This is a genomic window from Dyadobacter sp. CY312 (assembly GCF_021390535.1).
In the GTDB taxonomy this organism is placed as follows: Bacteria; Bacteroidota; Bacteroidia; order Cytophagales; family Spirosomataceae; genus Dyadobacter.
The window spans coordinates 115343-173013 of sequence record NZ_JAJUXG010000003.1 but is presented as its reverse complement, the minus strand read 5'-3'; the positions used below and the strand labels follow the sequence as shown (position 1 = coordinate 173013).

The window sequence follows — 57671 nt, the reverse complement described above, 5'->3', positions numbered from 1 at the left end:
AATTGCACCGCGGGCATAGGCTGCGATTTCGTAAGGATTGTAATAGAATAATACACCCTCTTTTGTGAAGGTATAATTGGCAGGAATGAAGAACTTATGATTTAAGAGAAAGTAACCACTTTCTTCCAAATTTGCGGATGCATCCAGTTTTTCAATTTTTCTAAACTCAGCTTCTACTTTTTTAAGTAACGCGGTAGAATCGGCAATGAAAGTTTTGGCTTCTTTTTCTTCGCCCGTTACAGCATCAAACACATGCAACGAACGGAAAGAATTGGGATGGGCTCCACCCATAAAAGAAAAATGATCGAGCTGATACAAAAGCACCTTAGGAGTAACCATCACTGTATCGCCTTTCAGCTCCACAAACCAGCAACCTGGTGCATCCGGGAAATCCTTTTTGAAATCAGTGTAGTTTTTATGTAGAACTTCAAAAGCGGATTTGGTGCTTGTTTTGGCTCCCGGATTAGAAGCTATGCTCGCGCTGTCTCCGTAAGAATTAATCCTGTCAATTAGTTTTTTATCAAGCTGCGTGCGAATATTGGCAGCTGCGGCAGTAGAGTCGGAGGGAAGCCAGGTGGCAATTTTAATATAAACTCCTGCACTCAATACCGTATCACATGTACCAAAGTTTTGTAGCAGTAATTTGCCATTTTTAAGGTCAACCAGTTTTTCACTGGTTTCTTTCTTTTCTGATGGATTACAGGCAATGAAAGCTGTAAAAAGAGCTGATAAAATGTAATTTGTAAGACGCATTTTGGAAATTGAAGCTATTGAAATATTAATCTTATAAACTCATTAACTCCTTAAATCGTATAGCCTGACGTCTCGAAATTTCAATTTTATCTCCGCCTTGTAAGGTTACAAGCAGTCCGCCGCTAAACCAGGGTTCAATTTTTTCTATCCATTGCAGGTTGATGATATGCTTACGGTTTGCGCGGAAATAGGTATTAGGGTCAAGTCGCTCTTCCAGGTTGTTCAGCGATTTTAATACCAATGGTTTCTGATCATCAAAATGAAGACGTACGTAATTACCCATTGATTCAAACAAGCGGATTTTACCCAGTTTTACAAACCAGCACTTTTCACCGTCTTTTACAAAAACCTGATCGTTTTCACCGAGTATCTTTTCTGCCCTTTCGCTTGTTTCCGAGGAATGTTCCGGTTGTGCCTGGTTTTCCTCAATACGATGTATTGTTTCTTTAAGTCGCTCGTTGTCAATCGGTTTTAGGAGATAATCAAGCGCGTTGAATTCAAATGCCTTGATTGCATATTCATCATAAGCCGTTGTGAAAATAACCTCCGGAGTTTTGCCTTCAATAGAGGAAAGCAGTTCAAAGCCATTTTTGCCTGGCATTTGAATGTCCAGAAACAACAGCTCAGGCTGAAGTTCATCTATCATTACGAGGGCTTCTTCCGCGTTGGCTGCTTCGCCCACAATCTCAATTTTAGTGTATGGTTCCAGTAATCTTTTTAGTTCATTTCTTGCTAGGCGTTCATCATCTACAATAAGGGTTCTCATGGCTGGCTGTTATGGTTATCAATAGTTTTAGAAATGATATTCTTCAAAAATAATCACTTTTATGCTCCCTGCATCATACTGTTGTCCGATACCGATAATGTGGGTATTCGAATCTCGGAACAGACGACCTTTTCGGCTTCCTGAAAAATGTTGAAAGAAGCTCCTTTGCCGTATAAAATAGAAAGACGCTCTGCCGTGTTTTTTAAACCCACACCGCCCGACTCCGAGGTGGTGGATTCGGTAGAGATCAGACTACCCGAGTTTCGGATTGTAATTAGCAAAACTTCGTCAACAATATCTGCTTTCAGATCCACAAAACCACCTCCCATTTCCTTGGATACGCCATGTTTGATGCCGTTTTCTACCAAAGTCTGAAGCATCATGGGCGGCACCTGCCAGTAAATGGCCTGCGGAGGAGCAACAATGGAATAACGGAGCCTTTCCTCATATCTCACCTTTTCCAGTTCCAGGTAGTCTTCCACGGTTCGGAGTTCTTCCTGCAGGTCCACCGTTTTGCGGCGATCGGCCAGTAATGAATTGCGTAAAATGTTGGAGAGTTGCGTAATACTTACCTGCGCTTTTGAAGGATCTTCATACACCAGTGCTCTGATACTGTTGAGAGCATTGAAGGTGAAATGTGGGTTGAGCTGCGAACGGAGTACTTTCGCTTCCGCTTCGCGCATAGACATACGCAGCATTATTTTTTCATAACCGGCGAGTCTTGCCTGTTCTACATACTGATAAACGGTGTAAGACAAAATCCACGCAAAGAGATTTTTACACCAGGTTGCATAGTATCCCCAAAACAAAAAGGGCTGATTGATCAGATTTTCTTCAAGATAATGGCGGTCGAGAGGCTGATTTACGAGAGCCATTACAAGTCCTAGTAAAAGCACAGAAGCAATCACTCTCAGGGCAAGTTTGTGTAGAGGTAGTGCCGACCAGTTCCACCGTTTAAGCACCAGTCGGTAACAGTGTGTCAGGAAAATTCCTAAACCAACATTGGCCAATGCCGAATATAAAACTCCTGATTCGAAACCGTATTCCAGCGTGTAGGGGATAAACTCAAGCATGATGAGCACCATCCATCCTATGATCTGTAAGGTCCAATAAATACGTCTTTTGGACATGGTGATGTTAGCCGCGGATTGTACCACGGTTAAGCCACAAAAGTAGGAAGGCGGCACTCAGTTGTGATTATAAATACACCAATGGAATCGCCCCTACATAAGCGGTATTTAAACGGTTTGAGGGATTTCCAGTGAAAGCAGGTGCGTTATATCGTTCGCAAGCTCCAATTCAAACAGGCCTGTTTCGTAAGAATAATTGATTTTGTACAAACAAAGGTTGCTATGTCCGTAATCATCCATTTTAACCAAAGGTTCTTTGAAAAGGGTCGTTAGTAACACCCTCATTGCCCGGCCATGCATGGCAACCAGAATGTTTCTCTCATGCGGTCGTGACAAGATGGTCTCGATCACCGGAAACTGACGGTCCCGAACCTGTACAGGGCTTTCTCCTTCTTCGGAAGCAAGCTCCACATTGCCGTTTTTCCACGCCTGTGTCAGTTCACGGTAGTAATTGTTATCTCCGGTATTGGGCTCACGTCCTTCTCTCACCCCCCACGAAATTTCGTTCAGTCCTGCATAACTCTCATGAGCAATACCCTGGTTGATGAACCCGCGAACCGTTTGATGCGTTCGTTGTAAATCGGAGGTATATATTTTATCAAAAGGAACATGCTGGTAAGCATTGAAAAAGGCGGTGGCCTGTGCTTCGCCCCACTCATTGAGAGGAGAGTTGACACCACTTCCCTGAACAACGCCCTTGCGATTCAAATCTGTTTCGCCGTGACGGATGAGGTAGATAGACTTTCTTTTCAAAGTAATTGTATTATTTAAATATTATTTTTTTAAATACCTTGTTTTTGATTATTGTAGCCAGTACAAATTTATACATTTTTTAGATATGTTTACAACTTCCGTTACACTTGACGCACTGCACAAGATGAGTGCTAACACAATTGCGAATCACTTGGGTATTGAGTTTACTGAAATTGGAGAGGACTATATTGTTGCACGCATGCCGGTAGACCAGCGCACACATCAGCCTTTTGGAATTTTACATGGTGGTGCATCCGTGGTTTTGGCCGAGACGTTGGGCAGTATCGCATCGTTTCTTTGTGTTAAGGATCCTGCAAAACAACATGCCGTTGGTTTGGAAATTAATGCCAATCACATTCGTTCTGTTAAAGCAGGTTTTGTCTACGGAAAAGTTACGCCAATTCATGTAGGACGGTCCACCCAGGTTTGGGATATCAGGATCACAAATGAAGAAAATAAACTGGTTTGTATCAGCAGACTTACGTGCGCTATTGTGGATGCGAACCGTTAAGGCTAATTTGCAAGAATTTTAGTAAAAACACAGTGACAATAAAGATTACAACAAACTGAAATGGTTTCAATTCAAACAGAATCCGGGCTCTCCGTTTTTGAAGGATTGCAGGTGGAAGATTTGTGGCAGGCTTCTAAAAAACTCGGGTTCCCTTCTGCGATGTGGAAATTGCCGCATACCAGTGAGATTAAACTTTTGATTTCCATACAACAAGGTGTTTCCAGAGTTTATCCGGACCTGGAAAAACTGCCTTCCGGATTTATGATTGCTCCCTTTGTTTGGGAAGAAAACGACCAGGTACTTTTTATGGAAGGCGACATCATTGTCACTTCAAGAGAAGAGAAGGTTGTCGATGTGAAAAATGGCCTGGGAGAGGAGCATCCCGAAGTGAAGCGATTGCTGTATACTGCCGGTTCAAAATCAAAAAAGCAACAGGATCAGCCAGTTACATATGCAGCGCTTGGCGGAAATGTACTGACCAACGAGAATTCAAAGGAAAGATACAAGCGCACGGTGGAGCTCGCTGTTGCGGCTATCAACCGGAAGGAGTTTAAGAAAGTGGTATTGTCGCGTACCAAAGAAATTGCTTTGAATGAGGACTTTCAACCAGCGATTGCTTTTCATAAACTGGTTAAAACCTATCCCCATGCGTTTGTGTCGCTCGTCAATTTGCCGGAACAAAATGAATTGTGGCTGGGTGCAAGTCCCGAAACCCTGGTGAAACAGAAAGCCGAAGGAACGTTCAGTACGATGTCGCTCGCCGGGACACAGCGGGCCTATAATGCGCAAGACGAAATTATCCCCAAATATGATATCAGATGGGGGCAAAAGGAAATCGAGGAGCATGCTTTGGTAAGCCGGTATATTGTTGAATGTTTTAAGAAAATTCGTCTCCGGGAGTATCTGGAAACAGGCCCTAAAACGGTTTTGGCAGGAAATGTATACCATCTTCGCACAGAATTTGACGTGGATACCATTTCATTGAATTTTCCGGAACTGGCTACCACAATGCTCAAACTACTACATCCTACATCGGCAATATGTGGTGAACCCAAACTACCAAGTCTTCAATTTTTGAGTAAGGTGGAAGGTTACGATCGTTCATTTTACAGCGGGTTCCTTGGGCCGGTGCAGGTAGAGGGGCAATCAGATATTTTCGTGAATCTCAGGACGGTACGGCTAAAAGAAGGTGTGGCTACGTTATATGCCGGAGCAGGAATAACGGAGGACTCCGTACCTGAACATGAATGGGAAGAAACTGAACTGAAATGCAATACACTGCTCGACGTAATAGGCGGGTAATTGTAAATTATTTTTGCGAAAGATTAAACTAATATTAGCAAAAGATCGAATCACTTTGGATTATTATATAATTTTAAAAATTGTTTGGATTGAACAATAATATTTGCCTAAACCAGCCCTTTTACCTAATAAGCTCCGGAAACGAATAACTTTTATGAATTATAAGTACACCTGGTCTGCAAGTGCAGGCAACCGAAGACTAACCCCTTATCTCTCATTACTATTAATTACAGGTACGCTGCTCTTTTTATCTTCCTGCAAGGAAAAGAAAAACACATTTGAACAAAAAAAAGGGAATAGCCCTACGACGGTGGACGTCATGATTGCCAAAGCTGAAAATATTGGAAATCAGGTTGAGGTCAATGGTAGTGTGGTGGCCAGTGAATTTGCTGAGCTACGTCCTGAGGTGAGTGGTTTATTGACATTTCTAAGTGTGCCGGAAGGAGCTTTGGTACAAAAAGGCACGGTTGTGGCTCGTGTGAATAGTGCTGATCTGGAGGCTCAGGTAAGCAAGCTTAAAGTGCAGCTTGAACTGGCTGAAACGACAGAAAAAAGATTAAAGCAACTGATTGACATCAATGGAGTCAATCAGGCTGATTATGATATAGCGATCAATACTGTGAATGGCTTAAAAGCCGATATTCAATATACCCAGACATTGATCGACAAAACGGTTGTTCGTGCACCTTTTACAGGAATTATCGGTCTCAGAAGAGTAAGTGCAGGTTCGTATGTAACACCTTCCAATGTGATTGCTACTATTCAGCAGCTATCACAACTGAGAATTGATTTTACCGTCCCGGAATCGTATCAAAATTATGTTCCAAAGGGAAGTAATGTTCAGGTATTGCTTGATCAGAACACGGGAAAGAGGTTGTCGGCAAGAATCATTGCCTCTGAACCGCAGGTAAATCAGAGTACCAGAAACTTAACTGTGAGAGCTGTGCTTAATGGAGGGACTGCAACTCCGGGTTCTTTTGTGAAAGTGTATCTCAATGAAGGTGCAGAAAAAAGCAGCATACTTATTCCTGCAAACTGTATCATTCCGGAAGCAAAAAGCAAAAAGGTTGTTTTGGTGAAAAACGGCAAAGCGATGTTTGTGAATGTGGAAACCGGTTCCCGTCAGGAGGAGTACATAGAAATAATAAAGGGGTTAAGTGTGGGGGATTCTGTTGTGGTTTCAGGAGTCCTGTTTGCCCGCCAGGATGCGCCTGTTACTGTGAGAAGTGTGAGAGACGTAAAAGTTGTATCTAAGTAGTCGTCCCGGAATAACCTATCCCTTGAAATCATCCTTATGAATATTTCGGAATTATCACTAAACCGGCCTGTTCTCGCCGTAGTAATGAACCTGCTCATCATCTTGTTTGGTGTGGTGGGTTACAGCTTTCTCTCTCTTCGTGATTACCCTGCGATTGACCCGCCGATTGTAAACGTACGAACAAGCTATGTTGGTGCGAATGCAGACATCATCGAAAGCCAGATTACAGAACCCCTTGAAAAAAGTATTAACGGGATTCCTGGTATCAAAACCATCAGTTCTTCGAGCCAGGTTGGTACGAGTAACATCACTGTTGAGTTTAACCTTGAAGCGGATCTCGAAGCTGCTGCAAATGATGTTAGAGATAAAGTAAGTCAGGCGCAACGCAACCTTCCGCAGGATATTGATGCTCCGCCAGTTGTAAGTAAGGCGGATGCCAATGGTGATTTTATTCTGCTTCTGGCAGTGCAAAGTCCTTCTAAAGGTATTTTGGAGTTGAGTGAGTATGCAGAAAATGTACTTCAGCAAAGTTTGCAGACGATTGATGGTGTAAGTGCGATCAATATTTTCGGGCAAAAGAAATATGCGATGCGCATATGGCTGGATGCTGATAAAATGAGTGCCTACAATATCTCATTCAACGACATCAGCAATACGTTAAGCGCGGAGAATGTGGAATTGCCGGCAGGGAAAATTTACGGTAGCAACACGGAACTCACGATCCGGACAATGGGTCGGCTTACGTCGGAGAAGGAGTTTTCTGACCTTGTAATTAAAAACGACAGCACTGGTATTGTTCGACTTTCCAATGTTGCCAAAGTGGAACTTGGTCCTGAAAATGAAGAACAAAGCTGGAAATACAATGGTGTTCTTGCAGTTGGTTTGGCCGTAATTCCACAGCCGGGCGCCAACTATGTGAACATTTCGGAAGAGTTCAACAAACGTTTGGAGGAAATTCAGAAATCCAATAAATCGGATATCACTTTCAGCGTCCTGATCGACAACACACGTCTCGTTCGCCAGTCCATCGAAGAGGTTGAAGAAACCCTTATCATCTCATTCGGATTGGTTGTAATTGTAATTCTGTTCTTCTTTAGAAACCTATTGGTTGCTGTAAGGCCATTGATCGATATTCCTATTTCGCTTGTTGCGACGTTTTTTGTCATGTACATGTGCGGGTTTTCGATTAACATTTTGACGTTGTTGGGAATTGTACTGGCAACAGGGCTTGTGGTGGATGATGGTATTGTGGTCACGGAAAATATATTCAGGAAACTGGAAAGCGGGCTCAATATCAGGCAGGCTGCGCTGGAAGGAAGTAAGGAAATTTTCTTCGCGGTTATTTCTACATCGCTTACGCTGGCGGTTGTGTTTCTGCCGGTTATTTTCCTTGAAGGTTTTGTAGGTAGTCTTTTCCGTGAATTCGGGATTGTGGTAGCTTCTGCGGTATTGATATCTGCATTTGTATCACTTACAATTACGCCGGTTCTTAACGTAGTTCTGAACAGAAAGGATTCTGGCCACGGGTGGTTTTACAACAAAACGGAACCATTTTTTACCGGAATGGAAGACGGATATCACCGTATGCTTAAAGCTTTTATGAGCGTAAGGTGGGCTGCCTGGGTAGTTGTTTTGGCCTGTGGAGTCCTTATCTATTTTACTTACACCAATCTGCAAAGTGAATTGGCACCTATGGAAGACCGGAACAGTATCCGCCTTACCATGACTGCACCAGAAGGAACCAGTTTTGATCAGATGCAGGATATTTCCAATGAGGTCGTTGATTATCTCAACGACTCCATTCCTGAAAAAGCGTTTACATTTTCATCTACGCCTGGTTTCGGTGGTTCGGGAGTGAATAGCGGTATGGGGCGCGTTGGTCTTGTTCCCGCCGATCAGCGGATCAGAAGCCAGAACGACATTGCCATGGCGATCAATAAAAAGTTGCCTGAGTTTAACAACGCCAGGATTTTCGCAACACAGGAACAAACCATTGCGGTAGGTTCCGGGTCAAGAGGCGGTTTGCCTGTTCAGTTTGTATTGCAAAATCTTGATTTCGAAAAAATATCAGAGGTTCTTCCGAAGTTTTTAGAAGAAGCGCGTAAAGATCCGACATTCCAAAATGTTGACGCGAACTTAAAGTTCAACAAACCGGAAGTTCGTCTTACTATTGACAGGCTTAAAGCAAAGGATCTTGGACTTTCCACCACAGATGTGGCCGCTACCATTCAATCGGCTTTCAGTGGAAGGCGTTTGGCCTATTTCATTATGAATGGCCAGCAGTATCAGGTAATAGGTCAGGTGGAACGTTCGGAAAGAAGCACACCAGCTGATATCTCGAAACTTTATGTGCGAAATAACCGTGGCGAAAACATTCCGCTTACTGCTATTGTGAAAATGGAAGAAGAGAGTGGACCACCTACGCTTTATCACTACAACCGCTACAAAAGTGCAACGGTTTCGGCATCATTGGTGGAGGGAAAAACGATTGGTGATGGTGTGGTTGCCATGCAGGCCATTGCTAACAAATTGCTTGATGAAACCTTCCAGACTTCTCTGACTGGTCCGTCACGTGACTTCCAAGAAAGTTCTTCCAATACAAGTTTTGCATTTGGACTTGCATTGCTTTTGGTTTACCTGGTTTTGGCAGGTCAGTTTGAAAGTTTTACGGATCCATTCATTATCATGATCACGGTACCACTTGCATTGGCAGGAGCACTTTTGAGTCTATATATTTTCAATCTTACGATCAATATCTTCTCGCAAATCGGGATGATCATGTTGATTGGGCTTGTAACCAAAAACGGTATTCTTATTGTGGAATTTGCCAACCAGAAAAGGGAGCATGAGGGTATGCAGCGTATGGAAGCGGTAGTGGAATCTGCAACGCAACGTCTTCGTCCTATTCTAATGACGAGTCTTGCTACCGCATTTGGTGCACTTCCTATTGCGATGAGTCTTGGAGCAGCGGCAACGAGTCGGGTTCCACTGGGTGTAGTTATCGTAGGTGGGTTAACCTTCTCGCTCATTCTGACTCTGTTTGTGATACCAGCTGTTTACACTTTTATTTCGCCCAAACTGAATAAGAAAACAGAGCAGCAGAAACTGGCAGAGGAAATGGCTGTTTAGTCTTTCTCTACTACACATTCCTAAACAAGATATTTTTTAATATTTCAACATTTGGTTTTGCATGAACCCACTCAAAATTTCGGATTATTTAGCTAAAATATTTATTGTATCAATATTGGTTTCGGCCAATGCGTTCAGCCAGCAAACTGGTGATAGTTTGCGTATTACCCTGGATGAAGCCATTGCCATTGCGTTGAAAAACACGTACGAGATACAGATCGCTAAAAACAATGTGGAAGCCAATACCATACTCAATAATTATGGTATTGCGGGTGGTTTGCCTGTAATTGCCGGAACATTATCCAATACGGAACAAATTACAAATGTAAATCAAAAGCTGAATACCGGCGTGGAAATCAGCCGGAAAGGTGCGATGGGGAACAATACCCAGGCGGGGATTTCTGCGGGAATTTTGCTGTATAACGGTAACCGGGTTGTTTCTACAAAAAAGAGATTGGCCGAGCTGCAATACCAAAGTGTTGAATTGCTGAATTCTCAGATTCAGAACACCATTGCAGACGTGATGACCAGCTATTACGATGTGGTGCGCCAGCTAAGTTATGTGAACACACTGATCACTTCCATTGCTGCTTCTCAACAAAGGCTTGATATTTTGGAGGTGAGAAAGGCCGCGGGAATGGCAAACAATGCCGACATTTTTCAGGCGCAAATAGATTTGAATACATTGAACCAAACTTTGCAGGATCAGAGAATGGTGGCAGGAGTTGCCAAAACTGAGTTGTTGAGATTGTTAACACTTGATATAAAGTCGGTGTTGGCAATCAGAGATACCATCACTGTCGATCAGGATGTACAGCTCAATAATATTCTTGACAGGCTTAACGTAAATGCTGACGTAAAAGCTGCGGATCACCAGATTAGGATCAACCAGCTTATTGTAAAAGAAACGGCCGCGTTACGCTACCCGACGATCCGTTTGAACACCGCTTATAATTATTCAAGAAACCAGAGTGGAGCGGGGCTAACATTGCTCAATCAATCATCAGGACCCAACGCAGGTCTTTCTGTTGCCGTTCCTATTTACAACGGAGGAATTTTCAAACGTCAGCATAAAGTAGCTGAAATTAATACCACCAACGCAAGAATTCAAAAAGATGTGATTCTGCGCGATTACAGCGCAGACGTTGTAAAAATGTACGAAACTTACAGAAGCTCTTTACAGCAATTGGAAATACAGAAAGAAAGCTACAATCTCAGCAAGCAACTTCTTGATCTGACCTTGCAACGTTTCAAACTGATCCAGGCGACTATTATTGATGTACGGGAAGCTCAGCGCAGTTTTGAGGATGCCGGTTACCGTATGATCAACATAAATTACGCTGCAAAAGCCGCCGAAATTCAGTTGAAACGGTTAGGTAATACGTTGGAATAGTTGAAGAGGTTTTGTATGTGAGTGGCTTTAAAATAAAACTAGAATTAACTATCTTTTCGAACGTAATTTAATTGATCCTAAAAAATATTTAGAAGCAAATAATTGGTTATTTAATTACATTGCATTTTCATGTCTACCCTCTTAAAATGCAGTTAGTTGATTTTTTTGTACTAAATAAGGATCTGAAGAATTGCTTTTCTTTACAATATCCTCACTATCAAAAATACACAGCTCACTTAGGTACGGCAGAAATAGAATTTTACTGTAAGATTCAATCTATACCGAATTCGTGAGTAAATGAAAATCCTCGCAATACATAACATCCTCTGGTCACATTACAAGGCGAGAATTTTTTGTGGTATTCACGAAAAGTTAGCCGAAAAGGAAATCGATTTTTTCGTCCTTCAACTTGCTTACAGTGAGAGAAGCCGTTTGGCTTTAAAAACTGATTTAAGCGTACATAAATATCCCTACAAAGTTTTATTTCCTGACAAGGCGATTGAGGATATCAGCTTACTTGGAAAAGTTTTCAAAGTTCTTACTGAGGTCAAAAATTACAAACCTGATATCATTTACTTAAATGGATATTATGATTTGGCTTATTGGTTCGTTCTGCTTTATTGCAAATTGACCCGAACAAGGCTAATCATCGATTTTGAAAGTAATGAGATAAGCAGACAAAGAGTTCCTTGGAAAGAATTTCTAAAGAAGATCTTTCTAAGTGGCTGTGATGGTTTGGTTTGTTTGGGCACAAAAGCCGCCGAATATGCTCGGAAACTTGGAGTGGAACCAGCTAAAATATTGAGTGTTAAGAATGTTGGCGTTGATAATGACGCCCTCCTTGAAATATATAAGAAAGAATTCCAATTGCGAAACCAGAGGAAATTAGAGATGGGGTTACCCACATTTAATTTCGTTTATGCGGGAAGATTTGTACAACGCAAAAATCTTGATGAGCTGATAAGCGCATTTGATACGGCTCAAAAGACGACTAAACATGGTTCTGAATGGGGGCTGATTTTGAGTGGAGAGGGGGAGGAGAAGCCACTCTTAGTTAACAAGATATCTGTTTTAAATAATTCCTCAATATTTTTCATGGAACCTTGTGAGTGGTATGAGGTGCCAATAAGATATACCTTGGGTGATGTTGCAGTACTGCCTAGTTTATTTGAACCGTTTGGTTTCGTAACAAACGAGGCACTGGTATATTCAATGCCAGTTCTTGTTTCTGAGCGTTGTGGAAGCGCCGAGGACTTAGTCATAGATGATTATAACGGATTTAAATTTAATCCTTATGATAAAAATGACCTGTTGAATAAGCTTATAGTAATAATGAATAACACACATAAGCATAAAGAGTGGGGTGCAAATGGAAAGAAAATTATCGATGAATGGTCGCCGGATATAATCGTTAATGAGCTTGTCGAATCATTTTTAAATATAAAATAAAGTTTCATGGGAGAGTTTTACAACAAAAAGGTTTTGGTTACTGGTGGAGCCGGATATATTGGCTCTGAATTGGTGAAAAACCTGCTTGCCGATGGTTTTCGTGTAGTAGTCTTGGATAACCTTTCTTTTGGGGGTGAATCCATGCTCGGCTTTTGGGGACATTCAAATTTTGAATTTATAAAAGGAGATCTCTTAAACGAAGAAGATGTCAAAAAGGCATTGACAGGTGTTGATTTTGTGTGTCATTTAGCCGCAATAGTAGGAGAGCCTCCATGCAAAAAATATCCCGAGTTAACTGTGAAAGTTAACTGGGAAGCTTCTGTACGCCTTTATGAGCTGTGTGAAGAGGCGAAAATTGAGAAATTTGTATTTGCTTCCACTTGTAGCAATTATGGTATAATGCCGGATTCGTCAAAATTATTGGAAGAATCTGATGAGCTTAATCCTATATCACTGTATTCGGAAACCAAAGTGAATTTTGAGAAGTACCTCTTGGGTTTGAAGGATAGCAACATTACAAGGGTGATCCTGAGATTTTCGACGGTATACGGCGTCTCTCCGAGGTTGAGATTTGACTTAACCGTCAATGAATTTACACGTGATGCAGCATTATCACAACCACTGGTAATTTATGGGGAGAACTTCTGGCGGCCATATTGCCATGTTTCTGATTTAGCCAACTCTGTAAAGCTTGCACTCATTACTGATAAGCTGATTACTGCTAATCAGGCCTTTAATGTAGGTGATTCGACGCAAAATTACACGAAGAAGATGTTAATGGAAGAGATATCGAAGGTGATTCCAAGTCTTGTAGTGAATTACCATCATGTGGTTACTGATCCGAGAGACTACAAGGTGAACTTTGACAAAATAAGGGATGTGATGGGTTTTAAAATAACTAAAACAGTTCCACAAGGTATCGGCGAAATTGCGAATCTTATACAAAACCAAGTTATCAGTCAACCATTGAGTTCGAAGTATGGAAATATCTAATCCGCAAACAATTGCTAATATTCCACTTTGTGAACCAAATCTCGCTGGTAACGAATCAAAGTATATTACGGAGGCTATTGCTTCGAACTGGCTTTCAGGGGGACGTTTTGTGAATTCATTTGAAGAACAATTATGTGAATTTACCAAAGTAAAGTATGCAGTTGGGGTTAGTAGTGGCACAACTGCTTTGCATATTTCTTTAATTATAGCTGGTGTTGAAGAAAACGATTTAGTTTTGGTCCCCAACCTAACGTTCGTAGCAACGGCTAATGCTGTTAAATATTTAAAAGCGGATCCAGTTCTTATTGATGTGGATCGAAATTCGTGGGTTCTGGATATAAATCTTATTCGTGAATTTCTTGAAACACAAAGTTTTGTGGAAGGTGATTCCTGCTTTCATAAATATACGAAGCGCAGAATCAAGGCGATTCTGCCCGTTCATTTACTTGGCAATATGTGCGACATGGGTGAACTGCTAACTTTGGCTGAGCAGTATCATCTTGTTGTAATTGAAGATGCGGCTTGCTCTTTGGGATCATTTCAAAACGGAAAACATTCTGGTACTTTTGGATTGATGGGAACGCTAAGCTTTAACAGTAATAAAATCATTACAACAGGAGGTGGAGGTGCTATACTTACTAACAATGAAGATGTTGCTAAAAGAGCGAGGTTTCTTATTACTCAGGCCAAAAGTCCGGGTATAGAATATTTGCATACGGATGTAGGATATAATTACAGGCTGGTCAATCCACTTGCGGCGATAGGTGCGGCTCAGATGGAGCAGTTAAATCATTTCATTTTATCAAAGAAAAAATCGAAGGAATTTTATTGTGAAAGCTTGAATCTGACATCTGAGCAGATTCAGAATGTCACGATTAATACCGATTCGAATTTTTGGCATTTTGTGATGCTACACGAAAGAAGCAGGGAGTTGATCAAATACCTTTCTCAGCAAAACATAGAAACCAGACCCGTATGGTTGCCAATTAATGAATTACCGGTTTTTAAGAATGATATCTACATTCATACTCATAATTGTTCAAAACAAATATCTGATTTGGGAATTATGCTGCCATGCTCTACCTCGATTACTGAAATGGATTTGAATAGAGTATGTAGCTTTATCACTAAGTTCAACCAGATCTAGCTATAAAACACTTCACAACTTAGATATGAATATAATGCCGAAAATTCCCTCTTTAATAAATAATGTTAATGTTGTTATTATGGCCGGAGGGAAAGGGTCAAGACTAAAATCTATTACCGAAAATACCCCAAAAGCACTTGTTGAAATAGAGGGCAAGCCCGTAATTGTGTATCTCATTGAGCACTTAGCTTCATTTGGATGTACATCGTTACATATTTCGGTTGGACATATGGCCGACCAGATCATGGCATATCTTAAAAATGGAACGCAATTCGGACTAAATATCAATTATCTATGTGAGGATGTGCCACTTGGTAGTATTGGAGCTCTTGCTTTAAAGAGAGAATGGGATTACGATAATTTTCTTGTTATTAATGGTGATGTATTTACCAACTTTAATGTTAATGAATTTATTTCTTTTTTTCTTGCAAGGCAGGCTGATATGGCAATTTTAACCTCCTTGTTGGAGATGGAAGTTCCGTGGGGAGTAGTTAACATGAGCGAAGAGTTGGAAATTTTAAGTTTAGTGGAAAAACCAAAGTACCCAATTCGTGTAAGTGCTGGAATTTATCTCTTTAATAAAAAAATAGTTCATCTTCTTCCCAGTGGTATATCCAAAGAAGGGTGGCAGCTAGTACAGTTAGCGTTAACTAACGGACACAAAATAATTGGAATGCCATTGGAAAACTGTCATTGGGTTGATATAGGGACATATGAAACTCTTAATAAAGCCAGAGACATTGCTAGCATGAAGCAAATACAGCGATGAAGTACAACCAAGGATAGCTTCCAATGTTGAGTACATATTTTCGAAGCAGGGTTCGCCTCTTGACTAAAATTTCTAAAAAAGTTTTTAAACCTTTCCCTCGCTTTTCAGTCCAACACACTTATTTCTTCACTATCCTTCTAAAAAACGGATGTGGGGACAAAAAATAATTGCGTTATGAAAAGCCTGTTGCTACCCCTGACTTTAATATTTTCCTTTTGTAACCTGTATGCTCAACAGGAGCCAAATTCCGGATTTTCTATATCAGGAAAACTGGTTGATGGAGACAAAAATCCAGTTCTTTTTGCCAATGTAGCACTTTACACAGCTCAGGACTCTACACTTACAGGAGGACTCGCCTCCGACGAAAACGGACTTTTTAAGATTCCTGCTAATACCGGAAAATACTACCTAAAAATAACCTACCTCACGCTGGATGAGAAAATTGTCCCTGATGTAAATGTGGTCAATAGCGATCTGGATCTGGGTGTAATTTTACTAAAATCCAACTCAAAAGTGTTGGAGGAGGTAGTCGTGAAAGGTGAAAAAAGCCAGATGGAATTGCAGCTCGACAAGCGTGTTTTCAATGTTGGAAAGGATCTGAGCAATATTGGGAGTAATGCCTCTGACATTCTGAACAACATGCCTTCAGTTACTGTGGATGTTGAAGGCAATGTTGCGTTACGCGGAAGCCAGAATGTACGAATATTGATCGATGGAAAGCAGTCGGGTATGGTTGGACTGAATCCTGCGGACGCCTTACGCCAAATTCCGGGAGATCTGATCGAGAGTATTGAGATCATCACCAATCCATCGTCCAGATATGACGCTGAGGGAGAGGTTGGTATTCTGAATATTGTCATGAAGAAAAACATCAGATATGGACTGAACGGATCGTTTACAGGAACTGCCGGTTATCCTGCCAATTTTGGGGGATCATTTAATATCAATTATAGGAAAGAGAAAGTTAATCTCATTGCAAGTTACGGGCACATGTATCGGGAAGGTCCGGGTAGCGGTACTTCGCGCCAGGAATACAATAGCGCTGATACGAGCTTTGTATATGAGCAAAAAACGAACCGGAACCGCAGAGGTTATTCCAATAACTTCACAGTTGGAATGGACTACTTTCTTAATAAACACAACACGCTGACTGGTACACTGTCGTACAGAAAATCGCAGAACTCTAATAATTCCAAGCTCGAATACAGTGATTTTGATTTCAACAATAATCTGACAAGAACGGTAATCAGAACGGAGGACGAAAGTGAACCCCGAACCAATATCGAGGCAGCGCTTAGTTACCGTAAAACTTTTGAGAAAAATGGTCAGAATTTAAGTTTTGATGCGAAGTACATCATCAGCGATGAAACGGAAGCTTCCAAATACAACGAAACAACGGCCGGCGAGCTTGTCGGTTTGGGGCAGCGATCTTACAATACGGAGGATGAGAAAAACTGGCTGTTTCAACTCGACTACGTACATCCAATCGGAAAAAACGGAAAACTTGAAACAGGCTTAAAAAGCTCTATTCGGTTGTTAGACAACGACTTTTCTGTGCATCAGCAAAATGAACAACAGAACTGGGAAATCCTGACGGATTTTGATAACCGCCTGGCTTATGATGAAAAAATACATGCTGCTTACGTCATGGGGAGCAATCAGTTCGGTAAGGTTTTTATTCAGGGTGGATTAAGAGGAGAATACTCAGACATTTTAACGGAGCTCAAAAAAACGGAAGAAGTAAATCACCGGAAATATTTTAATCTGTTTCCAAGTCTGCATTTGTCTTACAAGCTGGAAGATGCGCAAACCATTCAGCTTAGTTACAGCTATCGGCTAAGCCGTCCGGGTTTCAGGGATTTACTGCCGTTTTCCAGTTTCAGCGATTCTCGGGTATTTAGGGCTGGGAATCCGTTGTTAAATCCTGAGTTTACGCACTCCTTTGAAGCCGGACATTTGCTCAATGCGGAAAAAGGATCGCTGCTTTCCAGTGTGTATTACCGTCACCGCTTGGGTGTTGTTGAGAACATTACAGTAGTCGATTCCACAGGTTTTACAAGAATTACACCAGTCAATTTATCGACGGGCGATTCTTACGGGATGGAATTCAACCTTACCTACGATCCTTTCAATTGGTGGAAATGGACTGCCAATGCCAACATTTTCAGGGCCATTAATCAGGGTGTTTACAATGATGAAATCCTGAAAAGTGATACTTATACATGGAATAGCCGGGTGTCTTCACGGGTGACTTTGTTTAAAAATATTGATTTTCAATCGTCTTTGAATTACCGCGCTCCCAGGAAAACAACGCAGGGTAGGGATCTTTCTCAATACTCGATTGATCTTGGGTTTTCGAGAGATATATTAAAAGGAAAAGGAACCGTAACAGCCAGTGTGCGGGATTTGATGAATTCAAGGAAGCAAAGACGTATCGTTGAAAATGCCGGATATTACTCGCAATCGGAATTCCAGTGGAGGGCTCGGCAGTTTATCGTCACGTTTTCTTACCGTTTAAATCGTTCGAAAGAAAAAGAACGTAGCGAGAGCAGAGACGACATGTCTGATGAGCAATGATTCTACGCCTTAAACTGCTACCTTTGCACCTGAACATAGCGGAATACAAATGCTTTTTATAGGAAAATATAATAACCTCACCATCGAGAGGTTAACCAGTGTCGGAATGTTTTTGAGTGATGTGGAGGGAGAAGAGGTTCTTTTGCCTAACCAATACCTCACCGACGAAATGCAGGTGGATGATACAATCCGGGTTTTTGTTTACCTGGATTCGGAAGACCGGCCAGTTGCTACAACCGAAACACCTAAAATTATTCGTAATGAATTCGCCAGTTTGCAGGTGAAAGATGTTTCAGAATATGGTGCATTCATGGACTGGGGGCTTATCAAAGATCTTTTTGTTCCGTTTCGCGAGCAAAGTGTTCCCATGCAGATTGGTGAATGGCATGTAGTGTTTCTATATCTGGATCAAAAGTCTTCCCGACTTATTGCATCTACCAAAATCGATCGTTTTCTTGAAAACGACCGTCTTAAAGTGGCAGAGGGAGATCAGGTTGATTTGCTTGTTTGGCAAAAAACAGATCTTGGTTACAATGCCATAGTCAATCAGTATCATAAAGGGCTGATCTATCACAATGAGGTTTTCAGAGATCTTAAACCGGGTGATTCGCTGAAAGGTTATATCAAGAAAATCAGACCTGAAAATAAGCTGGATATAAGTCTGCAAAAAACAGGTGGAGAGCATATTGAGCCGAGTGCTCAGCTTATATTGGAGGAGTTGAAAAAAGCAGACGGATTTTTGAATCTGTCGGACGGAAGCTCCCCGGAGGATATTTATAAAACACTTCAAATCAGTAAGAAGGTATTCAAAAAGGCAATTGGGGGATTATACAAGCAAGGTATCATCCGTATTGCTGATGAAGGGATATATCTGCTCTGATTGGGTAGACAATATAAAATGCAAAAGGCCTGTCCGGAATCTCCCGACAGGCCTTTTGCGTTTCAACAAAACTGGTACTTACTTTTTACCGTATTTATCTTTGTACTTTTCGTAAAGGCGTTTTTGTTTATCGTCAAGATTCACTTTTCCGCCTTTAATGAATACCATGGAAATATCGTTTCCGCGCATATCCAGAATGTCTCCTTCTGAAACAAGAAACGAGGCGTGTTTGCCTTTCTCCAAAGTTCCGATCAGCTTGTCGGCACCAATGATCTCAGCTGCGTTTTTCGTGATGAATTGCAGTGCTTCGTCAGAAGTTACATTTCCAAAGCCGGAAGATGTACCTGCAAGAAACGCCAGGTTACGTGTTCTCCACCATTCGTCGGCGTAGGTAACAGCAACTTTAACACCTGCTTTGTGAAGCAAACCAGGCAATTCGTATGGCAAATAAACATTTTCATCCACACGCCCAGGCAATCTGTGCGTTGGGTTTAAAACAACCGGTACCTGATTTTCTTTCAGGAATGCGGCTACTTTGTAGGACTCATCTCCACCAACGATCACCACTTTTTTCACTCCCGCTTCCTTTGCAAATTTGATAGCCTCGATAATGTCTTTGGCATAATCAGCACGGATATAAAGGTTCGTAGAACCATCAAATAATGGCTTCATAGCCGCCAATCGAAGGTTGACTGGTGATGGATTTGCGATGTCAGCATACGCCTTTGCATCAGCAAAAACAGCATTGAACTTGTCCAGAACTTCCTGACGTTTGTCATTCCTTTTCATGGTTACAGAAAAGTCTTCGAAGTTGAAGCTTCTTGCCAAAAATGCAGGCCAGTTAAGCCAGATACCATCGTCTTTTTTCAAAACCGCATCTTCCCAGTTCCATCCGTCTGTATAAAATACCGAAGATGAACCTGAAACGATTCCGCCCTGAGGTACTGCCTGAGAAAGCAATATGCCGTTTCCTCTCAGTGTAGGGATAACCTCAGAATCGGTATTGTAGGCAACCAAAGCACGAACGTGCGGATTGACGTCGCCTACTTCATTGAAATCCAGGGTTGCACGTACCGAAGCAATTTCCTGAATACCAACTGTTGTATTCAAGGAAATAATACCCGGGAAAATGTGCTTTCCTTTTACATCGATTACCTCAGCTCCGGTTGTGTTTCCCGAACCCGCAGGACCAACCTGCGTAATGATGCCTTTGTCAAATGCTAAAACTCCGTTTTCTATAACCTGCCCATTACCGGTGTGAATGGTGGCGCCAGTCAGTACGATCGGTTTGGTTTGAGGTAATGCCGGAGCCGGGTTTTGTGCATGGGCATGCTGTAATGAAAAAGCCATTAGCGCAGCAAACACAGCCCGGTTAAATATGTTATTTTTTTCTATTTTCATTTCTTTTAAAAATTTACTGTGTGACCGAATACTGGCGGCTATTTCTCCTCTCCATGTTCAGCGTGAACACCTACGATGTCTTCACAATGCCACATGCGCGGCTGCGAACCCTGTGGTTTCTGAGTTGGCTTACCGTCTGCCTTGTCGCTCAGCATTTTCTGGATCAGTTTTTCACGTTCTATAGCGATCGTTTTTTGTTTTTCCTCATCCTTCTTACGGTCGAAATAAACAGTTCCCTCTATCATCGTAAATTCAGGACGCGCGTAAACTGACAATGGGTTTGCGTTCCAAAGTACAAGATCCGCATCTTTACCAGCTTTCACACTTCCGAGTTTGTCATCTACATGAAGTAATTTGGCAGGATTAAGCGTTACCATTTTCCAGGCTTCTTCTTCCGGTACACCACCGTAGGTCACAGTTTTGGCTGCTTCCTGATTCAGTCTGCGTGCCATTTCAGCATCATCCGAGTTGATTGCTACTGTTACACCTTCGTGATACATCAGAGCCGCGTTGTAAGGAATCGCTTCCTTTACTTCCATTTTGTAAGCCCACCAGTCAGCGAAAGTAGAACCGCCAATGCCTCTTTTCGACATTTTGTCGGCCAGTTTGTAACCTTCCAGAATGTGGGTGAAAGTGTTGATTTTGAATTTCAGTGAATCAGCAACGCTCATCAGCATGTTAATTTCTGATTGTACGTATGAGTGACAAGTGATGAACCGCTCGTTTGCAATGATTTCTGCAAGTGCATCCAGCTCAATATCTCTGCGTGGAGCAACACCTGATTTCTTCGTATTGAAAGTTTTCCAGGCCTGAGCATATTCTTTTGCTCTGATGAAGTGATCATAAAATACCTGTTCAACACCCATTCTGGTTTGCGGGAAACGGACACGTGCCACATCGCCCCAGTTGGATTGTTTCACATTTTCTCCAAGAGCAAATTTGATGGTTTTCGATTCCGGAATCAGCATTTCTGACTGGTTTACTCCCCATTTCAGTTTGATCAACGCGCTTTGTCCACCGATGGAGTTGGCAGAGCCGTGCAACAAGTGAGAGGTTGTTACACCACCTGCAAGCTGGCGATAAATGTTTACATCGTCAGGGTTGATAACGTCGCTCATTCTCACCTCAGCCGAGCTGGTTTGTCCACCTTCATTCACTGAGAAAAGTGCAATGTGAGAGTGCTCATCTATGATTCCGTTGGTAAGGTGTTTTCCTGTTCCGTCAACAGTTTTGGCACCAGATGGAGCAGACAAGGATTTGCCGATTTTGGCAATTTTGCCATTCTGAATCAGTACGTCGGTATTTTGTAGGATACCTTCTTTTTCGTTGGTCCATACCGTGGCGTTTTTAATCAGAACGGTTTCGGCTTTTGGCAATTCTTCGTTACCGAAGCCAACAAACGGATACAGGATTTTCCCTGTTTCGGGTGTTTTTTTCGCAGCAGAATCTTTTGATGCAATCGCAGTGAATTTCTCTGAAAAAGTAGCTGTCCATGGCACAACATTACCATTTGGCAACACGCCTTCACCTTTTAGTCCGTTCCCTGCAAGCCAGCCTGTAAGACGGATGTTCTCCTGACGTTTTTTGTCTGGTTGGTAAGTCAGCGTCAATAGCTCATTTGTAAGAACAGCCTTTGGCGTAATTTTCACAGTGTCCTGCAAAATCACTTTGTACTCAGGTTTTTCAGGAGAACCAGTGATTTGCAATTTGCCTGTCTGCTGATTGTTGATCGATAACGAATACGTTCCGCGAAGATCAGGAGCATTCAACGGAGCCAAAACAAACTTTTTGCCTTGTACCCAGTTTTCGTAAATGACATTGTCTTTGCTGAACAGATCCGTAGAAGTGATCAGGAAATTGGCAACCAAACCAGCCTTAATGCTTCCCACTTGTCCGTCCGCTTTAATGATGCTGGCGGGAAGTGTAGTAAGTGCTTCAAGTGCTTTTTCTTTTGATAAACCATATTCGATTGCGGTTCTGATGTTTTTCCAGAAATCGTTTTTGCTCTTCAAACCTGCTGTTGTCAATGCAAAAGGGATAGCAGCTTTGGCAACTTCCGATGTGTTTTTAGGAGCAAGTTCCCAGTGTTTCAACTGCGTCAGACTGATCAGGTCCGCATCCCATGGATCAGCCACGTCGTATGCGTCCGGATATTGAAGTGGCAATATCAGCGTAGCTTTTGTAGCTTTCACTTCGTCAATACGTTGATATTCATCTCCTCCGCCGCGAATGATGTATTGCACGCCAAACTCATCACCGATTTTATCAGCTCTTAAAAGCGCGTATTTGTCATTTGTTTCAAAGAAAGAAGGCAATCCTTTCAATTGGTTGAATGCGTCAAGAGACAGGTTTTTCTCTTGCTTATTTCCTCCCTTTGCATACCAGTCAGCATCATAGTAGTTCTGGCGAAGCAAAGCTACCACACCCATTACAGATGACGGGTAAGTTTGGCTGGAAGTACCTTTGCTGAAAGAAAAATGCGACGAAGCTTTACCGTTCAGAATCGCTTTGTTTGGAGATTCGTCTGTTAAAGTTACCAGAGCTCCGCTACCTCTTACGATACCGTCGTGCGAATGGCTGAGTACTGTTCCGAAACCTATTTTCCGAAGATCCTCTGCTTTTTTAGCGTCTGGTGCAAATAAAGTAGTTGCATCATTTTCCGGTTGAATCGCCTGATTCCAGCCAAATGCTCCTTTTTTGTTGGATTCCAATTGTGGTGTAAGACGGCCACCACCAGCTCTTCGTTCTGTTTTTACTTCCGGCATTCCGTAGTCCGAATCCAGGTCGATCAGGGAAGGGTAGATGTATTTCCCTTTCAGATCAATTACTACGGTTCCGGTTGGGATTTTTACTTGTTTGCTCACTTCACGGATCATTCCGTTTTCGATGAGCAGGGTTCCGTTAAGGATTGTGGTTTTAGGATCCACTACAATGTTGGCATTGGTAAATGCGTAGCGTCCGGGGCGTTCGTCGTAAGCTCCGTTTCTCGGGAATGTTTCCTGTGCCTGTGCCAGTACACTCACACCCAGAAAAGCTACTAACGTTGATAATCGTTTAAGCATATGGTGTTGGTTTATTAAAAGAATCAGTCTTACAATATACGATGAAAAATAAAAAAAGAGGCGGCGTGTAAAAGCATTCGGCGGAACATACAATTGACCCGTGGAATTTTTATGTTCCTTTGTTTTTTCGCATCTTGTGACCCTTTATTTTGATCTGATTTTTTGAATTTAATATCATGACCTACGAACAATTTAACGATTCTCTTTCTCAGGATTCTCCGCCAGATGATCTGCCGGTTTTGCTAAAAGCGCTATGGTATGACGGAAAGGGGGATTGGGAGGAAGCCCACAACATTGCACAGAGCAGAGAAGGTACCAGGGATTATGATCACCTTCATGCGTATCTGCACAGGGTAGAAGGTGACACCTGGAATGCAGGTTATTGGTATCGTAGGGCAGGAGTGGAGGTTTTTAAAGGTTCTCTGAAAGAAGAATGGAAAACTTTGGTGCTCTCATTACTGTAATTCTCACCATGAATAGACATAAGTCATTTGGCTTATATTTATTATTTATAAGTCAAATGGCTTATAATTTAATTATATAAGGTTTTTGACTTATATTTGATCGTTATAAGGAGTTTTGCTTATTTATCATGCAAAGAAACGTTGCTGTGCTCACTGCCGATATGGTTAATTCTACTCTGTTTTCAAGAGAAGAAACCACATCCTGGCTCACTGAGCTTATTGATTCCCTGAAAAAAAATCCCGATTTTGACTGGATTTTGGAGCCGGAAATCTACCGGGGAGACAGCTTTCAATGTGTATTAAAAACGCCTGAAAACGTGTTGAGACTGGCTGTATTGGCAAGAGTGTTGCTGAGGAAACATTCCGACAAAACAGATTTGCGAATCGCAATTGGTATAGGGTCCGGCAATGAGCTTACCGACCGTGCCGGTACTTCCGATGGCGAGGCTTTCAGACTGTCGGGGCATTTGGCGGATAATATCAGAAAGCAAAAAGCAAGAATTGGTATTGCCATGTCCGTTCCATCGGATCCCATGAGCGCTACCCTGGATATTCTTGAAACGATAATCGGGAATTGGAGTCCGGCTCAGAGTGAAGTTGTGGCAGCACTTTTGCAAAATGAAAATGTAACCCAAATTTCTGAACGACTGTCCGTAAGTCAGCCGGCTATAAGTCAGCGACTTTCGGCTTCCAAATGGTGGGCAGTTGACCACTTTCTTTCAACTTTTCCCCAACATCTAGCACTATACATCAAACCATGACAGCTTTTCTCTTGCTTTTGCTCGCTCACGTACTTGCCGATTTTTATTGGCAACCCTCACATTGGGTCGCTGACAAGAAGGAAAAGTCATACAGGTCTAAATACCTATACATGCATGTGGGAGTTGTCGTGATTGCCTCTTACGTTTTTCTTGGACAATGGGCGAATCCTCTGCCAGCACTTGCAATAGGATTGGTCCATGGGATTATTGACGTGGTCAAGATAAAATTCGATAAAAAAGGAACCGCTGGCTGGTTCGTGGCTGATCAGGTTGCTCATGTCATTACTATCGCATTGACGGCCGTTGTATTAATAAGTACGATATCTCTCAGCCTCGACACATTTAAGACGTGGTTATACACACCTAAAACGCTCGCGCAATTAGCCGGCGCGTTATTGTGCCTTTCGCCCATTTCGTTTCTGGTTGGGATTTTAACCAGACCATGGCGGGATGAATTGGATAAGCTTGTGCCGGATGCAAACGACAACCTTGCCAATGCCGGCCGTTGGATTGGCATGTCGGAGCGGCTTTTGATATTTGTTTTTGTGGTTGTAAGCCAGTTTTCTGCAATCGGCTTTCTTATTGCTGCCAAATCCTTGTTGAGGTATAATGATAAAAATGCATCAGGAGAAGTTCCCCCTGCTTACATCAGCAAAAAGTCGGAATACGTTTTGGTAGGAACGCTCATGAGCTATACGTGTGCAATCGTCATTGCGATGGCAATAAAAATGTTTTACCAGTGAATTGGAAATCTGTATGAAAAAGGATGTTGTGTGGTACCCTGCTTGAATTTATAAACAGAAAGCCCATAGACGCAACTATTGAAAAATAATAATCCGTTGCATTAAACCTTTACGCCTGCGTTTTACTCTAAGCATGGTATTTAAACTTTAAAGAACCATGAAAAAAGTATTGATTGCACTCTTGCTCACATTTGTTGGCTTCACTTCATTCGCTCAGCGCCGGGACGACAACCGTACACCGGAGCAGAGAGCCGAGGCGCAAACGAAATCACTGACCGAAAGTTTGAAACTGACTGAGGATCAGCAAAAACAAGTATATGCCCTCAATCTTGACCGCATGAAACAAATGGCTGAAATGAGAAATAGCCAGGCACCGGACCGCGAAAAAATGAGAGCGTCTATGGAAGCTTATAATACAGAACTCTCCAAAGTTCTGACTCCTGAGCAACAGGAAACTTACAAGAAAGAAATGGAAGAGCGCCGTAGTCGTGGCAGGCAGAGGGGAAACTAATAAGTCAAAAGTACTTATAAAAGCAGGTCCGCAAAACTAAAAAACGGTAAGCTCTGAAAATCCAGAACTTACCGTTTTTTTTATGCTATTCCACAATTATCTACTCAGTTACCTGCGCTTTTTTGCGTCCACGTGGCTTACCTGTATATTCAGGTTTTGGAGCAGAACTTATTAATGTAAGTTCGTAACCAACCACACCTTCGCTATAATTGAATAGCTCAACAGAAAAAGTATATTTCGTATTTTCAAAATCAACACCGCCTTTTTTCAAAATAAGCGCCAGAGGTATCACATAGCCTCTTCCACTTTTTTCGAGAGCAAATGTACCATCCTGATCGTTAGCAGGTACAAGATATAGAGATTTTAATTTTCTCTTACCTTCCTGACTTCCGATTTGGAAATGAACAGATTCTCCTTCAATTCCAAGTTCCTGAAGTGTTGCCGTAGGGAATACCAGTTTACCTGTGGCAGAAATGTAACCAGTTGGTGCTGACTTAGATTTGGATTTCGCTTTCGAAGTCTCAGGAGAATTTTCCTGAGGTGTAAAAAATTTAATTGCCTTGTTTTTCATTTTATAGTTGTCCTGGTGGATTATTATTTATGCGAAATTAGTTTTTATTTTTTATTTTATAAGTTAGTGAATTATTTTAATTGCATTTTAACAACGATAATAATTGCCGAAAATATATAAAATGAAAAAATATCAGCATGTAACCATTATTATATTTTAGATGATATTGATTTGTATAATAGGGTTACTTTTGAATTAAATAGTGACAAACTATTTTACGAAGGAGTTCGCCTAATTAAAACCTGTAGTGCCAAACTGAGGAAGAGCGAAAGGCTTCAATTATAGGATAACCATTATATCCGCATTGGGATTTTTCTCTCGGTGGATATATTCCCACTCTACGATCGTATTTTCAGGGTACATGTTTAAAATATCTTCCGGATCTCCTCCCTTACCTGTTTCAACAAAAGCTTTTAACACATCGCGATATATTCCTTCCCGCGTATTTCCCGACTTATCGGTGAATCTCACTTCTTTGTGATCCGCAGGCATACTTATATTTTCCATGATCGTGATTTTTTTGGTTCTGGAAGATATGTTACAAAAATGATGCCGCGTATATGAGCCAGGTATTACAGAATAGTTATGATCCTATTTTTGACCAGGAGATTTTAATTAGCAATGTTTTATTTCATTCAGGCGAGATGATACGATTGAGTTTTTCTGATTGATTACAACTAGTTTTCAGTTAAACCCGGATTACGCAAAATGATATTTCGCACCATGAGCTAATGCGTAATCCGGGTTGGAAATCAATTCTTCGGAATTAGTAGTTGCTCCTAGCATATTAAGCACTCTTTTATGAAGAATTATTTTTACATTTCTGTGTGGCGTATAAGGACAGCGGGTTAGGTATTTTTAAATGATTGTACTTAAAATTTAAGGGTTATGATTTTTATTAACCATAACCCTTAAAGAATTAAATACCATTTGTTTCAACCTTCTTCCTCCGTGTTTTTAATCTTCATCAAAAGTGAGTAAGCATTTTTTGTAACTATTTTTGTATTACTATTGATCTTTTCGGACTCAATTTGTTGTTTGCCGTTACTAATTGTCCCAGGCTGAATTTCCAGCATTTCGTAATTTTCACTGCCCTTTTCTATGAAAACATAATGTCTGTTTTCCCATCTCACAACCGCATCTTCAGGTACAGTGAGTGCCTTGTTACTTGTCACTGAAACTTCGCCATTCATAAACATGCCCGGTACCAGAGATGCATTGTATTTATCGAAATGACAATGTACTTCTGCCATCCGGTCCTGATCCAGATTTTTACTAATCAGGATAATCCGGGCCTGAAACTTTTTAGCAGGTTCAGCATTGGTATAGGCAGTTACAATTTGTCCCACTGAAAGCAAACTGAGGTCCTTTTCAAATACGTTTAGAGACAAGTGAATGTCGCGTGGATCAACAAGCTCAAATAGCATATCGGTAGGAGCTGTGTACTTGCCTACGTTCACATTTACCTTCGATACAAAACCATTAATGGGAGAGAGAATGGAAACACTTTTACGAATGTTTCCAGCTGTTAGTTTGGCAGGATTTATTCCGATCAGTTCCAGTTTCTGAGCAAGCGCACTCATAAGAATCCGCTGGGTTTCCATTTCTGATTTTGCCTGCTGAAAAGCTCTGTCACTACTCGCTTTGCTGGCGTTGAGATCGCGCTGCCGTTCATATTCCGTTTCGTTTAACGACAGTTTTTCTTTTGCGGTAAGGTAATCCTGTTGGAGCTGAATAAACTGCATATCTTCCAGTTCTGCCAAAACCTGACCTTTACCCACACGCATTCCCGGTAACATTCTTGTAGATTTAAGATAACCTCCCAGGGGAAAACTCAGGCTAATAGTGCTTTGCGGAGGGACGTCAATTTTGCCCTGGAGTGATAAATGTTCGCTCACACTTTCCAATAAGGGAATCCCGGTTTCTACATCTGCATTCTTAATTTGTGCTGTTGAAAAATGAACAACTTGTTTGGAGTTGACAGAATCTGTCTGCTGGCCCGCGTTCGAAGTTTCATTGTCAGGTTTTGTTTCGCACGACGTTAATAAAATAAAGCTTAAACAGGAAATGATATATGATTTCATAATGGTTTTCTTTTAATAATTGTTCAATTTTAGGAATTGTATAACCGCCTGGTTGTAATTGTCCAGATTGCTGATGTATTCATTTTTAACAGTGATAGATTGTTGCACCAAAAGCGTCCATTGGAGGAAATCAATGTCTCCTGCCTGAAACTGTTTATCAGCTGTTCTAAGAATTATATCAGCATTTTGCAGGCCTTGTTTCTCGAAATACTGCAAACTTTCTTGATATTTTCGAATCAGCTCCGCGGCGTTTAAAAGTTCAGTTTTTAACTGCAATTCAATTTGCTCACTGTCTTTCTGATCCTTTTGCCAGGCTAATTTTGCAGCGGAAATCTTTGCGGATTGCGCTTTAAAAAACAACGGAACCGCAAAACCTGCGCTTACATAACTGAACCGTTTGGAGCCACTGTAATAGCGTTCTTGCCCGCTCACCAGTTGTGTTCCTATCAAACTTTGATTGTTATAACCAAGGATAAATTCAGGGAGCATCCTGGACTTTTCCACCTGCCACCGATAACGGGAAATTTCCTGCTGGCTTTGAGCAAGTTCTATGACGGGTAATCCCTCCACAGAGGAAATTAATTCTAAAGCGGCTGGTGAGTGAGCGATCTTTGGGACTTCGGTATCCGGAATGTAGCGGGTACCATCCTGCAAAAGAAAATTGAACTGTGTAACGACCACATTCATATCATTTGTCAGCATATTCAACTGATTACGCACCTGCATTCTCTGAGACTCAGCAGTCGTTTTTTCAAGAATATTAGCTGCCCCTTTTGTAAAGCGTAGGTTGGATTTGGATTCAAACAGCGTATAAACGCTGTCCGCGTAAGTCAGTAATTTGTGACGCTCGACCAATATCGCATAAGTATAGAACAACTGACGAACGTTACTTTTTACCTCCTGCTCAGTTAGCCGCGTTTGCGCCTGGGTCAACTCAAAACCGGCTCTCAGTAATTTGTGCTGGTTGGAATAAACAGCCGGGAAACTGAAAGTCTGACCAATGCCGATCCTGTTATCATTATTAATACTATTCACTTTCCCATAATCTGCAGTGATGCTGGTTTTTGCAATATCGAAACTGCTGCCCCGTAATTGCTCAGCCGATTTTTCATTCAGCCTTGAACTTTGAATTGACCTGTTTTTTTCAAGGGAAATTTTTATTGCAGTTTCCAGATTAACCGGAACATTAGCCTGCGAATAGCCATTTTGTACGCAAAATAAAATCAATGCAACAGCAACGATCTTTGTCAGTGGCTTTGGTTTTTCGCTACCGAACAAAAGATACAAGGCGGGTAACACAAACAGGGTCAATAGGGTAGCGGTGATTAATCCCCCGATCACAACCGTAGCCAGTGGCCTTTGGACTTCTGCGCCTGCACCATTGCTGATTGCCATGGGGAGAAAACCCAGTGAGGCTACTGCTGCCGTCATCAAGACGGGACGAAGCCGATTTTTAGTGCCGGTTAATACCAGTTGTAATGCGTTGTTTATTACGCCTTCCTTTTTTAGCCGGTTGAACTCTGAAAGCAAAACGATCCCATTCAAAACCGCCACGCCAAACAGTGCAATAAAACCGACTCCGGCTGAAATGCTGAATGGCATTCCCCGTAAGGCAAGTGCAAATACTCCGCCAATTGCGGATAATGGAATAGCAGTGTAAATCAACACGCCATCCCTGACCGAAGAAAATGCAAAATACAACATGATAAAAATGAGAAGCAGTGCAACCGGAACAGCAATCACCAGTCTGTCTTTTGCCTGTTGAAGATTCTCAAACGCACCGCCATAAGTGATGGAATAGCCAGCTTCAAATCGGATTTTCGATTCCACTTTCTGCTGCAATTCCTCAACAATGGACTGTACGTCACGCCCTCGTACATTGAAGCCCACAATGATTCTGCGACGTGTATTTTCCCTCTGAATCTGATTAGGTCCTTCCGTTTCTTTAATGGTTGCCAATTGATAGAGCGGAACCTGAACCCCGCTTGGCGTAGATACAAGCAGTTTTTGAACATCGTTAAGATTTTTTCTGTCGTTATTGCCTACCCGGACAACCAGATCAAACCGTTTCTCTCCTTCGTACACCTGACCGGCGATTGCACCGGCAAATGCAGCATTGATGGTTCGGTTTATATCATCAATGTTCAAGCCGTACTTGGCTATTTCCCTTCGATTGAAATCAATCACAACCTGTGGCATGCCAGTTACTTTTTCTACATACCAGTCAGCTGTTCCTTTTACGGTTTTAGATATGCCGCCAAGCGCTTCCGCATAGCTTGCAAGCTTGTCAAGGTCTTCTCCGTAGATCTTACAGACAACATCCTGTTTGGCACCGGTCATGAGTTCGTTAAATCGCATTTGCACAGGATACTGAAATCCTGTTGTAACGCCCGGGACAATCTCCTGTGCGGTGGCTGCCATTTTTTCAGCGAGTTCAGGGAAAGTTTCAGCGCTTGTCCATTCCGATTTATCCTTCAAAACGATAATCATGTCACCTCCTTCAATAGGCATCGGATCCGTAGGGATTTCAGCACTTCCAATTCTTGAAACGACTTTTTCCACCTCGGGATAGTCCGATTTCAACTTATCAGATATTTTGTTGAAGGCCTCAATCGTGGTGCTTAGGTTGGTTCCCACCAGCAGGCGTGTTTCGGTTGCAAAGTCGCCTTCTTCCAGCTGGGGAATAAATTCTCCGCCCATTTGCATGAAGATGAAAACTGCAACAGCAAACAATGCGAAAGCGGAGGCAATCAGTGTTTTCTTGAATTGAAGCACTGAGGACAAAACCCCGGAATAGAAGTTTTCCAGTTTCATCATGATACGATCGGATAGATTCGGTTTGTGTGAAATACGCTTGCTGATGAACATTGCGCTCACCATGGGTACATAAGTCAGCGAGAGTATGAAAGCACCCAATACAGCGAAAGCAACAGTTTGCGCCATGGGTTTGAACATTTTTCCCTCAATTCCGGAAAGAGAAAGGATGGGCAAATAGACGATCAGGATGATAATCTGGCCAAATACGGCTGCGTTCATCATGCGTGAAGCCGAGCCTGAAACCTCGCGATCCATTTCCTGCTGCGATATCTGACCGACGGTTGCGTATCTTTTTGAAAAATGAAGATGGTGTAAAATGGCTTCAACAATAATAACGGCTCCGTCCACAATCAGCCCGAAATCCAGCGCACCAAGGCTCATCAGGTTGCCACTCACGCCAAAGAGATTCATCATTGAAATTGCAAAAAGCATAGACAACGGAATGACGGACGCGACTATTAAACCCGCACGGAGGTTACCAAGGAAAAGCACCAAAACAAGCACAACGATCAGCGCACCTTCGATCAGGTTGGTCTCGACCGTCCCAATGGCGTTGTTGACCATTTTGGTACGGTCAAGAAACGGTTCTATTTCCAAACCTTCCGGCATTGTTTTCTGAATTTCGGCTACCCGTTGTTTTACATTCCTGATTACTTCTGACGAATTGGAGCCTTTCAGCATCATCACAATTCCGCCGGAGAGTTCCCCTTTTCCAGACATGGTCAGCGCTCCGTATCGTATGGCAGAGCCCAGCCTCACCTCAGCAATATGGCTGATCAGAACGGGTGTTCCGTTGGCGTTTGTTTTGACGACGATGTTACGGATGTCGTCCATAGAACCTGCGAGACCGACACTCCGGATGTACATCACGGTAGGTCCTTTTTCAATGTAAGCCCCACCTGTATTTTGGTTGTTCCGGCTCAATGCATTGAAAACTTCATTGATGGAAAGATTGAGTGCCTTTAAATTCGAAGGCATTACCGCCACTTCATACTGTTTGAGGTCGCCGCCAAAAGTAGATACATCGGCTACACCCGCAGTTCCCAGGAGCTGTCTTCGCACGATCCAGTCCTGTGTAGTCCGAAGGTCGGCAAGGGAATACTTGGTTTCGTAGCCTTTTTTTGGTTTGATCACGTACTGGTAAATCTCCCCAAGACCAGTAGTGGCGGGTGCGAGCTGCGGCATACTCGCATTTTCATTGATCTCCACCTGCGCAAGTCGTTCGGTAACCTGTTGCCTTGCCCAGTATACGTCATGTTCGTCTTCAAACACGATTGTAATGAGCGACAACCCAAAGCGGGACATGCTTCTGCTTTCCTGTAAACCAGGAATATTGCTGATCGCCTGTTCAATGGGGAAGGTGATCAGCCTTTCAACATCCTCGGCGCCAAGTGCGGGTGCGGAAGTGATGATCTGAACCTGATTATTGGTGATGTCGGGAACCGCATCGATGGGCAATTGGGTGACCTGATATGTGCCGTAGACAATCCACAGCAATATGAATATCCCAATCGCCAGTTTGTTAGTAACTGAAAATTGAATGATTTTGTTAAGCATAACGAGCTATTAAATAGATACATAGCAAAATAGCCACACATGCTCAGCGGTGAGCCGGCACGAATGGGTTGGGCATGACTTACCCTAAAATGTATGTATTAAGCTCGTGGGGGACGAAAGAGAGAGCCCAGGGCAGCGTTGTAATTTCCCTGTGGTTTGTCGGGGCCGTAATGTTGTTCTACTGGCCAGGTGGTATATTTAAAGATAAATGTGGCAGTGGAAAACGTAGGAATAAAATTGATGTGCTGGATTTCAAATTTTTTGAACGGCAGCTGCATATCCTTTTCATCGTCATTGTCGTCCAGATCGTCGCCCCAATAATGCATAGACAAAAAGTCAACAAAACTGATGTTTTCGTTGATGGCCTTGTGCTCGGTATAGTGGCGGATTAGAGACGGAACTTTCAGCAACTGATACAGAGGAGATGTATCAAGAATCACAAAGGTCAGGATGATATGTAGCAGAAAGTTTTTCAAGCCACTAAAATAAGCGATCTGGTCCTGCTTTGCAATTAAAAATGTAGTTTACTAGTGACATTGTTTCCAATTTGATGCGAACCATCGAATTATTGGAAACGAAAGTAAAGCCTGCGGTGAATAAGGCGTTGGGCTAGCTGTGGGCTGTTAGCTTTTCGCCAGTGAATCTAAGCATCTTGCGCTATGCAGGAGTGATCGGAGAGCAGCTGCTGACAAACTGCTTTATGATTGATGATAATAAGGAGGAAAACCGTTGAACTGCCAGGTAACAATAGGTTCAAAGACTAGAGAGAAGAAAAGTGGCAAAAATATGCACTAGTAGCCAGGTGATAATTATAGCAGCAGTTATCCAAACTTTATATTTCCAGGGATGGTGTCGAAGTATATATGTAATTCCAATGGTCAGGGTAATTGCAATGAAAAACGAAAGGATATGGTGACTGAGCGGAGTTCTATTACTAGGCATTATTTTTCGGATCAATAATAAACTGATTGAGTCCAGGCTGAAATAATTAAACATGTAAAGCCAAAAGCCCCATTTTCGTTCTTTTTGCTGGGTCTGTTCCATATCTACCGTTCGTTTTCTGTCTTGTTATACTTGCGAAGTTTGATAAACGAAGATAATAATCGCTTGTTCAAAAACAAGGATTTCGCTAAAGTCAAATAGTCATCTTGTTCTGTGGTCTATCGCAATATGTGGAAGGATTATACGGATAAAAGACACAAAAATATGGGCTTGGAACCGGAGGTGCTAACAAGCAGCATTACTGAAGGCAACGTCGCTGCCAAACAAAGTAATGAGTTAATTATGGATATTTTTTCTTGTCGTAGGCTTGGTCTATTATGCTGCAACTACCGTCTTTTTTAATAACCAACGTTCCGAAATCATCTGATGAACAAGAGGCTTCACCGTTACCCGACTTCTCATAAACAACACATGTTAGCTCTGTAATCTCACCTTGTGTGTTTCGTTTGATCACTTGAATGTCTGTCTTTAAACCATATTCTTTTTGCATTTTACTTTTTGCGGCTTCTATTTGTTTGTCAGAAGTTGTCCTCGTGATTGTAATTCCCTCAGAGAATAGGCTGGACTGCAACATAAGCAGGCTTAAAAGTAGGCTGGATATCATGATTTTTAGCTGTTTGATTTAGTGAATATGATTAGAGGAAACTACTTGGAAAAGTTTTGACGAAGAGCTATTAGATTGAAAACTCCTTTGGATGTTATCTTTTGCTGAATCTAAAAGCTGAATAAAATTATGAAAATCTATTAAAAAATATAATTAAATGAAAAGGAACTCAGCTCCCTTTTCAAGCCGTTAAAGGTTTTCAGGTCAAGCAGAGCGTGTTTCACAAAACAAAAAAGCGACTGTTCCCCTCTCCGGAAACAGTCGCTTGCGTTATTTTATCCAATCTAAAAAATAAACTTCGTACTCAAAAAGTTGGAAGTGTCCTGATGTACAATGTCATTGATCAAGGTTTTGTTGGTGTCGTTCATTTTGAAGGCTACCAGCGAACGGATTGAGAATGAGCGAATGGCATCGGCTACGGATAAGGTACCTTCGGCGCTGTCTTTTCTTCCCGTGAATGGGAATACATCCGGCCCGCGCTGGCACTGGCTGTTGATATTTACCCGACTCACCTGGTTCACCAACGGATCGATCAACGCAGCCACCTCATTGGCATTGTCACTGAAAATACTTACCTGCTGTCCGTGTGTAGCTTCGATCAGATATTCAATTGTTTCTTCCAGATCATCGAAAGGAACCACGGGTACAATAGGGCCGAACTGCTCTTCGTGATACAGTTTCATGTCTTTATTGACAGGATAAACTACTGCCGGATAAAAGAACGATCCCGCGGAAGTGCCGCCGTTTTCGTTCACCACTTTTGCGCCATGAGCCTGGGCGTCGGTGATACAGGTATTGAGGTAATCAATTTTATTCGGTTCCGGAAGTGGCGTTAGAGAGACCCCTTTTTTCCAAGGCATGCCATATTTCAATTCCGCCACTGCAGCAGTAAATTGTTGCAGGAATTCGTCGGCTATGCTTTTATGCACCCAAACAATTTTCAAAGCAGTACACCGCTGACCATTGAATGACAAAGATCCCATGAGTGTTTCTTTCACGGCAAGTTTGATGTCGGCATGGGCGGTGATGATGGCTGCGTTTTTTGCATCCAGTCCCAAAACGGCTCTCAAACGGTTTACTTTCGGATGTTGCTTCTTGAGTTCATTCGCAACTTTGCTGGATCCGATCAGCGTCAGCACATTTATTTTTCCGGATTGCATCAGTCCCGGAACGATTGTATTACCGCGACCATAAATGATATTCACCACGCCTTTTGGAAAACAATCCCTGAACGCTTCCTGCAAAGGATAATGTAACAAAGTCCCGAACTTCGGAGGTTTGAAAAGTATCGTGTTACCCATTATCAGGGCTGGAATGAGGGTTGTGAAAGTTTCGTTCAAAGGATAATTGAACGGTCCCATACACAATACCACACCCAGTGGAGACCTGCGAACCTGTGCCGCTATACCGTCCACGATATCGAATCCTGACGAATCACGATCAAGGTTTTTTAATGAATCGATGGTCGCATAAATGTATTCAACGGTCCGGTCAAACTCCTTCACCGAATCAGCAAACGACTTGCCAATTTCCCACATAATGAGCTTGACAATAATGTCTTTTTGCTCGATCATTTTTCCTGTGAATTGTTCCACACAATGAATGCGTTCAGCAACACCCATGATTGGCCATTCACCACGACCATTGTTGTAGGCGGCGACAGCGGCAGCAAGCGATTCCTGCGCTTCGTTTTCTCCGCACACCGGATAACTGCCGATCAGCACACGTTCCAGACCATTTTCTGACTGTGTACAAATGGGCGAAAATACCTCGTGAACCTGTCCATCCCAGGCTTTCATTTCACCATTGCTCAGGTACTCCCGCTGGTGAACCTGCCCGGGTAGCCGGTACTCTTCCGGAATGTCTTCGGACCGGGGGAAAATGTTTTGTAACGTAGAACTAAAATCCATTGTCGTCAAAGGGGTTTTAAATGCTTAATATTAAGTTGGATATTATATGTCTGTTTGACAATTATAACAAAGCTACGAGTATTCGATTCATACTGCTTATCATCCTAAAAAATTATAAACTTATTCCGGCGTTGCAGCAAATTTTCTAATGAGCAAATAGACTAAAACCGATGACTATATTCCGGGTATCTGTCCCTTACACGCAGCGTCATTTACATTGAATGGAACGCAATGCCCGTTTGTGTAATAATGGATTTGGAACGAGTGTGTTATGCCTAATATTGGGACCAGCAAGGCACATAAAACCACTTAACCATGAATAATCCCTCTTTTCTTTTAAACTACGTAACCAACAGAAGGAGGTTATTTTATGCTTTTGTTCTGATTGTTTGCATGATGAGTTCAACACTTGCTCAAACAAATGGTGATTTAAAAAGGGAAATTGAGACAGCACTCAATGAAGAGGGTTTGACAGGTGCAGTATGGTCAATTGTTGATGCAGATGGACGAGTAACAATTGATGCAGCAGGTGTAAAAAACGGAAAAAGCGGTGCGCTTTTGAAATCAACGGACCGGGTCCATGTTGGTTCCATTACAAAAACAATTCTTGCGGTTGGCATGCTGAGGCTTGCCACTGAAAATAAGATTGATCTTGATGAGCCGGCAGGGAAGTATTTACCAGAATTGCAATTCAATAATGCCTGGGAAGCAAGTCATCCTGTAACAATACGACATTTAATGGATCATGCTTCTGGTCTGACAGACATACGGCTTTGGCAAATATTTAGTGAAAAGGCAGATCCGGATTCACCTCTTGCATTCACTTTCACAAAAGACAAAAGTGTTTTAAATATCCAATCTCAGCCGGGAACAATGTTTTCCTATTCCAATATGGGCTACACACTACTGGCAATGATCATTGAGAATGTTACAAAAGAAAGGTATGAAACCTATCTGGATAAAAATCTCTTGCAGCCTTTGGGTATGAAGAACAGTACTTTTCAATTTGTGACACAGTCGGGGGATAATGCAGATTCTATGCTGGCTTACGGTCATCTGGACGGGCAGGTTATCCATCCGGCATTACCTATGTATGTTCGCCCGGCAGGACAGTTTACAACGACGGCATTGGATATGACTTTATTTGCCAAATTTTTAATGAGTGACGGCAGAATAGGAGAAAAGGAGTTTGTGAAAACAGCCTACTTACGCCAAATGGGACAGCCGCAACTTACTGCGGCAAAACAAAATGGATTGCAGACTGGCTACGGTTTGGGAGCAATGAGAAGAGACAGAAATGGGCAGGTTGGCTTGGCGCATTCAGGCAATATTGTGGGTTATCATGCCATGTTGTATTGGTTTGCTGAACAGAAAAGGGCATTTTTTATTTCCCACAACATGGATAGTGAAACCGCAAATTATGAGCGCTTCAATGACATTCTGATCCGATATTCAGGGTTAGATAAACCAACAGTTGATCCGGCAAAAAAGCTTCCTTTGAAAAGTACAGTGAACTGGTCTGGTTACTACATTCCCGTATTTTCGAAAGTAGAGCCGCTTGCTTATTTTGACGTTTTATCTTCATTTAGTAGAGTGCGTGTAAGAAATAATTTCGTTTCTATCCAACCATTCCAGAAGTCTGAAAAGACGTTGATTCAAACCGTACCAAACATTTTTCGTTCAGATGGAAAGGTAGAGAACTCACAGGTGTTTTATCAGGATAGCGAAGGGGAATCTTTCTTTTCGGATGGATTTTCTACTCATAAGAAAATCAATGGTTTTTATCTTTTAGCACATTGGATCAGTTTCGCTTTGGGAGGTTTCGGGCTGATCTATCTGCTCATTTCAGGAGTTGTGCAAACTATAAAATCTCCGAAGCAGATCTTCTCCAAATCCATTTCAGGAGGTTTTGTTGGCGTTATTTGTCTTTTAATACCAATCCCGTTTTTCCTTAGGCAATCATTTGTGGCTTTGGGTGATCAAAATGTAGCGAGTGTACTATTGTTTATTTCAACTGCAATATTGCCGGTCGGGCTGGCAATTTCGGTTATACAATTCTTAAAAAAGGGAACGCCAAAATGGCAAGACCGGATGGCTCTTGCTGCCGTTTTGTTTTCGCTGCAATGGTTACTGGTATTGTTGTACTGGAATCTTATTCCGTTTAGACTCTGGGTTTAGCGTATTTAGGGAGGCAAACCTCTGCAAAATTATATCCTAAACAGCTTCGTTCCGCTTCGTCATTTTGAAAAAACGTGTGATCAGGAAAATGGATGCGAGGGTCAGGCCCATAATGAGCCCCAGCCACATTCCGGGAGCGCCCATGTCGAACTGGAAAGCAAGAAGATAACCAAAAGGAATACCCACAACCCAGTAGGCAATTCCAATGAGCACGGTTGGTGTTTTTACATCCTTGATCCCTCGAAGCAAACCCGCGCTGATAGCCTGAGTGCTGTCCGAAATCTGGAAAACTGCTGCAAACAGAAGCAAGTATGCCGCCATTTCCAAAACCATGACATTGTCGTTGAAAGCTTTTGGAAGCTGATTTCTGAAAACGGCAAATCCTATTGCGCAAACGATACCGTATATAAGCGCGGTGTATATTGTACTTTTTCCAATAACGAAGATTTTTTTCCAATCGCCACGGCCAAAGGCATTACTTACCCTGATGGAGCCGGCCTGTGCCAGTCCCATCGAAACCATGAAGGTGAAAGATGCACAACTTAGCGCAATTTGATGCGAAGCCTGAGCCACCGCTCCAAGGGTACCAATGATGATTCCTGAAACCGCAAAAGCACCTGCTTCCATACCAATTTGCATACTGCTCGGTACGCCAATGTGAAGCAATTCGCGAATGGTTTTAGCCTTCAGATACCATTGGTTTTTGCTTACAGCAATGTATTTACTAAAAGTTTTATGTTTAAGAATAACCACGCCTAATGCCAGAAACATGCAGGTACGCGTAATAAGCGTAGCCCACCCGGCACCTACAAGTTCCAGTCTTGGGAAACCCCAATTGCCATAAATCAGCAACCAGTTGAGAAGAATATTGAGTGGCATTCCGGCAAGAGACAGAATCATTGCGGTGCGGGTATATTCCAGCCCGTCTGCAAACTGCTTCAAAGTCATGAAAAGCAACATTGGAATAATGGAAAGCCCCATAAGCTGCATAAATGGCATGGCAAGTTCCACCACTTCCGGATCCTGTCCCAGGTGGTGTAAAAGGTCTTTTCCAAAAACCAGCGTGAAAGAAATAGCCAGCGCTGTGAGTGCGCAAAGGCAAAAACCATTAAAAAGATAATGCGAGACAAGCTGCGCGTCGCGGCGGCCATGTGCCAGAGACACCATCTGAGAAACAGAGATCGTCATCCCGATTCCAATTACAAACGGAATATTCATGGCGTTGATCACCAATGCAGCAGCAGCAAGTTGTTTATAACTAATGGCTCCCACCATGGCGCTATCAATCAGGTGAAGTGCCATTTGGGCTAATTCACCAATAATGATAGGGAGTGCTAATCTGATTGTTTGTGATGCTTCGTTTTTCATGGCCTGCGCAATTCGGTACTAAAAAGTCTGCAAAGGTACGGAAGTTTGTGCGAAGCAGAGGCCGAATAAAGAAGATATTGGCGTATTGGTAAAATTTCAGTGGGTTTTATCGTTCTCCGATTTTTCATATCGGGACAATGCAGCATAATGTCGTCTCACTACAAAGTTTATAGAGTAAAATCAGCAGCTTCGCAGGTTTCTATATATTGAATCCTGACTAACACATATTCGGACAATAATTACAAATCAGCATAATGAAATTGATAAGGCAGAAGTCTGTTACAAAAGAATCCGGGTATAAGTGCGCATGGCTACCTTTGCTGTTAATTATGCTGCTGGGCTTAAACGATGCTTCGGGGCAGGCGGATAAAGTAAAAATAATAGGAAAAATTGTTGATAGTCAGGGAAATGCCCCGCTGGGATATGGCAGTGTTCGATTGTTTAAATCGACAGACAGCAGCTTTGTTGCGGGAGCGATTACAGACGAAACCGGTGGATTTGTGGTAGATATTGTTACAGGTAACTATTATGCTTTGTCGGAGTTTATTGGTTACAAGCCTCAGTTCACATCCGGTATCAGATTAGCAGCCGGAACGGCATCACACGATTTGGGAATAATCAAACTAACGGCGTCTGCCAAAAATTTGCAGGAAGTAACCGTTCAGGCTGAGAAAAGTACAATGGAACTCGCTCTTGATAAAAAGATTTTCAATGTAGGGAAAGACCTGGCCAACGCTGGTGGTACCGCCGTGGATATATTGACTAACGTTCCTTCTGTGGCAGTGGACGTAGAAGGTAATGTGAGTTTGAGAGGGTCGGGCAATGTGCGGATACTGATAGATGGAAAACCTTCGGGGCTGGTGAGTTTGAAAGGAGGAAGTGGTTTGCAACAATTGCAGGGCAGTATCATTGAGCGTGTGGAAATCATCACGAATCCTTCGGCCCGCTATGAAGCGGAAGGTATGGGTGGGATTATTAACATTGTTTTGAAAAAGGAAAGAAAGGAGGGCTTCAATGGATCTTTTGATATTATCACCGGATATCCTACCAACTACGGAGCGGCTGCGAATGTCAACTATCGTAAGAAAAACCTGAATTTCTTTATCAACTACACCATGTCGTTCAGGAATACGCCAGGACGTAATGATGTGTACCAGGAAACCTACCGCAACGATTCAACTTTCATTATGCAACGTGATATGGAAAGTAAGCTGCGGGGGATGAACAACAGCGCGCGGGGGGGAATTGACTATTATTTTAATACGAAGAATGTTTTAACAGGAGCCTATACCTGGCGTACGAGCAAAGGGAAGCGTTTTTCTACCTTGAAATACAGTGACTACCTTTTTGATATCAGCAATCCTACCGGGGTAACAATTCGTACGCAGGATGAAACGGAGACCGAGCCTAATTCGGAATATGCCATAACTTATCGTAAAACTTTCGACCGGAAGGGGCGTGAGTTCACCGCTGATGTGCGTTATCTCGACAACTGGGAAAATTCGGACCAGTACTACAATGAAAATGTATTTAAGCCCAATGGAAGTCCGTCCGGAATTCCTCCGCTGCTGGAACGTGCTCTGAATTTTGAAACAGAAAAACAACTTCTTTTTCAGGTTGATTATGTGCACCCTTTTGGAAAAGACGGGAAACTGGAAGCAGGACTTCGCAGCAGTAGCCGTGATATGACCAACGACTATTCTGTAACCCGAAGAAATGAGAGTGGTGGCTGGGATGAACTGGCGAATCTTACAAATGATTTTTTATATGAGGAGAATATCAATGCAGCCTATGCCATTATGGGCAACAAGTCTGGTAAATTTTCCTATCAGGTTGGGTTAAGAGGAGAGTGGACAGGCGTTACTACCGAACTCCGCACAACGAAAGAGGTAAACGACAGGAATTATGCCAATTTGTTTCCGAGTGCGCACGTTACGTATGATCTGGCAAAGCAAAATGCGATTCAACTGAGTTTTAGCAGAAGGGTGAGGCGGCCGCAGTACAACGATCTTACCCCCTTTGCCACATATAGCGACAATCGCAACTATTGGAGCGGAAACCCTGACCTTAATCCCGAATTTACCAACGTTTTTGAAGGTGGCCACATCCGCTATCTCGACAAGGGCTCCATCACTTCTTCTATTTATTATCGACATACAACCGGAAAAATCACAAGCATAAGACGCGTGCAGGACAACGGAAATTCTTACACAAGACCGGAAAACCTTGGAATCGAAGATGCTTACGGAGCTGAATTCACCGGTTCACTGGTACCTTATAAGTGGTGGAAACTGGATGGAAGCGTCAATTTTTTCAGGGCAATAACGGATGGGACCGATGTGGATGAAGATTTTCAAAGTGATACATACAGTTGGTTTGTCAGAATGATGTCGAGATTTACGCTCTGGAAATCGACGGATGTTCAGTTTCGAGGCAATTACGAAGCACCGCAACAAACACCTCAGGGTAGGAGAAAGGCACTTGCTACGCTGGATCTGGCTGCAACAAAAGATATTCTGAAAGGAAACGGAACACTTACATTGAGCGTGATTGATGTTTTCAATTCCCGACGTTTCCGATCTGTTATGGAAGGCTCCAATTTTTATACAAGAACCAATTCACAAGGGAGATTGAGACAAATTAATCTGACGCTGAATTACCGCCTTCACCAGGCTAAGAAAAAGCCAAAGGAGGGTATAGACGGCGAGTTTTGACAAGTGGGGATACTTTAAACCAGTGTGCTCGAATTGATGCCGGAGAATTATCTTACGAAGTCAACCGTTATCTTTTTATTAAGAAGGTTATAATTTCTATTGCTGGATGGATTATAATTTCTATATTTATGTAGAAATACATGATATTCAATGTTTTGAAAACGTATTAGTTCTATTCTTCTTTTACAACCCCTCGTCTTATTTACTTATAAGTGACTGCCTTTTTTAGATTAATTGTTCATCGTTTAGGTCAATTAGTTTGAGGAAAGGTTTATGTTATAATTTTCTAAACGATCAATAATCCAGGCTGTAACAATGAAAACAAAATCAATATATCTTGCAGATGATGACGCTGATGATTGCATGTTGTTTGAAGAAGCGCTCAGGGAGGTTTGTGATCATACAGAGCTAACCACAGCTTATGACGGGGTAGAGTTAATAAATCTGATGGAGACTACTGTTCCACCATCCCCGGATGTTATTTTTCTGGATTTGAATATGCCAAAGAAAAATGGGTTCGAATGCCTGGAACACATCCGCAAAACTGTGAAATGGAAAGATATTCCGATAGTGATATTCTCCACATCGGGCCAGGAAGATATGATTAAGTCTGTTTATGAAAAAGGTGCCAACTATTTTATCCGAAAACCGGGATCATTTCCCAAGTTGAAGCAGGCCATTCGCCAAATCCTTGATATCGACTGGACAAAGCACAGTTGGAATCCTTCTCTGGCAACCTAAAAGTTTATTATAGTAGAAGCAGTACTGATACTCACGAATCTCATCAATTAATTATTTCTGCTTTGGGATCCGCGTTGATTGCGGCGATGTTTTCGCGCCATTTTTTGAGCTCTTCGGGCGTTTGTCTCACCCAATCTGTTAATTCACCCACGATTTTTAATGGTGCCTCGCTGCGATAGGAGCGTGTAGGATTGCCATGAAATTTCTTGTCTGTCACATTCGGGTCATTTACAAAGCTACCCGTTGGCTCAACGATGTAAACACGCTCCGGTCCATCACCGCTGGCCAAAGCTGCAGCGAGTCCTGCACCATTGGGCAATGCTGTAAAATAGATGTGATTCATTATGATTTCAGGTTTGTAATTTGACCTGAATCCGGCAGTCAGCAAATCGCCAATTTGCAAATTTGCTCTCGTTCCATGATAAAAGGGACCGTTGTCTACAACTTCTGATCCATCAAATGCGATTGTTTTACTTTCCATCTTTGATATTGTTTTGAGTCTCCGTTAATCCAGTCATTTTTGCATTTGCATATTGGTTTTTCAAATGCACCCGTAGTTCCTTTATAAATTGTCAGATAATAAAGAATCTCCTTCCGGACCAGGCTTGGGTTGTCTTTTAAAGGTGATCGCAATCCCGAGAAGAATCACCAACCCGCCAAGAATCATTTGCAACGTAAACTTCTCATTGATAAAAATCCAGGCCAATAGCCCGGTTACTACTGATTGGCTCAAAAGGCTTAGAGAAACCCGTGTAGCATCCATTTTATGAACGGCATAACTAATAGCGAGCCAACCCAACAGCTGACAAACAATGCCCTGTATTGCCAAGACACCCCATATTTGTGGTTCAAAATTCCATAATGGTTCGTTTGCCAGGATGCAAATCACCAGCAGATAAATGCTTGAAACGCCCATGCTGTAAGTCATAAAACTGACGATGTTCATGCGGTTCAAAACAGTTTTGCTGATCAGCATATAGCTTGCGTAAAGAATACCGGAAAGTACTGCCAAAAGAAAACCTTTGTCGAATCGCATGGAAGCAAAAGTATCGAAGCCGATGAGTATCACCAACCCAACAAGAGCTGTGAGCGTGCCGATCCAAAAACGTGCAGTGGGTTTGTCGGGCAGGAAAAGAAAAGAAGCAACTCCAACCCAAACCGGGGCTAAATTGGTTAACAACGTCGCCTGAGTGGCATTTGAATACTGTATGGACAGGTTCCATACCGCAATATCACTTCCAAACAAAATACCACAGATAATAATTGGAACCCATTGCGCAGGAGCAGGTTTTACCAATTTTTTCCTGATCAGTACAAATGGCAGCAGACAGATGAAACCAATGAACATGCGATAAAACGCAGAACTGATTCCCGATACAGGAGCCCATTTTACCAAAACAGGAAAAATACTGATAAATAATACACCTAAAACAAGGCTTAAACGCGGACTGATCATGATATTGAATTTCAATACAAAGATAGCGATTGCAGTAGCATAGCTGATGAGTGGTATATCTATTACTTTTATAGGAACTCGTACAAGATTTAAATAAATATGATCAGGGATATAGAAAACTACTTTTTACAAAAAGAAGAACCTGTAAAGAGTTGTTTATTGGCACTGAGGCAATTGGTAATGCGTCAACACCGCGACGTGGAAGAAGTGTGGCGTTACAAAATGCCCTTTTACTGCCTTCAAACGGATGCGAAAACCAGCAGGAGATTTTGTTATTTATGGGTTGAAAAGAAAACCAATTTACCATACATCGGGATTGTGGATGGCAACCTTATCGAACATCCTGATCTGCTTTCTGAAAAAAGATCCCGAATGAAAATTCTGCTGATTGATCCTGAAAACGATTTGCCTGTTGAAAAGATCAATGTGATTCTCCAACAGGCAATTGCATTGTGTCAAAACTAACTTTTGTGCGGTTTGGCTCTTTCGTATTGAATCGGCCAGGTTATATTTTCATCTAATTCGATGGCTGCATGAATCGGAAAATAAGGATCTCTTAAAAATTCTCTTGCCATGAATATCAGATCGGCTTGCCCGTTTTCGAGAATGCTTTCTGCTTCTGCCGGTGTGGTAATGAGTCCGACCGCGCCTGTAGGTATACCCACAGCCTTTTTAATTTCAGCGGCAAACGGAACCTGATAAAGAGGTTTGACTGGAATTTTCTGATACGAAACCAAACCTCCGCTTGATACATCAACGAGGTCTATCCCTTTTTCGAGCAGTAGCTTTGACACCTTAACAGACTGCTCAACATCCCAGCCATTTTCGGCCCAGTCTGTTGCTGAAATCCGTACGATCAGCGGAAGTTCCTCCGGCCACACGCTTTTAACAGCATCAATTATTTCCAACAACAACCTTACACGGTTTTCGAAACTACCTCCGTATTCATCCGTTCTGGTGTTGCTTAACGGGGACAAAAACTGATGAATGAGGTAGCCATGTGCAGCGTGGAGCTCAATCACCTTGAAGCCCGCTTTGTAAGCACGAATGGCAGCCGATGCGAAATCTTTTATTAAGGCACCAATATCATCCAACGACATTTCCAAAGGTGCATCATCACCTTGGTTAAGAGGAATAGCCGACGGAGCCAGTGTTTTCCACCCTCCATCGCTTAATGATACTTGTCCACGCCCTTTCCATGCCGCATTGGTACTTGCTTTCCGTCCGGCATGGGCAAGTTGTATACCAGGAACAGCGCCGTGTTCAGATATAAAACGGGTGATCTGACTCAGTTTTTCGATGTGTTCATCAAGGTAAATTCCCAGGTCATCGGGCGAAATCCGTCCAGCCGGCGAAACTGCCGTCGCTTCTGAAATAATAAGTCCCGCTCCTCCAACGGCCCTGCTTCCAAGGTGAACAAGATGCCAGTCGTTTGCAAATCCGTCGACTGAAGAATACTGACACATGGGTGAAACAGCAATCCTGTTTCTGAATGTGATGCTTTTTAATTGAAAGGGAGAAAATAATCTGGATGCCATGTTCCTGGGTTTTTAGTGCCGTTTTAGGTTAGCTGTGCTACTAATACAAAAAAAGCCCGAAGTTGATTCGGGCTTTTTTTAATGTATTTCAAAAAATCTACCGACTTAGATACAGATTTCTTTCGCTGTAAACCTTTTGGAAGAATTCATCTTCCAGGTCGTCAATGAAATAAATCGCTTCACCTGTTGACTTCATTTCTGGCCCTAATTCCTTATTTACATTCGGGAATTTGTTGAAAGAGAAAACCGGGATTTTGATCGCCCAGCCTTTTTTCACAGGATTGAACGTGAAATCGCTCAGTTTTTTATCGCCAAGCATCAGCTTCGTTGCGTAATTTACGTAAGGCTCCTGATATGCTTTGCAAATGAATGGTACTGTTCTTGACGCTCTTGGATTGGCTTCGATTACATACACAATGCCGTTTTTAACAGCAAACTGAACGTTGATCAGACCTTTCACATTCATTGCCAAAGCAATTTTTCGGGTATGTTCTTCGATCTGTCTTACTTCATCGTCCGAAAGGTCGAAGTGAGGAAGTGTTGCATGCGAGTCTCCGGAATGAATTCCGGCTGGTTCGATATGCTCCATCACACCAATGATGTAGGCGTCTTCGCCATCACAGATTGCATCCGCTTCTGCTTCCAAAGCGCCTTCAAGGAAGTGGTCAAGAAGTATGTTATTATCCGGAATGTCGCGAAGGATTTTCACCACATGCTGTTCCAGTTCTTTTTCGTTGATCACGATTTTCATGTTCTGACCACCCAACACGTAACTTGGACGAACCAGCAACGGGAAACCGAGCGTGCGTGAAAGTTCAACGGCTGCGTCAGCGGTTCTCACTGTTCCGAACTTAGGATAAGGAATTCCAAGTTCTTCAAGAAGTGGTGAGAAACGACCGCGATCTTCGGCCCAGTCAAGCGAGTTGTAGCTGGTTCCGATGATCTTGATACCATATTTTTCCAGCTTCTCTGCCATTTTTAAAGCAGTTTGTCCGCCAAGCTGAACAATTACACCTTCTGGTTTTTCGTGCTGAATGATGTCATAAACATGCTCCCAGAATACCGGCTCGAAGTACAGCTTGTCTGCAATGTCCGGATCAGTCGAAACCGTTTCAGGGTTACAGTTGATCATGATGGTTTCGTAACCAGCTTCTTTTGCGGCCAAAACGCCGTGAACACAGGAGTAGTCAAATTCAATTCCCTGTCCGATACGGTTAGGGCCTGATCCTAAAACGACCACTTTCTTCTTATCGCTTACAATCGATTCGTTGTCGGGCATTTCCTGAGACGAATTGAAAGTAGAGTAGTAGTATGGTGTTTTGGCTTCGAATTCAGCGGCACAAGTATCTACACATTTATAAACACGCTGTATACCAAGCTCTTTTCTTCTGTCGTAAACTTTACTTTCCTTGGTATTGATCAAATGCGCAATCTGGCGATCCGCGTAACCCTTCTGTTTTGCGTTAAGCAATAGCTCTTTTGGCAAATCTTCAAGATCAAACTTCTCAATTTCATGTTCCAGTTCGATCAACTCTTCAATCTGACGAAGGAACCATGGATCTATTTTGGTAAGGTTCTGGATTGTTTTGAAAGACAAACCAATTTTGAAGGCATCATATATGTGGAACAAACGATCCCAGCTTGGATGAGCAAGGCTGTATTTAATCGCTTCCTGATCACGTAGCTCGCGGCCATCAGCTCCAAGTCCGTTACGACGGATTTCCAAAGACTGACATGCTTTTTGAAGCGCTTCCTGGAAATTACGTCCAATTCCCATCGCTTCTCCAACCGACTTCATTTGCAGACCCAGTGAACGGTCAGCTCCTTTGAATTTATCGAAATTCCAACGCGGAACCTTAACAATTACATAGTCAATTGATGGTTCAAAGAAAGCCGAAGTACTTCCTGTAATCGGGTTGGTAAGTTCATCCAGATTGTATCCAATTGCCATTTTCGCAGCAATTTTTGCAATAGGATAACCCGTTGCTTTGGAAGCAAGAGCGGAAGAACGGGATACACGCGGGTTAATTTCGATGGCAATAATCATGTCGTCAACCGGATTTACCGAAAACTGGACATTACAGCCACCTGCAAATTTCCCGATTCCATCCATCATTTTGATAGCCAGATCACGCATTTGCTGATAAAGTGTATCCGGAAGTGTCATCGCAGGAGCAACCGTAATACTGTCGCCGGTGTGCACACCCATCGGGTCAAAGTTTTCAATAGAGCAAATGATGATAAAGTTTCCTTTATTATCACGGAGTAGTTCCAGCTCATATTCTTTCCAGCCTGTCACACTTTGTTCTACCAAAACCTCATGGGTTGGAGATGCGTGAAGCCCGTTGTTCAGAGCCTGATCAAAGTCTTCTTCTTTCTCAACAATACCTCCTCCGGTACCGCCCAGGGTAAAAGATGGGCGAATAACCAATGGAAATCCTATTTCCTGAGCAATTTCTTTTCCTTCCAAAAACGACCTTGCGGTGCGTCCCTTACATACGTTTACGTCCAGTTCAAGCATTTTGAGCCTGAACTTCTCACGATCTTCAGTAGTTTCAATTGCTTTAATATCAACACCAATGATGTCGATATTGTACTTTTTCCATACACCCGCCTTATCGCAGTCAATGGCAAGGTTCAATGCAGTTTGCCCACCCATGGTTGGAAGCACAGCGTCAATGGGCTTACCCATTGCAATGTGTTTTTCCAGAATTTTAACGATGGATTTTTTTTCCAGTGGAAGCAGGTACACATGATCCGCACTGATAGGGTCGGTCATGATTGTTGCCGGATTGGAATTGATTAATACTACCTCAACACCTTCCTCACGAAGAGAACGGGCGGCCTGAGAACCGGCATAGTCAAACTCGCACGCCTGACCGATAATAATTGGACCTGAACCGATAATTAGAACGGACTTGATATTCGTATTTTTGGGCACAGTAATAGGTAATTTGTAGAATTGTAGAAAAAACTATTAGCAACTTTCGGTGATGCCTGATGCTTTGTGAGCAGGCCTACGTCCAAAAATTCCACAAAGTTAATTCACATATCGGAAAAAGAACACTTGGGAGTCAGATTTAATATTATTTTTTTAAGAATGCGCCTACGAAGAAATTTATTAAAGGATTGTAGTATACCAAATTTCATTATCAGTTTCTTTGCGGTGAATTTGTAGTTTTCCGTATTCCGCAAAGGTTTTTAACATATTACAGAATTACATCAATGAGCAAATACAAGCCCCTTGTAAAAGGAATAGAAGAAACTTTTCAGATTGGTCAGGATGCTTATTTTACCAGTATTGCACCAATAACCTCTTATGTAGTGTCTTTTGAAGACGATTTTGAAACCGGATATTTTTATGCTGTGACGGTCAATGAGGATATATCCATTCTCGACGCGCTGCATATTTATAATGTGATTGATGTCATTCATCGCGACAAACCGTGCAACCTTAAAGTGATGTGGACCGAAGATGGTACCATTGCTTCATTGCTGATCAACGACTATTGTCAGGCGATTCTCGATTTTAATAAACAGGCAGGATATTGCAGAAATGGCTTTCCGGAAAACAAGGGGCTTTGGTCACAAACAACATCACGACAGCTTACGGACGAGCTTTTGGTAAGTATTATGGCAGCTGAATAGGGCTGATCTATTGGAATGGAACAATAGAAGGTGCAGAAATATCGAAGTCACGAAGTCGTAAGGGAACATTACCAGCTGCTCCGTATCTGAAAGTGCTTGTGTTTCCGGGAATGTTGGGATAATATCCGATTTGCAATTGCAATGTATTAAACGTGAGGTTTTCATTTCGGAGGCGTAGTCCAAGTCCATAACCCTGGTAAAGCGGGCTATCCCGCAGTTTGCCTAAACCATTTACCAAACCCAGGTCGGCAAACATAAAATAGGCGATACGGAATCCTAATAAACTTTTGTCAGAGAAGAATACCGTCTCAGTTCCGATAGTAAGCTTTTTCGTGCCAATAAGCTGGTCGCTGTAAATGCCCCTGATTCCCTGATCTCTGCTGATATTGAGATAATCGAGTGGGTCCCGGTCTATTCCCTGTGCATATTTGATTGTAACGAACTGCCTGAAAAAGCTGTAACGGAAGGGGATCAGGTTGCTGATGTAATTCATTTGTCCGCTCACTACGCCTTGTTGGGCATCGCCACCCTGGGAGTAACTTCCTGTATTGAGTAAAAGATACATATACCCCAGATTGTGAGGTAGATATTTACCAATCGCATATTGTAAGCCAGCGTAACCTCTCTGTCCGTACTCCGTATTTTCCTTTCCAACTGTCAGCGAAAAGAGGCTGCCGACAGGAACGTCCTCCGTGCGTCCAAATCCATAAATCAATACGTCCCGTTTATAATTACGGTTGGAGTAGCCAAGACTGAAAAGTATGGCGCTTTTATCCCAATAGATTTTATTAGTGTCAGCAGAGACTTTCGGTCTTTGCCCGTAGTTATAATTATTATGTCTGATAGCTGTTACGAGCCGGGAATTTTCAGAGAGAATGGTGTTTTTGAAAGGAAATTTGAAAGCTCTCCCCAGCCACATGTCATAATAGTAATAGGAAGTTTGGAAGGTGGGAATCAGCTCCTCGGCGTCAAGAACGTTCCGTTTAAATTGTCGTTGTCGGAAGTAGCCGGCTTCGGCAGCACCCGCGTACTTGGTTTCGTTTGTAAGGAATGGGCGGAAGAATCTTATGGTTCGTTCCTTTACATCTCTTTCCTGAATGAAACGCGCTTGTCCGGTGATGAAGGTTTTACCAATATATGGAATGGTGTAAATGGTTCGAAACTGGAATTTGCTGTCTAGCGTATCTTTCCCATCCCAGCGAATTGCCGTCAGCTGCGAATGCGTGGTTCCTCTTGTATTGATATTATTGAGGCCGACATTAAACTTGTTAAAAGAACTGAATCCACCGGAAAAGTTAAGTGACCAGGCATCTTGTATCAGCACGATGACATCGGCCATCCAGGTCACATCTTCTCTGGGAACTACAATAATACGTGCATCTGTAATGAGTCTATTTGACCGGAGAAGACGTTCGTTGTCTTTCAAAACCTGAGCACGAATATCATCGCCCTCTGAGAATAACAGGAAAGATTTCCGGATCACGCCTTCGCGCGTGTTGGTATGCAGATTTTTGCTAAAAAAGCGTTCAAGCTGGTTCCCTTTCCGGGTCGTGTCGTAAACGGATTCGCCGAGCATGTTAAGTTGGCGAATGACAATGTTACGAATTACCATCCCTTCATATGGTGTGAAAGGATTGGTCTCAATTGTCTTAACCTCGGTTACTTTTCCCTTGTTATAAACATCCCGGAACAGCAACCGGTAAACTGCCTTGGAAAATTTTGTCTTAGACATACGAAGTTTCAAATTCGTATATCTTACACTGTCCCTTTCGTGGGTAACCGTTTTCAGGCTGTCAGGTTTTTGGGCCGCAGCAAGAGAGGTTACGAAAATAAAAAGGAACAAATATCTATACATGGCACTAACTGGGCAAAACCACGGACTCAATGAATAATGTACGTATGATAGATATGAACTGGATCGACTTGGTTAAGATACAAAATCAGGTTTACAAATTGATTATTTCTCTCTGGCTTGCAATATCGCCTGCACCGTTTTTTCCATAGCAGCTGGTCCCGGGGCATTTTTCGCATAGAATTTGCCGTTTGGCCTGACGATCGCAAAAGTGCCGGGCTCAATCGGGTTAAGTTTGAAGAGCAGGTCCATGGTTTGGTTACTGTTCAGAAATAGGTGTGTTCCTTTCAAACGATGCCTTACCATATATTGTTTTACGAGATCCCCGGATACGAAAATCTCCTCTGCCGGTACATGGAAGTAGAGAAATACAACATCCGAAGGTAACTGTGCCTGTAAGGCAGCCATGTATTCCAGCTCTTCGCGGCTTTTCGCATCGTCAAAGTTCCACTTTACGATATAGATCGTTTTTCCTTTATATTGGTCAAGAATACGGTTTGCCCAGGTTGTCCCTCTCTCGTTGGAAGCGCTGAGATAATATCCCGGAAGTGCTTCTGTTGGCTGGGTCCGTACATCTTTAAAGGCGATAAGCTTCTCAATATCGGCACTGTCTTTAACTTCAATTCTTACAATCTCGTCAAGCGATTCACGGAATTGAGGGATCGTTAAAGTGCTTTTAATATGTGAACTAAGTCTTTGTTGCTGGCTGTAAGTGTATTTATGAAAGTTTTTAGGAAGGTATCTTGCCTTCAAAAACTCACGTGCTGTGCTGTCATACAGCTCTCCGTAAAATCTGGCCTCCCTCTCATATCCGAAAAGAAGATTTAATACGAGCTCATTTTTCGAATACAACTTATTGAGGAAATCCAGTTCGGTTTTCTCTGCAACTCCCTTTTCGATGATATCATTTAGTCTGGCTCTCTCGTCCATGGCAAGCTGAGAAGCATTGTCACGGATCAGGGTAGCCATGCGTCGAACAGGAAGTGAATTGGTCCTGCCCGGAGAAGACGCTCTTTTTTCATCCACAGTTCCGTCTGCAAATGTCCCAAAGCGGCTTGCCCAGGTCACCCGCTGCGCTGTAAGCGGAGAATGTGACAATCTGTTAAGGCTGTCGAGAAGATCTTTACCGAGTGCGAAATCATTGGTTAATGCGTATTCGTATAGATTTTGCAGCATTTCGTCATTGGCAAGAGATTGCGTCCATTGCCGCAAAGTAGGATCCACGACACCTCTTTCTGCCACAGCAGCCAACGCCGATAATTTCAACTCAGCTCTTCTATTGGCTAAACTCTGCACCTCATTCGGACTTTTCGCCCAAAATGATTCGTAAAATTTGTTACCCAGTGCAGGATTGGCTGTCAGTTTTTTAATCTCTTCATTTACGTACGTAAAGTTCTGATTGTTGGCATCCGCATTTACACCTGCAAAGTAAAACAGGCGTTTGGCTTTGGTAAGAGAATCTCCGTCAAAAGTAATCTCTATTGTCCCGGGAGATCCTAAAAATGAGGTAAACGCGAGTCCGTTGTAATCCAGATAAATTTCTTCTCTGCCATAGAGCATCGGAAGTGATACACGAAAACTCCCGTCAGCGGCCAGCGATGCCTGTTTACTAAGCTCAGACTGTGGTTGCAGAATGTTGTTCCGGGAAAAAGTAATGGCCGGTGCCTGCCTGTAAAGCCTGCCCGAAAGGTTGAGTACACGCCCTTGTATGATGAGCGAATCGGTTTTTGCAAAAGCTGATATAGAGAGGCAGGTCAAGATGACCGCGAAAGTGACGAAGCGCATTCTTAGAATTTTTAGAAAATTATAACGAATATTTTTTACGTTTTATATAAAATCCTGACGGAGGTTCTCAGTAAACATACAATTAATCCAGTTTTGGTCCATCTTCATACTTCACATATATGCCGTGATATCGGTTTTGTGCCGCATAGTCTTTCCTTAGCGGATGCCCCTCCCAATCCTCTGGTAGCAATATCCTGCGCTGATCAGGATGGCCGGTAAAATCGATACCCATCAGGTCGAAAGCTTCTCGCTCATGCCAGTCGGCAGTTCGCCAGATGTGCGTTACGCTTGGTACGGGAGGAAGTGGCTGATCCGGCGTGTTTCTGGGAAACATTGCTTTCATCATCAGGTCATGTCCGTACGGAATGGAAGTCAGGTTGTAAATTACCTCCATGGTAGCAAGCCCGGGACCATTATCAATAGCCGTGATGCAAGCCAGATAGTCGAAATACAACCGATCATCTTCATGTAAAAATTGGCATATACCGGCGATTTCTTCAACCGGAACGATCAATATCGGTTGCGGACTTTTGAGATCCGTATCTATTTTGATGTGTTCAAATCTGCTTACTATAATTTCTACTATTTCCTGAAAGGTCATCGTTGGGAGTAGTTAGGTGGTTGGAGGGGTTAAAGAAATTGGGTAGTTAGAGAAGTTAATTAGAGTAGTTAAGAAGTTAAAGTAGTTAGAGAGAGAAGTAAAATGCGAAACGAAGAAACCTGAGAAATCTAATTAAAGGGTCTTTTTAATTCTCACATTTTACATTTCACCACTTTTCTATTTTCACCCGTTAACCAATTCTTTCTTTTCTTCCATTTCCAGAAATAATTCGGGAGCCAATGGGTGTTCTCCTCTTATTTTTTCCTGCAATTTCATAAATCCGCCAATAAGCGCTTCTGGTCGTGGCGGGCATCCCGGAACGTAAACGTCTACCGGAATGATCCTGTCAACACCTTTCACCACATGGTAACCATGTTCCCAATAAGGCCCTCCGCAATTGGAGCAGCTTCCCATCGAGATCACATAACGCGGTTCGGGCATTTGTTCGTAAAGCCGGCGGATTCGGTCAGCCATTTTGAAGGTGACAGTCCCGGCAACAATCATCACGTCCGACTGGCGAGGGGAAGGCCGGGGCATAATTCCAAACCGTTCCAGATCATAATGGGAAGCATAAGTCGCCATCATTTCAATCGCGCAGCAAGCCAATCCGAATCCCATAGGCCACAAAGATGAAAGCCTCGCCCAGTTCATCAAATCCTCAGCATTGGTTAGTATAATTCCACCGTCTCCGGTTTTTATTCTTTCACTCATTTGGATATCTTTTTCGGAGGTAAGTGTGGTACAATATTTGCTTACGCTGGCTTACCGCTTTATACACAAAAGTAATTATAATTGGGTAGAAAAGGGCCTGTGTCCACGCATATCATTATCCATAAATCACTACAATATATTATGACAAACAAACTACTTGCCATTCTGGCTTTATTGGTGTCGATTGGCTACGCTCACGCACAGGATGATACAGACAGTTCTGCCTTAGCAAAGAAATACCAGACTGGATTTGCAGTTTATGCAGAATTTGGTGTTTTGCCTAACAAAAGTTTCAAAGGAATACGTGATCAAATGAAGGCTTTGAATATCGAACCGTTCGAACCTGTAATGGCCTCGATTGTTTTAGCCAGAAGGATGGAAACTGATAAGTTTTTCATGGAAAGCAGGTTGATTCTGATGAACAGCAGCAAATATAAGGATGATAACAATGCCATGAGAGGTATGTTTCGGGGCATTGGTTTAGGGGTTGACGCAAGTCCGAAATTTGTAAATTCAACACGTTGGAATTTGCTCGTCCCCATTGGTTGGGACATTATGTTGTATCAGCTTCGTGTTAAAAATAACAAGTCGGCGAGTTTGGCACAGGTTATCCAGAACCCGAACAATTTTACTTCGATGAAACTTTACAACGGGAGTTTCAACCTACACGCAGGGATAGGGGCAGATTACAAAATGAACCTGTTTCCAAAAGTTTATGACAAAGTTTACCTGAGCGCGAAGGCAACATACCATTTGCCGATTTTCAAAAGAGGGCAGTGGCGTGGAGATGATGTTACGATCACTGACCTGCCGTCCTTTAAAGCAAATCAGCTATATGCGCAGCTTGGACTGGTATTTTTCCCAAAAAGAAATCATAGAACGTGGAGAGGTATGCACTAAGAAAATAGCTGGTTTGATCGGAGGAACGGTTGAGCCAGCTATTTTTTCTGATATTTTTCATTCACCTTACGGTACAGGTCAGCAGGTACGGGTGATTTTACTTCCGGGATAAGCGGTGCAGGTCTCACCCAATCCAGATATCCTTTCGCCCATGCGTAAGCGAGGCCAAGTATCAGAATGACAACGAATACAGTCATTTCCGCCATTGCGAACCATCCCCATTGACCATTGGTTTGGGCGATAAGTTCTTCATTTCCAAAAACGACCGCCCAGGGAAATAGAAAAAGCAATTCTATTTCAAAGAGCACAAAAATGAGCGCAATTACGTAAAAACGTACATTGAAGCGAATATTGGCATTTCCCAACGGGTCTTCACCAGACTCGTAAGTAGTCAGTTTTTCTTCGTTTGGCCGATGGGGTCTGAGAAATTTTGCAATGGTCAGCATGAGTCCCATCAGAACCAGTGCTGCAATAATAAATAGAAGAATGTATCCGAAATCGGTGGTCATGAGCAGAAACAGATTTGCACAAATCTAATGAATTTGGTCCCGATGCTCAAATTTGAAGTTTATATAAGTCCTGTGCTGGACAAAATGGTGCGCAAACTAAGTCCTATTACCAGAATACCAACAACAAGCATGAGTGGCTTGCGCTTAATTTTCCCTACAATGAGCGCTCCAAACGGAGCCGCTATAACCCCGCCGACAATCAGCCCCAAAACAACCTGCCAGCTATTCACACCGTGAAAAATGAGAAAAGTAATTCCACTGGCAAAAGTGATTGCGAATTCTGCCGCATTTACGGAGCCGATGGTATAACGGGGATCTCGCCCCTGACCAAGTAGTGTGGAGGTGACAATAGGTCCCCATCCGCCACCGCCAATAGAGTCCAGAAAACCGCCAGATGCAGCCAGGACCCCAATTCTTTTTGTTTTGTTTTTGACAAAATTCTTTTGAACTGCTTTTCTGATAATGATGATCCCCAAAACGAGCATATAAAAAGCGATGAAGGGTTTAATGAAATCACCGTCGATTATATCAGAAAGAAGATATGCACCCGTTACTGCGCCAAGAACGCCCGGAATTAAAAGACTTTTGAAAAGCTTTTTGTTGATGTTTTTAAAACGAAAATGAGAAATAGCAGATGCGCCGGTGGTGAACATCTCGGCCACATGTACGCTCGCACTGCTTACTGCCGGAGTCACACCCAGGCTTAGCAGAAATGAGGTACAGGTTACGCCATAAGCCATTCCAAGTGCGCCGTCTACCAGCTGAGCGGCCAAGCCAACAAGCAAATACAAAGCAAAGTCGCTTTCAAGAAAGGCTTCAAAACCTTCCTGATCCAACGCGATTGTACCATTTATAGTCAAAAAACCGATTAGTAAAACGAAAATACCAACCGGCAGAATGTACCAGGCGGGATGTGTCGGGAGTTTTAAGGAAAGGACTTTCTGCAACATGGGTAAGCGTTTTAAAGATATTCATTCGTAAAGCTGGTCGCAAAACTACTAAAACTATTTAATCTACCAAATTTATAGAGTAAATTTCATTAGATTTTAATGCTCATTCTGAGGATTGATGTTTGCGAATGGGCGCGAACTAAATATGTACATTTCAGTAGTAATGAAATGCAAATTCTGAAATTGAAGTTTTGGAATTAGAAAAAACACGCACGATTTCTTTCTGGGAGATCCAGTAAATTTTAGATTTATATCTTCTTTATGGTTTGCATACAGCAAGCCAGCAATCTTCATCCTTCAAACCAGAAATTTATGTTTAAAAGCAAGATTCTCTTTTTTACAGTTTTAGTGTTAATCACAGTAAAAGGATTTAGTCAAAAGCTGCCGGTGGTTAATGCAAGCGATCTTAAAATAGATATACGT

At 42.4% G+C, this 57671-nt stretch carries 46 protein-coding genes (2 of these 46 running past the window's edge); 22 read left to right on the top strand and 24 right to left on the bottom strand.

What is annotated here, in order from left to right:
- The 4 genes from LZG71_RS04885 to LZG71_RS04870 all read right to left on the bottom strand — a co-directional run.
- Positions 1 to 753 carry the 5' portion of a DUF3298 and DUF4163 domain-containing protein gene (locus LZG71_RS04885; RefSeq protein WP_233817574.1) on the bottom strand. 60 nt of this gene lie to the left of the window's left edge, so 753 of the gene's 813 nt are visible here — the first part of the coding sequence; its start codon is at positions 751 to 753; the stop codon falls past the left edge of the window.
- Positions 754 to 784: 31 nt separating this feature from the next.
- The gene (locus tag LZG71_RS04880; RefSeq protein WP_233817572.1) at positions 785 to 1519 is read right to left on the bottom strand and encodes a LytTR family DNA-binding domain-containing protein; all 735 of its coding nucleotides are present in this window, start codon (positions 1517 to 1519) and stop codon (positions 785 to 787) included.
- Positions 1520 to 1578: 59 nt separating this feature from the next.
- The gene (locus LZG71_RS04875) at positions 1579 to 2649 is read right to left on the bottom strand and encodes a sensor histidine kinase (protein ID WP_233818338.1); all 1071 of its coding nucleotides are present in this window, start codon (positions 2647 to 2649) and stop codon (positions 1579 to 1581) included.
- Positions 2650 to 2757: 108 nt separating this feature from the next.
- Positions 2758 to 3402, bottom strand: a complete 645-nt coding sequence (locus LZG71_RS04870; RefSeq protein ID WP_233817570.1) for a histidine phosphatase family protein — start codon at positions 3400 to 3402, stop codon at positions 2758 to 2760.
- Between the two features lie 85 nt (positions 3403 to 3487).
- Between LZG71_RS04870 and LZG71_RS04865 the strand changes: the two genes are divergently transcribed.
- The 11 genes from LZG71_RS04865 (at position 3488) to LZG71_RS04815 (ending at position 18810) form a co-directional block, all read left to right on the top strand.
- Positions 3488 to 3913 carry a hotdog fold thioesterase gene (locus tag LZG71_RS04865; protein WP_233817568.1) on the top strand — a complete coding sequence of 142 codons (426 nt, stop codon included), beginning with the start codon at positions 3488 to 3490 and terminating at the stop codon, positions 3911 to 3913.
- A gap of 60 nt (positions 3914 to 3973) precedes the next feature.
- Complete coding sequence (locus LZG71_RS04860) at positions 3974 to 5215, top strand: chorismate-binding protein (RefSeq protein WP_233817566.1); 1242 nt, start codon at positions 3974 to 3976, stop codon at positions 5213 to 5215.
- 154 nt (positions 5216 to 5369) lie between these two features.
- On the top strand, positions 5370 to 6473 hold the full coding sequence (locus LZG71_RS04855) for an efflux RND transporter periplasmic adaptor subunit (RefSeq protein ID WP_233817564.1): 1104 nt from the start codon (positions 5370 to 5372) through the stop codon (positions 6471 to 6473).
- A 36-nt stretch (positions 6474 to 6509) separates the two neighbouring features.
- On the top strand, positions 6510 to 9602 hold the full coding sequence (locus LZG71_RS04850) for an efflux RND transporter permease subunit (RefSeq protein ID WP_233817562.1): 3093 nt from the start codon (positions 6510 to 6512) through the stop codon (positions 9600 to 9602).
- A gap of 61 nt (positions 9603 to 9663) precedes the next feature.
- A complete protein-coding gene (locus LZG71_RS04845; protein WP_233817560.1) occupies positions 9664 to 10995 on the top strand; it encodes a TolC family protein in 1332 nt (443 codons plus the stop codon).
- Positions 10996 to 11292: 297 nt separating this feature from the next.
- Positions 11293 to 12444 (top strand): glycosyltransferase family 4 protein, encoded by a 1152-nt coding sequence (locus tag LZG71_RS04840; protein ID WP_233817558.1) that lies wholly within the window; start codon positions 11293 to 11295, stop codon positions 12442 to 12444.
- Positions 12445 to 12450: 6 nt separating this feature from the next.
- The gene (locus tag LZG71_RS04835; RefSeq protein ID WP_233817556.1) at positions 12451 to 13437 is read left to right on the top strand and encodes an NAD(P)-dependent oxidoreductase; all 987 of its coding nucleotides are present in this window, start codon (positions 12451 to 12453) and stop codon (positions 13435 to 13437) included.
- Positions 13424 to 14584 (top strand): LegC family aminotransferase, encoded by a 1161-nt coding sequence (locus tag LZG71_RS04830; RefSeq protein WP_233817554.1) that lies wholly within the window; start codon positions 13424 to 13426, stop codon positions 14582 to 14584. Before LZG71_RS04835 ends, LZG71_RS04830 begins: the two co-directional genes overlap by 14 nt.
- Positions 14585 to 14618: 34 nt before the next feature.
- Positions 14619 to 15353 (top strand): sugar phosphate nucleotidyltransferase, encoded by a 735-nt coding sequence (locus LZG71_RS04825; protein ID WP_233817552.1) that lies wholly within the window; start codon positions 14619 to 14621, stop codon positions 15351 to 15353.
- Between the two features lie 174 nt (positions 15354 to 15527).
- Entirely contained in the window at positions 15528 to 17930 is a 2403-nt protein-coding gene (locus LZG71_RS04820; protein ID WP_233817550.1) for an outer membrane beta-barrel family protein, read from the top strand.
- Between the two features lie 49 nt (positions 17931 to 17979).
- On the top strand, positions 17980 to 18810 hold the full coding sequence (locus LZG71_RS04815; RefSeq protein WP_233817548.1) for a S1 RNA-binding domain-containing protein: 831 nt from the start codon (positions 17980 to 17982) through the stop codon (positions 18808 to 18810).
- A 78-nt stretch (positions 18811 to 18888) separates the two neighbouring features.
- On the opposite strand, the gene LZG71_RS04810 is transcribed toward LZG71_RS04815, so the two are convergent.
- Positions 18889 to 20160, bottom strand: coding sequence for an amidohydrolase family protein (locus tag LZG71_RS04810; protein WP_233818336.1), 1272 nt, complete (start codon positions 20158 to 20160; stop codon positions 18889 to 18891).
- An 89-nt stretch (positions 20161 to 20249) separates the two neighbouring features.
- The gene (locus LZG71_RS04805; protein ID WP_233817546.1) at positions 20250 to 23273 is read right to left on the bottom strand and encodes an amidohydrolase family protein; all 3024 of its coding nucleotides are present in this window, start codon (positions 23271 to 23273) and stop codon (positions 20250 to 20252) included.
- Positions 23274 to 23449: 176 nt separating this feature from the next.
- Between LZG71_RS04805 and LZG71_RS04800 the strand changes: the two genes are divergently transcribed.
- The 4 genes from LZG71_RS04800 (at position 23450) to LZG71_RS04785 (ending at position 25752) form a co-directional block, all read left to right on the top strand.
- On the top strand, positions 23450 to 23737 hold the full coding sequence (locus LZG71_RS04800; protein ID WP_233817545.1) for a hypothetical protein: 288 nt from the start codon (positions 23450 to 23452) through the stop codon (positions 23735 to 23737).
- A 128-nt stretch (positions 23738 to 23865) separates the two neighbouring features.
- Positions 23866 to 24498 carry a SatD family protein gene (locus LZG71_RS04795; RefSeq protein WP_233817543.1) on the top strand — a complete coding sequence of 211 codons (633 nt, stop codon included), beginning with the start codon at positions 23866 to 23868 and terminating at the stop codon, positions 24496 to 24498.
- Positions 24495 to 25241: a DUF3307 domain-containing protein gene (locus LZG71_RS04790; RefSeq protein WP_233817541.1), complete on the top strand. Its 747-nt coding sequence runs from the start codon at positions 24495 to 24497 to the stop codon at positions 25239 to 25241. Before LZG71_RS04795 ends, LZG71_RS04790 begins: the two co-directional genes overlap by 4 nt.
- A 157-nt stretch (positions 25242 to 25398) precedes the next feature.
- Positions 25399 to 25752, top strand: a complete 354-nt coding sequence (locus LZG71_RS04785) for a DUF4890 domain-containing protein (protein WP_233817539.1) — start codon at positions 25399 to 25401, stop codon at positions 25750 to 25752.
- 100 nt (positions 25753 to 25852) lie between these two features.
- Here the strand turns inward: LZG71_RS04785 and LZG71_RS04780 are convergent, their stop codons facing one another.
- The 7 genes from LZG71_RS04780 to LZG71_RS04750 all read right to left on the bottom strand — a co-directional run bounded on the left by LZG71_RS04780 (position 25853) and on the right by LZG71_RS04750 (position 36297).
- A complete protein-coding gene (locus tag LZG71_RS04780) occupies positions 25853 to 26323 on the bottom strand; it encodes a hypothetical protein (protein WP_233817537.1) in 471 nt (156 codons plus the stop codon).
- A 279-nt stretch (positions 26324 to 26602) separates the two neighbouring features.
- Positions 26603 to 26830 (bottom strand): hypothetical protein, encoded by a 228-nt coding sequence (locus LZG71_RS04775; RefSeq protein ID WP_233817535.1) that lies wholly within the window; start codon positions 26828 to 26830, stop codon positions 26603 to 26605.
- Between the two features lie 428 nt (positions 26831 to 27258).
- Positions 27259 to 28407 (bottom strand): efflux RND transporter periplasmic adaptor subunit, encoded by a 1149-nt coding sequence (locus LZG71_RS04770; RefSeq protein WP_233817533.1) that lies wholly within the window; start codon positions 28405 to 28407, stop codon positions 27259 to 27261.
- Positions 28408 to 28419: 12 nt separating this feature from the next.
- Positions 28420 to 32781 carry a CusA/CzcA family heavy metal efflux RND transporter gene (locus LZG71_RS04765; RefSeq protein WP_233817531.1) on the bottom strand — a complete coding sequence of 1454 codons (4362 nt, stop codon included), beginning with the start codon at positions 32779 to 32781 and terminating at the stop codon, positions 28420 to 28422.
- A 98-nt stretch (positions 32782 to 32879) separates the two neighbouring features.
- Positions 32880 to 33257: a hypothetical protein gene (locus LZG71_RS04760; RefSeq protein ID WP_233817529.1), complete on the bottom strand. Its 378-nt coding sequence runs from the start codon at positions 33255 to 33257 to the stop codon at positions 32880 to 32882.
- 806 nt (positions 33258 to 34063) lie between these two features.
- Positions 34064 to 34387, bottom strand: a complete 324-nt coding sequence (locus tag LZG71_RS04755; RefSeq protein ID WP_233817527.1) for a hypothetical protein — start codon at positions 34385 to 34387, stop codon at positions 34064 to 34066.
- A 284-nt stretch (positions 34388 to 34671) separates the two neighbouring features.
- Positions 34672 to 36297, bottom strand: a complete 1626-nt coding sequence (locus LZG71_RS04750; protein ID WP_233817525.1) for an NADP-dependent glyceraldehyde-3-phosphate dehydrogenase — start codon at positions 36295 to 36297, stop codon at positions 34672 to 34674.
- A gap of 315 nt (positions 36298 to 36612) precedes the next feature.
- Between LZG71_RS04750 and LZG71_RS04745 the strand changes: the two genes are divergently transcribed.
- Entirely contained in the window at positions 36613 to 38475 is a 1863-nt protein-coding gene (locus tag LZG71_RS04745) for a serine hydrolase (protein ID WP_233817523.1), read from the top strand.
- A 36-nt stretch (positions 38476 to 38511) separates the two neighbouring features.
- Here the strand turns inward: LZG71_RS04745 and LZG71_RS04740 are convergent, their stop codons facing one another.
- Positions 38512 to 39843 carry an MATE family efflux transporter gene (locus tag LZG71_RS04740; RefSeq protein ID WP_233817521.1) on the bottom strand — a complete coding sequence of 444 codons (1332 nt, stop codon included), beginning with the start codon at positions 39841 to 39843 and terminating at the stop codon, positions 38512 to 38514.
- 329 nt (positions 39844 to 40172) lie between these two features.
- Here LZG71_RS04740 and LZG71_RS04735 point away from each other — a divergent pair, with 329 nt between their 5' ends.
- Complete coding sequence (locus LZG71_RS04735) at positions 40173 to 42557, top strand: TonB-dependent receptor (protein ID WP_233818334.1); 2385 nt, start codon at positions 40173 to 40175, stop codon at positions 42555 to 42557.
- Positions 42558 to 42872: 315 nt separating this feature from the next.
- Positions 42873 to 43298: a response regulator gene (locus LZG71_RS04730; RefSeq protein WP_233817519.1), complete on the top strand. Its 426-nt coding sequence runs from the start codon at positions 42873 to 42875 to the stop codon at positions 43296 to 43298.
- Between the two features lie 43 nt (positions 43299 to 43341).
- Here LZG71_RS04730 and arr read toward each other — a convergent pair whose 3' ends face one another.
- Positions 43342 to 43779, bottom strand: coding sequence for an NAD(+)--rifampin ADP-ribosyltransferase (gene arr / locus LZG71_RS04725; protein WP_233817517.1), 438 nt, complete (start codon positions 43777 to 43779; stop codon positions 43342 to 43344).
- A gap of 81 nt (positions 43780 to 43860) precedes the next feature.
- Positions 43861 to 44754 (bottom strand): DMT family transporter, encoded by an 894-nt coding sequence (locus tag LZG71_RS04720; RefSeq protein WP_233817516.1) that lies wholly within the window; start codon positions 44752 to 44754, stop codon positions 43861 to 43863.
- Positions 44755 to 44853: 99 nt separating this feature from the next.
- Between LZG71_RS04720 and LZG71_RS04715 the strand changes: the two genes are divergently transcribed.
- A complete protein-coding gene (locus LZG71_RS04715) occupies positions 44854 to 45219 on the top strand; it encodes a DUF1801 domain-containing protein (RefSeq protein WP_233817513.1) in 366 nt (121 codons plus the stop codon).
- Here LZG71_RS04715 and namA read toward each other — a convergent pair.
- Complete coding sequence (gene namA / locus LZG71_RS04710; RefSeq protein WP_233817511.1) at positions 45216 to 46292, bottom strand: NADPH dehydrogenase NamA; 1077 nt, start codon at positions 46290 to 46292, stop codon at positions 45216 to 45218. The genes LZG71_RS04715 and namA overlap by 4 nt on opposite strands.
- Positions 46293 to 46389: 97 nt before the next feature.
- Positions 46390 to 49233, bottom strand: a complete 2844-nt coding sequence (carB, locus tag LZG71_RS04705) for a carbamoyl-phosphate synthase large subunit (RefSeq protein ID WP_233817509.1) — start codon at positions 49231 to 49233, stop codon at positions 46390 to 46392.
- 284 nt (positions 49234 to 49517) lie between these two features.
- On the opposite strand from carB, the gene LZG71_RS04700 reads away from it, so the two are divergent.
- Positions 49518 to 49940: a DUF2251 domain-containing protein gene (locus LZG71_RS04700; protein WP_233817507.1), complete on the top strand. Its 423-nt coding sequence runs from the start codon at positions 49518 to 49520 to the stop codon at positions 49938 to 49940.
- Between the two features lie 7 nt (positions 49941 to 49947).
- On the opposite strand, the gene LZG71_RS04695 is transcribed toward LZG71_RS04700, so the two are convergent.
- The 4 genes from LZG71_RS04695 to nuoB form a co-directional block, all read right to left on the bottom strand.
- Complete coding sequence (locus LZG71_RS04695) at positions 49948 to 51795, bottom strand: hypothetical protein (protein ID WP_233817505.1); 1848 nt, start codon at positions 51793 to 51795, stop codon at positions 49948 to 49950.
- A gap of 102 nt (positions 51796 to 51897) precedes the next feature.
- Entirely contained in the window at positions 51898 to 53577 is a 1680-nt protein-coding gene (locus tag LZG71_RS04690; RefSeq protein WP_233817503.1) for a hypothetical protein, read from the bottom strand.
- Between the two features lie 82 nt (positions 53578 to 53659).
- Positions 53660 to 54178 (bottom strand): NADH-quinone oxidoreductase subunit C, encoded by a 519-nt coding sequence (locus LZG71_RS04685; RefSeq protein ID WP_233817501.1) that lies wholly within the window; start codon positions 54176 to 54178, stop codon positions 53660 to 53662.
- Positions 54179 to 54361: 183 nt separating this feature from the next.
- Positions 54362 to 54889, bottom strand: a complete 528-nt coding sequence (nuoB, locus tag LZG71_RS04680; protein ID WP_255712713.1) for an NADH-quinone oxidoreductase subunit NuoB — start codon at positions 54887 to 54889, stop codon at positions 54362 to 54364.
- Between the two features lie 141 nt (positions 54890 to 55030).
- On the opposite strand from nuoB, the gene LZG71_RS04675 reads away from it, so the two are divergent.
- Positions 55031 to 55789, top strand: a complete 759-nt coding sequence (locus LZG71_RS04675) for a hypothetical protein (RefSeq protein ID WP_233817499.1) — start codon at positions 55031 to 55033, stop codon at positions 55787 to 55789.
- Positions 55790 to 55827: 38 nt separating this feature from the next.
- Here the strand turns inward: LZG71_RS04675 and LZG71_RS04670 are convergent, their stop codons facing one another.
- The gene (locus LZG71_RS04670) at positions 55828 to 56298 is read right to left on the bottom strand and encodes an NADH-quinone oxidoreductase subunit A (protein ID WP_233817497.1); all 471 of its coding nucleotides are present in this window, start codon (positions 56296 to 56298) and stop codon (positions 55828 to 55830) included.
- Positions 56299 to 56357: 59 nt separating this feature from the next.
- Positions 56358 to 57248 carry a sulfite exporter TauE/SafE family protein gene (locus LZG71_RS04665; protein WP_233817495.1) on the bottom strand — a complete coding sequence of 297 codons (891 nt, stop codon included), beginning with the start codon at positions 57246 to 57248 and terminating at the stop codon, positions 56358 to 56360.
- A gap of 312 nt (positions 57249 to 57560) precedes the next feature.
- On the opposite strand from LZG71_RS04665, the gene LZG71_RS04660 reads away from it, so the two are divergent.
- Positions 57561 to 57671 carry the beginning of a DUF4932 domain-containing protein gene (locus LZG71_RS04660; protein WP_233817493.1) on the top strand. The gene runs 1302 nt beyond the window's last position, so only the first 111 of its 1413 coding nucleotides appear in the window; it begins with the start codon at positions 57561 to 57563; its stop codon lies beyond the right edge, outside the window.

What these genes read in the sequence shown, in the direction of transcription:
- LZG71_RS04675 (WP_233817499.1), top strand. Translation starts at nt 55,031, where the DNA reads ATGACAAACAAACTACTTGCCATTCTGGCTTTATTGGTGTCGATTGGC.
- LZG71_RS04860 (WP_233817566.1), top strand. Translation starts at nt 3,974, where the DNA reads ATGGTTTCAATTCAAACAGAATCCGGGCTCTCCGTTTTTGAAGGATTG.
- nuoB (WP_255712713.1), bottom strand. Translation starts at nt 54,889, where the DNA reads ATGAGTGAAAGAATAAAAACCGGAGACGGTGGAATTATACTAACCAAT.
- LZG71_RS04800 (WP_233817545.1), top strand. Translation starts at nt 23,450, where the DNA reads ATGACCTACGAACAATTTAACGATTCTCTTTCTCAGGATTCTCCGCCA.
- LZG71_RS04785 (WP_233817539.1), top strand. Translation starts at nt 25,399, where the DNA reads ATGAAAAAAGTATTGATTGCACTCTTGCTCACATTTGTTGGCTTCACT.
- LZG71_RS04875 (WP_233818338.1), bottom strand. Translation starts at nt 2,649, where the DNA reads ATGTCCAAAAGACGTATTTATTGGACCTTACAGATCATAGGATGGATG.
- LZG71_RS04810 (WP_233818336.1), bottom strand. Translation starts at nt 20,160, where the DNA reads ATGGCTTTTTCATTACAGCATGCCCATGCACAAAACCCGGCTCCGGCA.
- LZG71_RS04720 (WP_233817516.1), bottom strand. Translation starts at nt 44,754, where the DNA reads ATGATCAGTCCGCGTTTAAGCCTTGTTTTAGGTGTATTATTTATCAGT.
- LZG71_RS04795 (WP_233817543.1), top strand. Translation starts at nt 23,866, where the DNA reads ATGCAAAGAAACGTTGCTGTGCTCACTGCCGATATGGTTAATTCTACT.
- LZG71_RS04770 (WP_233817533.1), bottom strand. Translation starts at nt 28,407, where the DNA reads ATGAAATCATATATCATTTCCTGTTTAAGCTTTATTTTATTAACGTCG.
- LZG71_RS04745 (WP_233817523.1), top strand. Translation starts at nt 36,613, where the DNA reads ATGAATAATCCCTCTTTTCTTTTAAACTACGTAACCAACAGAAGGAGG.
- LZG71_RS04830 (WP_233817554.1), top strand. Translation starts at nt 13,424, where the DNA reads ATGGAAATATCTAATCCGCAAACAATTGCTAATATTCCACTTTGTGAA.
- LZG71_RS04825 (WP_233817552.1), top strand. Translation starts at nt 14,619, where the DNA reads ATGCCGAAAATTCCCTCTTTAATAAATAATGTTAATGTTGTTATTATG.
- LZG71_RS04775 (WP_233817535.1), bottom strand. Translation starts at nt 26,830, where the DNA reads ATGGAAAATATAAGTATGCCTGCGGATCACAAAGAAGTGAGATTCACC.
- LZG71_RS04765 (WP_233817531.1), bottom strand. Translation starts at nt 32,781, where the DNA reads ATGCTTAACAAAATCATTCAATTTTCAGTTACTAACAAACTGGCGATT.
- LZG71_RS04740 (WP_233817521.1), bottom strand. Translation starts at nt 39,843, where the DNA reads ATGAAAAACGAAGCATCACAAACAATCAGATTAGCACTCCCTATCATT.
- LZG71_RS04780 (WP_233817537.1), bottom strand. Translation starts at nt 26,323, where the DNA reads ATGAAAAACAAGGCAATTAAATTTTTTACACCTCAGGAAAATTCTCCT.
- arr (WP_233817517.1), bottom strand. Translation starts at nt 43,779, where the DNA reads ATGGAAAGTAAAACAATCGCATTTGATGGATCAGAAGTTGTAGACAAC.
- LZG71_RS04715 (WP_233817513.1), top strand. Translation starts at nt 44,854, where the DNA reads ATGATCAGGGATATAGAAAACTACTTTTTACAAAAAGAAGAACCTGTA.
- LZG71_RS04755 (WP_233817527.1), bottom strand. Translation starts at nt 34,387, where the DNA reads ATGATATCCAGCCTACTTTTAAGCCTGCTTATGTTGCAGTCCAGCCTA.
- LZG71_RS04735 (WP_233818334.1), top strand. Translation starts at nt 40,173, where the DNA reads ATGCTGCTGGGCTTAAACGATGCTTCGGGGCAGGCGGATAAAGTAAAA.
- LZG71_RS04790 (WP_233817541.1), top strand. Translation starts at nt 24,495, where the DNA reads ATGACAGCTTTTCTCTTGCTTTTGCTCGCTCACGTACTTGCCGATTTT.
- LZG71_RS04840 (WP_233817558.1), top strand. Translation starts at nt 11,293, where the DNA reads ATGAAAATCCTCGCAATACATAACATCCTCTGGTCACATTACAAGGCG.
- LZG71_RS04845 (WP_233817560.1), top strand. Translation starts at nt 9,664, where the DNA reads ATGAACCCACTCAAAATTTCGGATTATTTAGCTAAAATATTTATTGTA.
- LZG71_RS04880 (WP_233817572.1), bottom strand. Translation starts at nt 1,519, where the DNA reads ATGAGAACCCTTATTGTAGATGATGAACGCCTAGCAAGAAATGAACTA.
- LZG71_RS04685 (WP_233817501.1), bottom strand. Translation starts at nt 54,178, where the DNA reads ATGACCTTTCAGGAAATAGTAGAAATTATAGTAAGCAGATTTGAACAC.
- LZG71_RS04865 (WP_233817568.1), top strand. Translation starts at nt 3,488, where the DNA reads ATGTTTACAACTTCCGTTACACTTGACGCACTGCACAAGATGAGTGCT.
- LZG71_RS04850 (WP_233817562.1), top strand. Translation starts at nt 6,510, where the DNA reads ATGAATATTTCGGAATTATCACTAAACCGGCCTGTTCTCGCCGTAGTA.
- LZG71_RS04665 (WP_233817495.1), bottom strand. Translation starts at nt 57,248, where the DNA reads ATGTTGCAGAAAGTCCTTTCCTTAAAACTCCCGACACATCCCGCCTGG.
- LZG71_RS04815 (WP_233817548.1), top strand. Translation starts at nt 17,980, where the DNA reads ATGCTTTTTATAGGAAAATATAATAACCTCACCATCGAGAGGTTAACC.
- LZG71_RS04835 (WP_233817556.1), top strand. Translation starts at nt 12,451, where the DNA reads ATGGGAGAGTTTTACAACAAAAAGGTTTTGGTTACTGGTGGAGCCGGA.
- namA (WP_233817511.1), bottom strand. Translation starts at nt 46,292, where the DNA reads ATGGCATCCAGATTATTTTCTCCCTTTCAATTAAAAAGCATCACATTC.
- LZG71_RS04730 (WP_233817519.1), top strand. Translation starts at nt 42,873, where the DNA reads ATGAAAACAAAATCAATATATCTTGCAGATGATGACGCTGATGATTGC.
- LZG71_RS04820 (WP_233817550.1), top strand. Translation starts at nt 15,528, where the DNA reads ATGAAAAGCCTGTTGCTACCCCTGACTTTAATATTTTCCTTTTGTAAC.
- LZG71_RS04670 (WP_233817497.1), bottom strand. Translation starts at nt 56,298, where the DNA reads ATGACCACCGATTTCGGATACATTCTTCTATTTATTATTGCAGCACTG.
- LZG71_RS04855 (WP_233817564.1), top strand. Translation starts at nt 5,370, where the DNA reads ATGAATTATAAGTACACCTGGTCTGCAAGTGCAGGCAACCGAAGACTA.
- LZG71_RS04690 (WP_233817503.1), bottom strand. Translation starts at nt 53,577, where the DNA reads ATGCGCTTCGTCACTTTCGCGGTCATCTTGACCTGCCTCTCTATATCA.
- LZG71_RS04750 (WP_233817525.1), bottom strand. Translation starts at nt 36,297, where the DNA reads ATGGATTTTAGTTCTACGTTACAAAACATTTTCCCCCGGTCCGAAGAC.
- LZG71_RS04695 (WP_233817505.1), bottom strand. Translation starts at nt 51,795, where the DNA reads ATGTATAGATATTTGTTCCTTTTTATTTTCGTAACCTCTCTTGCTGCG.
- LZG71_RS04805 (WP_233817546.1), bottom strand. Translation starts at nt 23,273, where the DNA reads ATGCTTAAACGATTATCAACGTTAGTAGCTTTTCTGGGTGTGAGTGTA.
- LZG71_RS04700 (WP_233817507.1), top strand. Translation starts at nt 49,518, where the DNA reads ATGAGCAAATACAAGCCCCTTGTAAAAGGAATAGAAGAAACTTTTCAG.